This is a genomic window from Enterococcus sp. AZ015, from assembly GCF_050499225.1.
GTDB classification, from domain to species: Bacteria; Bacillota; Bacilli; order Lactobacillales; family Enterococcaceae; genus Enterococcus_D; species Enterococcus_D entomosocium.
In genome coordinates, this window is the sequence record NZ_JBMHEX010000001.1 from 675,001 (window position 1) to 732,671 (window position 57,671).

Annotated in this window: 51 protein-coding genes, 2 tRNA genes and 1 other annotated feature (1 of these 54 running past the window's edge); of the genes, 40 read left to right on the forward strand and 13 right to left on the reverse strand. The window is 44.1% G+C overall.

Translation table 11 applies throughout. The features are described from left to right. Positions 1 to 291: 291 nt before the first annotated feature. A complete protein-coding gene (locus IGK85_RS03105; protein WP_429972135.1) occupies positions 292 to 726 on the forward strand; it encodes a universal stress protein in 435 nt (144 codons plus the stop codon). Positions 727 to 1,418: 692 nt separating this feature from the next. Here the strand turns inward: IGK85_RS03105 and IGK85_RS03110 are convergent. Then, positions 1,419 to 1,491, reverse strand: a tRNA-Thr gene (locus IGK85_RS03110). Positions 1,492 to 1,685: 194 nt separating this feature from the next. On the opposite strand from IGK85_RS03110, the gene IGK85_RS03115 reads away from it, so the two are divergent. After that, positions 1,686 to 1,759, forward strand: a tRNA-Asn gene (locus IGK85_RS03115). 114 nt (positions 1,760 to 1,873) lie between these two features. Here IGK85_RS03115 and IGK85_RS03120 read toward each other — a convergent pair. Then, positions 1,874 to 3,262: a hypothetical protein gene (locus tag IGK85_RS03120; RefSeq protein ID WP_008377002.1), complete on the reverse strand. Its 1,389-nt coding sequence runs from the start codon at positions 3,260 to 3,262 to the stop codon at positions 1,874 to 1,876. Beyond that, entirely contained in the window at positions 3,259 to 3,648 is a 390-nt protein-coding gene (locus IGK85_RS03125; RefSeq protein WP_008377003.1) for a GntR family transcriptional regulator, read from the reverse strand. Before IGK85_RS03125 ends, IGK85_RS03120 begins: the two co-directional genes overlap by 4 nt. Positions 3,649 to 3,812: 164 nt before the next feature. On the opposite strand from IGK85_RS03125, the gene IGK85_RS03130 reads away from it, so the two are divergent. The 6 genes from IGK85_RS03130 (at position 3,813) to IGK85_RS03155 (ending at position 10,570) form a co-directional block, all read left to right on the forward strand. Beyond that, positions 3,813 to 4,829, forward strand: a complete 1,017-nt coding sequence (locus tag IGK85_RS03130) for an acyltransferase family protein (protein ID WP_008377006.1) — start codon at positions 3,813 to 3,815, stop codon at positions 4,827 to 4,829. Between the two features lie 119 nt (positions 4,830 to 4,948). Further along, entirely contained in the window at positions 4,949 to 6,277 is a 1,329-nt protein-coding gene (locus IGK85_RS03135; protein ID WP_008377008.1) for an aminopeptidase C, read from the forward strand. Positions 6,278 to 6,622: 345 nt separating this feature from the next. After that, on the forward strand, positions 6,623 to 8,011 hold the full coding sequence (locus IGK85_RS03140) for an L-cystine transporter (protein WP_008377011.1): 1,389 nt from the start codon (positions 6,623 to 6,625) through the stop codon (positions 8,009 to 8,011). Between the two features lie 158 nt (positions 8,012 to 8,169). Beyond that, on the forward strand, positions 8,170 to 8,949 hold the full coding sequence (locus IGK85_RS03145; RefSeq protein WP_005237536.1) for a tyrosine-protein phosphatase: 780 nt from the start codon (positions 8,170 to 8,172) through the stop codon (positions 8,947 to 8,949). A 16-nt stretch (positions 8,950 to 8,965) separates the two neighbouring features. Then, positions 8,966 to 9,796: a fructosamine kinase family protein gene (locus tag IGK85_RS03150; RefSeq protein ID WP_008377014.1), complete on the forward strand. Its 831-nt coding sequence runs from the start codon at positions 8,966 to 8,968 to the stop codon at positions 9,794 to 9,796. 15 nt (positions 9,797 to 9,811) lie between these two features. Continuing rightward, positions 9,812 to 10,570: an acyl-ACP thioesterase domain-containing protein gene (locus IGK85_RS03155; protein ID WP_008377015.1), complete on the forward strand. Its 759-nt coding sequence runs from the start codon at positions 9,812 to 9,814 to the stop codon at positions 10,568 to 10,570. A gap of 50 nt (positions 10,571 to 10,620) precedes the next feature. On the opposite strand, the gene IGK85_RS03160 is transcribed toward IGK85_RS03155, so the two are convergent. Beyond that, a complete protein-coding gene (locus tag IGK85_RS03160) occupies positions 10,621 to 11,589 on the reverse strand; it encodes an asparaginase (protein WP_005237533.1) in 969 nt (322 codons plus the stop codon). Between the two features lie 88 nt (positions 11,590 to 11,677). Between IGK85_RS03160 and IGK85_RS03165 the strand changes: the two genes are divergently transcribed. From IGK85_RS03165 to IGK85_RS03175, 3 genes are all read left to right on the forward strand, one after another. Continuing rightward, positions 11,678 to 12,508 carry a DUF72 domain-containing protein gene (locus IGK85_RS03165; RefSeq protein ID WP_008377017.1) on the forward strand — a complete coding sequence of 277 codons (831 nt, stop codon included), beginning with the start codon at positions 11,678 to 11,680 and terminating at the stop codon, positions 12,506 to 12,508. A gap of 8 nt (positions 12,509 to 12,516) precedes the next feature. Further along, complete coding sequence (locus tag IGK85_RS03170) at positions 12,517 to 13,377, forward strand: Cof-type HAD-IIB family hydrolase (RefSeq protein ID WP_008377019.1); 861 nt, start codon at positions 12,517 to 12,519, stop codon at positions 13,375 to 13,377. Positions 13,378 to 13,481: 104 nt separating this feature from the next. Beyond that, complete coding sequence (locus tag IGK85_RS03175) at positions 13,482 to 14,012, forward strand: haloacid dehalogenase (RefSeq protein WP_035006455.1); 531 nt, start codon at positions 13,482 to 13,484, stop codon at positions 14,010 to 14,012. Between the two features lie 71 nt (positions 14,013 to 14,083). On the opposite strand, the gene IGK85_RS03180 is transcribed toward IGK85_RS03175, so the two are convergent. After that, positions 14,084 to 15,433: an aspartate kinase gene (locus IGK85_RS03180; RefSeq protein ID WP_005237529.1), complete on the reverse strand. Its 1,350-nt coding sequence runs from the start codon at positions 15,431 to 15,433 to the stop codon at positions 14,084 to 14,086. Between the two features lie 358 nt (positions 15,434 to 15,791). On the opposite strand from IGK85_RS03180, the gene ezrA reads away from it, so the two are divergent. The 10 genes from ezrA (at position 15,792) to IGK85_RS03230 (ending at position 28,141) form a co-directional block, all read left to right on the forward strand. After that, entirely contained in the window at positions 15,792 to 17,513 is a 1,722-nt protein-coding gene (gene ezrA / locus IGK85_RS03185) for a septation ring formation regulator EzrA (protein WP_008377027.1), read from the forward strand. Positions 17,514 to 17,699: 186 nt separating this feature from the next. Then, positions 17,700 to 18,842: a cysteine desulfurase family protein gene (locus IGK85_RS03190; RefSeq protein WP_035006519.1), complete on the forward strand. Its 1,143-nt coding sequence runs from the start codon at positions 17,700 to 17,702 to the stop codon at positions 18,840 to 18,842. A 47-nt stretch (positions 18,843 to 18,889) separates the two neighbouring features. After that, entirely contained in the window at positions 18,890 to 20,098 is a 1,209-nt protein-coding gene (gene thiI / locus IGK85_RS03195) for a tRNA uracil 4-sulfurtransferase ThiI (protein WP_008377031.1), read from the forward strand. Positions 20,099 to 20,251: 153 nt separating this feature from the next. After that, on the forward strand, positions 20,252 to 20,905 hold the full coding sequence (locus tag IGK85_RS03200) for a redox-sensing transcriptional repressor Rex (protein WP_005237525.1): 654 nt from the start codon (positions 20,252 to 20,254) through the stop codon (positions 20,903 to 20,905). 65 nt (positions 20,906 to 20,970) lie between these two features. Continuing rightward, on the forward strand, positions 20,971 to 21,462 hold the full coding sequence (gene tpx / locus IGK85_RS03205; RefSeq protein ID WP_008377033.1) for a thiol peroxidase: 492 nt from the start codon (positions 20,971 to 20,973) through the stop codon (positions 21,460 to 21,462). A 57-nt stretch (positions 21,463 to 21,519) separates the two neighbouring features. Beyond that, positions 21,520 to 21,754: a binding site (T-box leader), on the forward strand. Positions 21,755 to 22,190: 436 nt separating this feature from the next. Beyond that, the gene (locus IGK85_RS03210) at positions 22,191 to 24,836 is read left to right on the forward strand and encodes a valine--tRNA ligase (protein ID WP_061053800.1); all 2,646 of its coding nucleotides are present in this window, start codon (positions 22,191 to 22,193) and stop codon (positions 24,834 to 24,836) included. A 148-nt stretch (positions 24,837 to 24,984) separates the two neighbouring features. Further along, positions 24,985 to 26,298, forward strand: coding sequence for a bifunctional folylpolyglutamate synthase/dihydrofolate synthase (locus tag IGK85_RS03215; RefSeq protein ID WP_008377037.1), 1,314 nt, complete (start codon positions 24,985 to 24,987; stop codon positions 26,296 to 26,298). Continuing rightward, positions 26,291 to 26,965 carry an HAD family hydrolase gene (locus IGK85_RS03220; protein ID WP_008377039.1) on the forward strand — a complete coding sequence of 225 codons (675 nt, stop codon included), beginning with the start codon at positions 26,291 to 26,293 and terminating at the stop codon, positions 26,963 to 26,965. The genes IGK85_RS03215 and IGK85_RS03220 overlap by 8 nt, the downstream gene beginning before the upstream one ends. Before the next feature lie 82 nt (positions 26,966 to 27,047). Further along, positions 27,048 to 27,740, forward strand: a complete 693-nt coding sequence (gene radC, locus IGK85_RS03225; protein WP_008377042.1) for a RadC family protein — start codon at positions 27,048 to 27,050, stop codon at positions 27,738 to 27,740. A 200-nt stretch (positions 27,741 to 27,940) separates the two neighbouring features. After that, the gene (locus IGK85_RS03230) at positions 27,941 to 28,141 is read left to right on the forward strand and encodes a cold-shock protein (RefSeq protein WP_005225155.1); all 201 of its coding nucleotides are present in this window, start codon (positions 27,941 to 27,943) and stop codon (positions 28,139 to 28,141) included. A 142-nt stretch (positions 28,142 to 28,283) separates the two neighbouring features. Here IGK85_RS03230 and rnjA read toward each other — a convergent pair whose 3' ends face one another. Continuing rightward, the gene (rnjA, locus tag IGK85_RS03235) at positions 28,284 to 29,963 is read right to left on the reverse strand and encodes a ribonuclease J1 (protein WP_005237517.1); all 1,680 of its coding nucleotides are present in this window, start codon (positions 29,961 to 29,963) and stop codon (positions 28,284 to 28,286) included. Position 29,964: 1 nt separating this feature from the next. Then, entirely contained in the window at positions 29,965 to 30,177 is a 213-nt protein-coding gene (locus tag IGK85_RS03240; protein ID WP_005225157.1) for a DNA-directed RNA polymerase subunit epsilon, read from the reverse strand. A 401-nt stretch (positions 30,178 to 30,578) separates the two neighbouring features. On the opposite strand from IGK85_RS03240, the gene IGK85_RS03245 reads away from it, so the two are divergent. The 3 genes from IGK85_RS03245 to IGK85_RS03255 all read left to right on the forward strand — a co-directional run bounded on the left by IGK85_RS03245 (position 30,579) and on the right by IGK85_RS03255 (position 34,722). Next, positions 30,579 to 32,312 (forward strand): ABC transporter ATP-binding protein, encoded by a 1,734-nt coding sequence (locus tag IGK85_RS03245; RefSeq protein ID WP_008377050.1) that lies wholly within the window; start codon positions 30,579 to 30,581, stop codon positions 32,310 to 32,312. After that, the gene (locus IGK85_RS03250; RefSeq protein WP_005237514.1) at positions 32,309 to 34,066 is read left to right on the forward strand and encodes an ABC transporter ATP-binding protein; all 1,758 of its coding nucleotides are present in this window, start codon (positions 32,309 to 32,311) and stop codon (positions 34,064 to 34,066) included. Before IGK85_RS03245 ends, IGK85_RS03250 begins: the two co-directional genes overlap by 4 nt. A 62-nt stretch (positions 34,067 to 34,128) precedes the next feature. Next, complete coding sequence (locus IGK85_RS03255; RefSeq protein ID WP_016611938.1) at positions 34,129 to 34,722, forward strand: gamma carbonic anhydrase family protein; 594 nt, start codon at positions 34,129 to 34,131, stop codon at positions 34,720 to 34,722. A gap of 60 nt (positions 34,723 to 34,782) precedes the next feature. On the opposite strand, the gene clpP is transcribed toward IGK85_RS03255, so the two are convergent. Continuing rightward, positions 34,783 to 35,373, reverse strand: a complete 591-nt coding sequence (gene clpP, locus IGK85_RS03260; protein ID WP_005225161.1) for an ATP-dependent Clp endopeptidase proteolytic subunit ClpP — start codon at positions 35,371 to 35,373, stop codon at positions 34,783 to 34,785. 175 nt (positions 35,374 to 35,548) lie between these two features. On the opposite strand from clpP, the gene IGK85_RS03265 reads away from it, so the two are divergent. The 6 genes from IGK85_RS03265 to glnA all read left to right on the forward strand — a co-directional run bounded on the left by IGK85_RS03265 (position 35,549) and on the right by glnA (position 41,264). Continuing rightward, positions 35,549 to 36,067 carry a hypothetical protein gene (locus tag IGK85_RS03265; RefSeq protein ID WP_008377057.1) on the forward strand — a complete coding sequence of 173 codons (519 nt, stop codon included), beginning with the start codon at positions 35,549 to 35,551 and terminating at the stop codon, positions 36,065 to 36,067. 221 nt (positions 36,068 to 36,288) lie between these two features. After that, positions 36,289 to 37,038 carry a glycerophosphodiester phosphodiesterase gene (locus tag IGK85_RS03270; RefSeq protein ID WP_008377059.1) on the forward strand — a complete coding sequence of 250 codons (750 nt, stop codon included), beginning with the start codon at positions 36,289 to 36,291 and terminating at the stop codon, positions 37,036 to 37,038. Next, complete coding sequence (gene miaA, locus IGK85_RS03275) at positions 37,035 to 37,952, forward strand: tRNA (adenosine(37)-N6)-dimethylallyltransferase MiaA (RefSeq protein WP_008377061.1); 918 nt, start codon at positions 37,035 to 37,037, stop codon at positions 37,950 to 37,952. Before IGK85_RS03270 ends, miaA begins: the two co-directional genes overlap by 4 nt. Continuing rightward, on the forward strand, positions 37,949 to 39,193 hold the full coding sequence (hflX, locus tag IGK85_RS03280; RefSeq protein ID WP_008377064.1) for a GTPase HflX: 1,245 nt from the start codon (positions 37,949 to 37,951) through the stop codon (positions 39,191 to 39,193). Before miaA ends, hflX begins: the two co-directional genes overlap by 4 nt. Positions 39,194 to 39,483: 290 nt before the next feature. Further along, positions 39,484 to 39,864 carry a MerR family transcriptional regulator gene (locus tag IGK85_RS03285; protein ID WP_005225166.1) on the forward strand — a complete coding sequence of 127 codons (381 nt, stop codon included), beginning with the start codon at positions 39,484 to 39,486 and terminating at the stop codon, positions 39,862 to 39,864. Positions 39,865 to 39,923: 59 nt separating this feature from the next. Next, positions 39,924 to 41,264, forward strand: a complete 1,341-nt coding sequence (gene glnA, locus IGK85_RS03290; RefSeq protein ID WP_005225167.1) for a type I glutamate--ammonia ligase — start codon at positions 39,924 to 39,926, stop codon at positions 41,262 to 41,264. Between the two features lie 319 nt (positions 41,265 to 41,583). Here the strand turns inward: glnA and IGK85_RS03295 are convergent, their stop codons facing one another. Then, the gene (locus tag IGK85_RS03295) at positions 41,584 to 41,973 is read right to left on the reverse strand and encodes a DUF1093 domain-containing protein (RefSeq protein WP_008377067.1); all 390 of its coding nucleotides are present in this window, start codon (positions 41,971 to 41,973) and stop codon (positions 41,584 to 41,586) included. Between the two features lie 234 nt (positions 41,974 to 42,207). Between IGK85_RS03295 and IGK85_RS03300 the strand changes: the two genes are divergently transcribed. From IGK85_RS03300 to IGK85_RS03310, 3 genes are all read left to right on the forward strand, one after another. Then, a complete protein-coding gene (locus tag IGK85_RS03300; RefSeq protein ID WP_008377069.1) occupies positions 42,208 to 42,810 on the forward strand; it encodes a LysM peptidoglycan-binding domain-containing protein in 603 nt (200 codons plus the stop codon). A 153-nt stretch (positions 42,811 to 42,963) separates the two neighbouring features. After that, positions 42,964 to 43,665 (forward strand): glucosamine-6-phosphate deaminase, encoded by a 702-nt coding sequence (gene nagB, locus IGK85_RS03305; RefSeq protein WP_008377071.1) that lies wholly within the window; start codon positions 42,964 to 42,966, stop codon positions 43,663 to 43,665. Positions 43,666 to 43,895: 230 nt separating this feature from the next. After that, positions 43,896 to 44,606 carry an MgtC/SapB family protein gene (locus IGK85_RS03310; RefSeq protein WP_008377072.1) on the forward strand — a complete coding sequence of 237 codons (711 nt, stop codon included), beginning with the start codon at positions 43,896 to 43,898 and terminating at the stop codon, positions 44,604 to 44,606. 60 nt (positions 44,607 to 44,666) lie between these two features. Here IGK85_RS03310 and IGK85_RS03315 read toward each other — a convergent pair whose 3' ends face one another. Further along, positions 44,667 to 45,491 carry a DUF92 domain-containing protein gene (locus IGK85_RS03315; protein ID WP_429972136.1) on the reverse strand — a complete coding sequence of 275 codons (825 nt, stop codon included), beginning with the start codon at positions 45,489 to 45,491 and terminating at the stop codon, positions 44,667 to 44,669. A 136-nt stretch (positions 45,492 to 45,627) separates the two neighbouring features. Between IGK85_RS03315 and IGK85_RS03320 the strand changes: the two genes are divergently transcribed. From IGK85_RS03320 to IGK85_RS03345, 6 genes are all read left to right on the forward strand, one after another. Beyond that, the gene (locus IGK85_RS03320; protein WP_008377078.1) at positions 45,628 to 46,935 is read left to right on the forward strand and encodes an NAD(P)/FAD-dependent oxidoreductase; all 1,308 of its coding nucleotides are present in this window, start codon (positions 45,628 to 45,630) and stop codon (positions 46,933 to 46,935) included. Next, positions 46,925 to 48,367, forward strand: a complete 1,443-nt coding sequence (locus IGK85_RS03325) for a helix-turn-helix domain-containing protein (protein WP_008377080.1) — start codon at positions 46,925 to 46,927, stop codon at positions 48,365 to 48,367. The genes IGK85_RS03320 and IGK85_RS03325 overlap by 11 nt, the downstream gene beginning before the upstream one ends. Before the next feature lie 130 nt (positions 48,368 to 48,497). After that, the gene (gene glpK, locus IGK85_RS03330) at positions 48,498 to 50,018 is read left to right on the forward strand and encodes a glycerol kinase GlpK (RefSeq protein WP_008377082.1); all 1,521 of its coding nucleotides are present in this window, start codon (positions 48,498 to 48,500) and stop codon (positions 50,016 to 50,018) included. A gap of 3 nt (positions 50,019 to 50,021) precedes the next feature. After that, positions 50,022 to 51,851, forward strand: coding sequence for a type 1 glycerol-3-phosphate oxidase (gene glpO / locus IGK85_RS03335; RefSeq protein WP_008377084.1), 1,830 nt, complete (start codon positions 50,022 to 50,024; stop codon positions 51,849 to 51,851). Then, positions 51,844 to 52,560, forward strand: coding sequence for an MIP/aquaporin family protein (locus IGK85_RS03340; RefSeq protein WP_005237471.1), 717 nt, complete (start codon positions 51,844 to 51,846; stop codon positions 52,558 to 52,560). Before glpO ends, IGK85_RS03340 begins: the two co-directional genes overlap by 8 nt. Positions 52,561 to 52,650: 90 nt before the next feature. Then, entirely contained in the window at positions 52,651 to 53,706 is a 1,056-nt protein-coding gene (locus IGK85_RS03345; RefSeq protein WP_051013012.1) for an alpha/beta hydrolase, read from the forward strand. Positions 53,707 to 53,764: 58 nt separating this feature from the next. Here IGK85_RS03345 and nrdF read toward each other — a convergent pair whose 3' ends face one another. From nrdF to nrdH, 3 genes are all read right to left on the reverse strand, one after another. Then, positions 53,765 to 54,730, reverse strand: a complete 966-nt coding sequence (gene nrdF, locus IGK85_RS03350) for a class 1b ribonucleoside-diphosphate reductase subunit beta (protein ID WP_005225180.1) — start codon at positions 54,728 to 54,730, stop codon at positions 53,765 to 53,767. 97 nt (positions 54,731 to 54,827) lie between these two features. Next, entirely contained in the window at positions 54,828 to 56,987 is a 2,160-nt protein-coding gene (gene nrdE, locus IGK85_RS03355; RefSeq protein WP_008377092.1) for a class 1b ribonucleoside-diphosphate reductase subunit alpha, read from the reverse strand. A gap of 97 nt (positions 56,988 to 57,084) precedes the next feature. Next, positions 57,085 to 57,309 (reverse strand): glutaredoxin-like protein NrdH, encoded by a 225-nt coding sequence (gene nrdH / locus IGK85_RS03360; RefSeq protein ID WP_005225182.1) that lies wholly within the window; start codon positions 57,307 to 57,309, stop codon positions 57,085 to 57,087. Between the two features lie 356 nt (positions 57,310 to 57,665). Between nrdH and IGK85_RS03365 the strand changes: the two genes are divergently transcribed. Beyond that, positions 57,666 to 57,671, forward strand: partial view of a FeoA family protein gene (locus IGK85_RS03365; RefSeq protein WP_008377095.1) — the 5' end (the start) only. 465 nt of this gene lie beyond the right edge of the window; 6 of the gene's 471 nt are visible here — the first part of the coding sequence; it begins with the start codon at positions 57,666 to 57,668; its stop codon lies off the right edge, out of view.

Below are 57,671 nucleotides of genomic sequence, written 5' to 3' on the forward strand. Positions count from 1 at the left end.
CTTGCTTTTCAACAAACCAAGCTTAAAGTTTTAGCAAGAAAAAGGCGATAATACCGATTATCAGCAAGAAAAGCCCTAAGTACAAGAGCACAGTGACTGCAGCATGGAAAAAAGAGCGCATTTCTTTCACCTCGAATCATTGTTCTTCTTATTTTACTGCATAATTGCGGAACCAAGTAAGGACCTTCACAAATCTTAAAGGAAGTTTTAGGTCTCTTAAGAGTAGACCTCGTCCTTTTTTTGTAACGCTTCCATTTTTTGTGGTAAAATAAAGAAAAGGAGGCGATTTGGATGTTACGTAATTCTCAAAATGTACTTGTAGCCTTAGATGAGTCGGATCAGTCAGAAAAAGCGTTCCAAGAAGCACTCGCGATTTGCCGTAGGAACAAAGCCAAATTGTATGTCCTCTCTGTTATCAACAATGCTGAGTTATCCACAAGTGCCTATGCTTTTGCGAAAATTTTTGATCAAGAAAAATTACGTGTGGAAACGGATATGTTGAAAAAAATCTATGATGCCAATCAACATGGGGTGGAAGATGTTGAGGTGATCGTTGAAGTCGGTGATCCAAAACGTTTTATCATTCATGCAGCGACTGAATTGTATCCAATTGATTTGATCGTTATCGGTGCAACTGGTAAAGGCACATTGACCCGAGCTGTCGTGGGCTCAACCACCGATTATGTCGTTAATCATTCGAAATGTACGGTGCTGGTCGTGAAGTAAAAATTTAAATTAAACGGAAAAAATATGTTATTTTTTAAGTCAGCATCAAGCATCTCCTTTCAAAAAAATTCAGTTTAGTTGAAAAATCTGCTCTCTTAGCTTTAGGAGAGCGGGTTTTTTGTTGTAAAAAAGAAGTGCCTAAAATTGAGCTGTGAGTAACGATTGAAAACCCATTTTAATCTTTTTAACAAAGAATAACTATGTAAATTGAACAAGTTTGACCATTAGAAGAGAAAGTTTGTTACACTTTTAATAAGCAAAGGATGTAGGAAAAGTATTGGAGAGAGGGGCTGATAATTTACTGAGTTTCCATGATTCAGCTGGTTGCAAGTGGCTATCATTGGAAAGGAGAATGAAATGAAGCATGTTGCAGAAAACTATTAGGTTGTTTTTTCGATTCTTTTGCTGAGTATATGGTTAGGCTTGATCCAAGTGAAGGAATATTCGCAAGAAGCAGTCCTGTCGATCATTTACTTTATTAATCTTTATACGCTCTTGTTCAAATTTAAAGATGCAGCGAGAATGGTGAAAGCCGTTGTATCTTTCGTACTATTGGGTTTTACGATCTTATTTCTTTTGTATATCGCAAGTAATTAGAGGCAATACGAATTGTTAACTTTAGAAATTATCGCTATATATTGGGAATTAGATGTACAAAAAAAGACAACGTTCGACAAACGTTGTCCTACCAAAGCCACTTGACGGGCTTGAACCGTCGACCTCATCCTTACCATGGATGCGCTCTACCAACTGAGCTAAAGCGGCGTGTTATTTAACACAAGATATAGAATACCGTAAAGGCGCTACTTTGTCAATGAGATTTTCGGATATTTCTTGAGAAAAACGCTTTGCGGGAAGGGAAGTTTCTAAAAGGGGATTTTCTTGAAAAAAAGAATCAAAAAATTGATTTTTGCTCTTGCTAAATTATCTGACTATTTGGTATAGTACAGATAGATTCTTCCGGCATAGCTCAGTTGGTAGTAGCGCATGACTGTTAATCATGATGTCGTAGGTTCGAGTCCTACTGCCGGAGTATCAAAAACGACCTTCGTTTCGGAAGGTCGTTTTTTTGTTGGAAAGAGTCCGTTCTTTTGTTGGTTGTGGATAGCCTGGGGATAATGGGTTCCCCAGTTTTTTTCCAGAACACTCACTCCGCTGAGGAAATCTTCTGTACTAGTTCCTCGTATAAATCCGTCGTTTCGGCGGCTTTTTTATTTGTGTAAAAAACGATTGGGCCATCGTTAGTAGTGACTTTTAAAATGGGCGTCACCTTTGTGTCGACGAACATTCTGGCAGGCTCACCGGCAACGGTAAACTGACCGATTTGGTAACTGGCGGTTCCTACACCCATGGTACGAACACGAGGCGATGGCAAAGCTTCGATCAATTCCACCGTTTCTATATCTGCCAAAGAGACCGTTGTTTTCCCGGTCATTGGTGCATCAAAGGTGACTTCTTGTCCTTGCACTTCACCGGTGATCGCATCAGGAGCGAAATCTAAGCGGTACATTGGAATGATGGTACCGACCATTAACACAAGTAAGAAGACAGCGGTGATGCCTGCGACGATTTGTCCGCTGCGTTTGCCTAAATTGATGCCGATATTCATCCCAACACGGTCAGGAACGAACAGTCGCGCATCATTAGGATTGATGTAAAAACCATATCGCCAGTAAGCATCTTCGCCATAATAGCGCGGTTGTGCTGCCGGTTCTAAGAGCTGATCTTGTTTTTTACGCAGATCTAGCAACAAGAAGAAGGTAAAGACGATCAAGAAAACCACCAAAACAACAAAGAGCACTAAGAGGATAGTACTGAATGCTCCAGTGGCGGACATGGACGCCAGCGGGACAGTCAATAAGAGCAGTGTAATGGTACAAGTGACAGCGATCAATAAGGACCAATAGCGCTTTGTTAAATCATTGATGTGCTGGTCGATAGCTGAATCACCGCTGATCCCGCGAACGGGTAAGCGGCTGATGATCACCCAGAGATAGAGGAACAGCGCAAAAATTGCTAAGGAGACACCGCCCATCAAGTATCCTGTAGAAAGATCAGGCAACTGCCATGCTTGGTACAAACTGATCATCAACAAAATCCCCGCAGGAACGAGGCTATACCACGGCAGCATCCGCTTATTTTTGGTTTGAACGAGTTTCGTATCGATCCGAATCGGATCGATGGGTAGTTCCCATCCATTGGTAAGGATCAATTGCCGCATTTTTCCGATGTAATGTACTTGCACCAAGTAAGCTGTCCCCAGCAAAGCGGCCATATAAAGCCAGAACAGGGTAAGGATGATGGAGTCAGATAAATTGAACAAAAAAAGGAGACTTGCTACACTAAATGTACCAACGACTTGTAAGATACGCTTGCGAAATTCTGTGATCAAGCTGTGGACGCTAGGATCATCCAGATGCTCAGGGGCAAGGGTATTTTCGAGTAAAACATTTTTGTGGGGTTTACTGATCAAGCGTAAACCAAATGCGGTCGTCCCACAGAGGACGAGGGCAATAATGAAAAAAAGATAAGTCATTTGCATTCATTCCTTTCAGGAAATTGGTCCAGAAGTTGTTGAACATCCGTTAAAAGCGCTTGCTTGCTTTTGCCGTGTAAGAGAGCGGTTGCTAGCTGTAGCTGTAAGTTTTGGCGATACTCCGATTCTTGTCCGGAAGTAAACGGTGGTGGCGCGGCAACGGCGGTTCCTTTGCGGCGATCTGTGACTAACAAGCCTTCTTCTTTGAGGGAATTGTAGGCTTTTGAGATCGTCATGGTATTGATGCCGATCTCTTCGGCTAATTGACGGACGGATGGCAGCAATTCGCCAGCGGCCAAATCGCCTTTTGCGATACCGACAATGATCTGTTCCCGCAACTGCTGGTAGATGGGTTGGTTGCTTTGGGTTTGAATATCAAATATCATCGAAAACAGCTCCTTTGTATTATATATATTAATACAAACTATACAAAATAGCAACTGGTAATCAAATGAACAAGAATCGTTAGAAAAAAGTAAATAGCTTGTTACAGTTCTGTTTCATGGATCAGGTATCCTTTGACAGATACAACTTAGAGGAGGAACTTTTTATGAGCCAATCGCAAAGAACGGCTTACTTTGATAATGCAAAATTTTTACTAATGATCTTGGTCGTCTTCAGTCACTTGCTGCAGCCTTTTATCGGCGATCAGAAGTTTTATCATGACCTATATTATTTTATCTTCACTTTCCACATGCCAGCTTTTGTTTTTCTGGCTGGGTACTTTGCCAAACCGTTGACGAAGGGACACAAGCTTCGTGAGTTGATGAAAAAGTTCTTGCTGCCTTATGTCTTCTTTCAGGTGTTTTACACCGTCTATTACTGGTTGATCGGTCTACGGGAGTCGCTAAAAATCCAACTGTTGAATCCGCAATGGGCACTTTGGTTTTTGCTTAGCATGTTCTTTTGGCAGCTCTCGCTGTTGATCTTTCAAAAAATGTCCAAAAAGCAGGCGATCCTGCTGAGTATTGGCTTGAGCATCTTTGCTGGCTACGTGCCGTTTTTAAATCAAGTGTTGACCTTGCAGCGGACCTTTGTCTTTTTGCCGTTTTTCATTATCGGGTTTTATTTTCCCAAAAATGAGATGCGCTTTTTATTGAAACCAAAGATTCGAACCATCAGTTTGCTTTTCCTACCGATCATCTACACCTTTATCGCGTTTTTTCATGGGATGAACAAGTACATGGTTTTTGGTTCCAAGCCTTATGACGATTACTTGAGCTATCCGTTGTTCGGCGGTCCCTTGCGTGCGGTCTTTTTCGTGATCGGGCTGATGGGGATCATCGGTTTTCTGAGCCTCGTGCCCAGAGAGCACCTGTTTTTTACGAAGTGGGGCAAAAACACACTGCTGGTCTATCTTTTACAGGGGATCTTCATCAAGGGCTTGCGGGCATTAGCCATCACCGACTTGAATCTGTCGGTATTAGGCTTTGTGACGTTGGTGTTAGCCAGTGTTTTACTGACGATCTTGCTAGCTAGCCGCCCGATCCGCTTCCTGTATGCACGATTTGAACGAGGACTATCCTTTGTTTTACTTGGCTTTTTACTTTTGATGCTAACCCTTTAAATCCTTGATACGAGCAACCGCTCTTAGAAAGATGATTTTTTCATTTTTCTAGGAGCGGTTGTTATTTGAGAGGCAGAGGCGTAAAATGGAAGGAACGGAAAGTGAAAGGATGAAGAAATATGTCAGAAATTTCAAAAAAGACCACCGCTGCCTTTGCGCAAGCGTATCAAGAAAATAATAAACAAACGGCACTGCAACGGAGTGTTGTGAAAAATGGGATCACCGCTTCTGCGGAAAACGTGTCAGCAAAAGTCAACAATGTGCCAGTTTTTTCAGTTGATGTGACAACCGGGAAAGTCTCAAACCAAAAACAATCAGGCCGCTGCTGGATGTTTGCCGCATTGAATACATTCCGTCATAAGATGTTGAATGATTTCAATTTAAAAGAATTTGAATTGTCGCAAAACCATACCTTCTTTTGGGACAAATACGAAAAAGCCAACTATTTCTATGAAAATATTTTAGCAACTGCTAACGAACCTTTAACAAGTCGCAAAGTTGCTTTCTTATTGCAAACCCCACAACAAGATGGTGGGCAATGGGACATGATCGTTTCGATTTTCCAAAAATATGGTGTCGTACCAAAAACGGTTATGCCAGAAAGCAGCAACTCTTCTAATTCTCGTGATCTAAACAATTACTTAAACAAAAAACTGCGTAAAGATGCGGTTGCTTTGCGTCAGCTAGTAGCAGAAGGCAAAACAGCTGAAGACATCCAAACAGCCAAAGAAGCGATGTTGGAAGACATTTATCGTTTCTTAGCGACTTCTTTAGGCACACCGCCAGAAACCTTTGATTTTGAATACCGTGATGAAGACAAAAACTATCACATTGATCGCAACTTAACACCACAAAGCTTTTATGAAAAATATGTCGGGGTGGACCTTGACGATTATGTCAGTATCATCAACGCACCAACTGCCGACAAACCTTACAATCAATCGTATACCGTAGAAATGCTAGGCAACGTGGTTGGCGGCAAAGAAGTCAAATACTTGAACGTCGATATGCCGACCTTCAAAAAATTAGCGATCGCTCAATTGGAACAAGGAGAGTCCGTGTGGTTCGGTTGTGATGTCGGTCAATCTTCTACCAGAGATACTGGGATCATGGCATTAGATGCCTATGATATCAACGACTTATTTGATATCGACTTTACGATGACCAAAGCAGAACGCTTAGATTTTGGCGAAAGCTTAATGACCCACGCGATGGTCTTGACTGGCGTTGACTTGATCGACGGCGAATCAACCAAATGGAAAGTCGAAAACAGCTGGGGTGAAAAAGTCGGAACGAATGGCTTCTTCGTCATGAGCGATGCATGGATGGATGAATACACCTATCAAATCGTGGTTCGCAAAGAATTCCTGACAGCAGAACAATTGGCTGCCTTTGAAGCAGAACCAACGGTCTTAGCACCTTGGGATCCAATGGGCGCTTTGGCGTAAGTCAGCAATTTCTAATGATTGCCTGAATATTTTCTGAAATTTTTCAAAAAGACGAAATGAAAAAATAACGAACCAGTTGCCGCAATCCAACCGTTAGGAAAGCAGAAATCCTAGCAGCATGGGAGTGTGGCAACGGTTCTTTTTTTATTTACTGACAAAAAAGCGGTACCATCCCAGAAAAGTGGGAACTTATTTATTGTAAGATGAAGCAAACTTCTTTAAAATGGAATAGTCACTAATGATGCCACACGTCTCATTAGAGTGAACTGTTGAAGAATGGTCACTGGGAACCTTTACTTCCTCTGACAGACTTTGTCATGTTTATTGAACAAAAGGAGGATTCAAATGACAAATCTGTTAACTATTATTGTTGTTCTACTTTTTGCTGCCCTTATTTATGGGTTCTACTTATTGCAAAAGCGTCACCTGAAGTTTTCAACGCGGGTCTTTGCGGCGTTGTTCGTCGGGATCGTTTTTGGTGGTGTGCTACAGCTGATTTTTGGGACAGGCTCTGATGTTGTCACGCAAGCTCTTGACTGGATCACGATGGTCGGTAGCGGCTATGTGGCCCTCTTGCAAATGCTGATCATGCCCTTGATCTTCGTTTCGATCGTTGGTGCTTTCACCAAGATGAAAGAAAGCGAAAAAATCAAGAAGATCAGTTTTACGGTTCTTGCGACTTTGCTAGGGACAACGGCGATCGCTGCCTTGATCGGGATCGTGATGGTCATGGTCTTTGGTCTTGACGGTGCCAGCTTTACCGAAGGAGCAACGGAAACAGCGCGGATCGCAGAATTAGCGGAACGTTCGACACAAGTCCAAGATCTATCGATCCCACAACAAATCGTTTCTTTCATCCCAAGTAATGTCTTCGCCGACTTTGCTGGTACTCGTTCGACAAGTACGATCGGTGTCGTGATTTTCTCAGCCTTTGTTGGGATTGCCTTTCTTGGTGTCAAACGCAAATCACCGAAAGAAGCGGAAACTTTTGCGAATTTGATGGACAGCTTATATAAAATCGTGATGCGTATCGTCACGTTAGTTTTGCGCCTGACACCTTATGGGGTTTTGGCATTGATGACTAACGTATTAGCTTCAAGTGATTTTGAAGCCATCTTGAACTTAGGGAAATTTATCATCGCTTCTTATGCCGCTTTGATTTTGGTCTTACTCGTTCATTCATTATTGCTGATCGCTGTACGGGTCAATCCAGTAACGTATTTCAAAAAGGCTTTTCCAGTCTTGAGCTTCGCCTTTACTTCTCGTTCAAGTGCCGGTGCCTTGCCATTGAACATCGAAACCCAAACCAAAGCGTTAGGTGTTGATGAAGCCACGGCTAACTTTGCAGGCAGCTTTGGTTTATCGATTGGTCAAAACGGATGTGCGGGTGTTTATCCAGCGATGTTGGCAACGATCGTTGCACCAACGGTTGGAATCAATGTCTTTGATTGGCAGTTTATCCTGCTGTTAGTTGCCGTTGTTACAATCAGCTCATTCGGCGTTGCCGGTGTCGGCGGTGGCGCAACTTTTGCTTCATTGATCGTCTTAGGCTCAATGAATTTGCCGATCGCCATCGTAGGCTTAGTTATTTCTGTTGAACCATTGATCGATATGGCACGGACACTCGTTAATGTCAGCGACAGTATGGTTGCGGGAATGGTGACCAGCAGCCGTATCAACGAACTGGATCGTTCGATCTTAGATGATTCTGCCGCCGTGATCGAAGCCGAATAGAAACATTTTTTAACAAGCGAAAGCAAAGAAAGACTGCGTGTGGTCTTTCTTTTTTTTGTCCGTTAAAGCTCAGCTCATAGAAAAATCTAGGTTTCAGTGCCCTTAATAGCGAAGTTTCTGCTATACTTTTAACTAGAACATCGCGGGAGGGATAAGCAATGACACAATTGATTCAACTAGAACGAGCAGCAAACGTCAGAGAACTTGGCGGCTATCAAACGACAAACGGCACGACGATCAAACGAAAAAAATTGATCCGCAGTGCGGCGATCAATGAATTGACTGCTTCAGATCAAGCAGTACTGGCAAACTATGGGGTCAATCAGGTCATTGATTTTCGCTCCATCGCTGAAGCCAATGCACAGCCTGATCGACCGATCGCCACAGCAAAGCAGCTTTTTTTACCTATTTTCAAAGAAGACGAAACGATGGTTTCCTTGTCGCCAGAAAGCTTGAAGCAGCGCTTGGAAGATGGGGAAGATGCCGAAGAGCAGATGAAAAAAGTCTACCGTCACTTTGTTGAAAGCGACTATGCCCGCCAACAATATCGGCAGTTCTTTGATCATGTGATCGACAATGCGGAAGGCGAAGGAGCAACCTTGTTCCACTGTACCGCCGGCAAAGATCGCACAGGCTTTGGCGCCTTTTTATTGCTGCATGTGTTGGCGGTGGCACCAGCGACGATCAAAGAAGATTATTTAGCGACCAATCGCTATCTAGCCCCAATGCTAAAAGAAAAATTTGCCCCAATGACCCAGCATTTGCCGCAAGAGCTGTTAACGGCGATCACGGTTTTGATGAGTGCCAAAGAGAGTTTTCTTGAGGAAAGTTTGGCTGCAATCGATCAGCATTTCGGTTCGGTCGATCAGTATCTTCTGCAAGGACTAGGGGTGACGAAAGAGGAACAAGCGTACTTGACTGCCCAACTGACTGAGTAAAGAAAGGGAGATCCGTATGGAGGAAGCATTGTTCGCAGCAATCGGGATGACCGGCTCGCTAACGCCCATCAGTGGTGGGGATGTCAATCAAACGTATCGTTTCACGACAGCAGAAAATCGCTATTTTTTAAAGACCCATCCTCATGTTTCATCGGTGTTCTTTCAAGCAGAAATCAACGGCTTAGCTGAATTAGCTCCTTTCGTGCGGGTGCCAAAAATCGAACGTCTCGGTCAGACCGAAGAGGGGGCATTTTTATTGATGGAATGGATCGATAGTGGGGAAGGACAGCAGCGGCGCTTAGGCCAAAGCTTGGCTCGGCTTCATCAGCAGACGCAGGAGACTTTTGGTTTTTACGAAGACAATTACATCGGCTTTTTGCCGCAAGTCAATCCGAAAACCACCGATTGGCTTGATTTTTACACAGTCTGCCGTTTGGATGTGCAAGTCGAATTAGCGAAGCTGGGTAATCACTGGCATGCCAAACGGGAAGCCGCTTATCTGCGTTTGAAAGAATTTTTGCATGAGAATTGGCGTGATCGCAGCGTCACACCTGCTTTATTACACGGTGATTTTTGGCGGGGGAATGTGCTGTTCGATCAACAAGGAGAACCAGTGTTTCTTGATCCGGCAGTCGCCTATGGGGATCGAGAAATGGATATTGCGATGTCCCAGCTTTTCGGCGGTTTTCGTCAGGAATTTTTGGAAGGCTATCAAGAAGTCTATCCATTAGATGAGAATTGGAAAGAGCGACTGCCAGTGTATCAATTGTATTATTTATTGGTCCATTTGAATCAATTTGGCGAAAGTTATGGACCAACTGTCGATGAAATATTGAGTCGTTTTTAGGAGGCAATTAGAACTATGGCAGCAAAGTATCAAACCACGCATGAAGTGGCGTATTATGAATGTGATGTCAACCAAACGATGACGTTTCCAGCCATGCTAGGCATTGCCATCAAGACCTCAGAAGAACAAAGTGCGGCGTTAAACCGCGGACCGGAAGTCATCGCTAGTTATGGCTTGACCTGGATCATTACCAGCTATCATATAACGGTAACTCGTTTGCCGCGCGTAGGGGAGCAGATCCAAGTGGCGACCCAGGCGAGAGAATACAATAAGTTTTTCTGCTACCGTTACTTTTGGTTATTGGCAGAAGACGGAACGGAATTGGTCAAAATCGAAGCGGTTTTTGCGTTGATGGACCCGGAGACGCGCAAAGTCAGCAGTGTTCCGGATGAGATCGTGGTGCCTTTTGGCAGTGAAAAAATTAAGCGAATCAAACGCTATCCGAAGATCACCCCTATCACACAAGGACAATTTTTGCCGTATCGGGTGCGTTTCTACGATATCGATAGCAATCAGCATGTCAACAACGCCATGTATTTCAATTGGCTGATGGACGTCTTAGGCTATGAGTTTTTAACAAAACATGAAGTGACACAAGTGACGATCCGCTTTGATCGGGAAGTTGCTTACGGCCATTTGATCGAAAGCCATTTTCAAATCAATGAAAAGACAGTCGATGAAGCCGGCGAGGCTGTGCCGCTGCAAACGATCCACGAGATCAAGATCGGTGAGGATACTTACTGCGAAGCCGTGTTTACTTGGCGAGAAAAATAAAACAACCCTTTTGCCTCCGTTAACGGAATGGCAAAAGGGTTTTTGTTTGGTCAATTCTCCATGAAATCAGGTAGCTCATCCATGGTCAATCCACGGTTTTTCGCTATCAACAATTTGATGCGGGCTTTTTGGCTATTGATGCTATTGCAGAAAATCACCCCAAGAGCTTGCAATTCGATCCCACCGCCTAAGTAGTCATAGACCGGCTCGGCAACTCCGTTGAAGCAGCGAGAAACTAAGACGACCGGAATGTTTCTAGCGATCAGTTTTTTCAAAGGCTCAATGGTTTGAGGCGGCAGATTGCCAGCGCCTAAAGCTTCGATCACTAGTCCATCGATCAGCGAGTCGGCTAAAGCATCGAACAATTCCCCGGTCATCCCAGCATAGGCTTTGACGATCGGAAACAAACCATCGACACGATCAACATCCAAATGGCGGTTATTTAACAGCTCTTGCATAAACAAGATTCGGTGCTTTGTGACTAAGCCGATCGGACCTAATGTCGGGGTGCGGAACGTCGCAATATTGGTGGTGTGGGTTTTCGTAACATAACGTGCGGAATGGATCTCATCGTTCATGACGACTAAGACACCTTTTCCTATGGCATCGGGGGACTTGGCGACCCGAATCGCACTTTCAAAGTTATAAAGCCCGTCACTGCCGATTTCATTACTTGAGCGCATGGCACCAGTCACCACGATCGGTAACTGACCGCCGATCGTGGTATCTAAAAAGAAGGCCGTTTCTTCCAGCGTATCGGTTCCGTGAGTGATCACGACCCCATCGACACCGCTTAAATGCGCCAGCTGGATACGTTCTTTCAGCTGCAGCATTTCTTTTGGCGTCATATGAGGACTAGGAATATTAAAAATGTCTTCGACGATCAATTCAACATCGTCATCAATGTGGATCGGTGCATCCATCAGTGGATTGCTGACATCGGGGCTGACGCCGCCTGTCAGGGTGTCTTCTTTCATGGCGATGGTGCCGCCAGTGTGCAACACGAGAATTCGTTTCATTTTTTCATCACCTGCAATGATTTATTTACTCTTAACTCAAAACTATTGTATACTATTAAAATAAGAAAACAAGGAGCGATGGGAAAAAATGATTCGAATTGGTTGTACCACATTTAGTGAACATGGCAGTCTCGTGCAAAGAAAAAACTCGAAATTATTTGAGTATGCCCGTTATTTTCCGTTAGTTGAGCTGGATACCACCTATCATTTTTTGCCAAAAGAAAAAGATGTGCGCAACTGGTTGACCCAGATTCCCGAAAATTTCCGCTTTGTGTTGAAAGTCCATCAAAGTGTGACCACCCAAGGGGATTTGCCAGATCAGTTGACCATGACTGAAGCGCTGCAGCTTTATAAAGAAGCGATCGCGCCAATGGTAGAAGCGGGCAAACTGTTTTGCCTATTGGCGCAATTTCCCAACAGCTTTAAATGTACGAAAGAAAATGTCGCCTATTTAGATCAAGTGCGAGAATGGTTTGCGGGTTACCCAGTGGCGATTGAGCTGAGAGACAGCAGCTGGTATCAGCCGAAACTGTATCCGGGAATGATCGATTATATGAAGCGAAAACAGTTTTCCTTAGTAGTCGTTGATCAGCCGAAAAAGCTATCGACCACGATTCCTCTTGATCCAACCGTGACCAATCCTGCGTTTGTCCTGTGCCGTTTTCATGGACGCAACGACAGCGGCTGGACAGCGACGGGGCCAGATGCCAAAAATCTGCGGACCTTGTATCGCTATGACCAAGCCGAACTAACGGAGTTAAAACAAGCGATTCAAGCCATCGAAGCCAATGCCAAAGAAGTCGCAGTGGTCTTCAATAATAATGCCGGTCGTGATGCCGCTGACAATGCTCGTGCATTGATCGATGCGCTGCAGATCGATTACGAAGCATTAAATCCTAATCAGTTGAAATTATTTTGAGGAGTCATATGATAAAAGCAATCTTTTTTGATATTGATGGCACACTGATTGCCAGTAACGGCAAGGCGCTTGCCAGTACCCGTGAAGCCATCAAACAAGCCCAAGCCAATGGCGTCCTCTGCGGCATTGCCACCGGACGTGGTCCGGTTGATTTAGAGAAGGTGATCGATTACTTGTCGTTAGACATGTTTATCACCTATAACGGCCAATATGTTTACACGAAGGAAACCTTGATTTATGCCAAACCTTTTCCAAAACAAACGCTGGAAGCGATCGTAGAATACGCCGATGAAAATTATCGTCAAGTCATGTTTGGCGGAGAAACGCAAGTGGCTGGCAGCTTGACGATCCGTTTAAGCCAATCACCCGTCATGCAGCGCTATTTGCGCTATGTACCGAAAAAATTTCCCGTCGGCTTTTTAAAGAAAGTCTTGCAGCGCTTCAGTCCCAATCGCAACGCCAAACGTTATGAATCATTGGACATTTTACGAGAGCCAATCTATCAGTGCATTATGCTGAGCCCTGAATCAGAGCGCGAAAAATTACGCTCCAAGCTGCCGCAATGTGATTTTAAGCGATCCAATGCCTATTCTGTTGATATCGTGCCGAAAAACGGTTCGAAAATCAAAGGGATCAAAGAATTTTTGGCCTATGAAGGGATCGCGATGGAAGAAGCGATGGCCTTTGGGGATCATTTTAATGATGTGGAAATGTTAGAAGGTGTGGGGATCGGGGTTGCGATGGACAATGCCCAGCCCATCACCAAAGCCAGTGCTGACTTTGTGACGGACACCAACGATCATGACGGCATCAAGAAAGCCTTGATCCATTTTGGGATCATTGCCGAGGATGCCCAAGCAAGGGATTGAATTAAAAAAAATAAACAAGGTGTAGCCAATCCATGAAGCAACGTAGGAGACAGCGCAGAACCATGAAACAGAACCATTAGAAAAAGCAGAAAGAAGCGAGAGAAATGAGTCCATTTGAAATGACGGAAGAGTTTCATAAAACCTTTGATCCAACACGACCGCCATATCCACAAGCTTTTTCAGCGGAAAAAGCCCAGTTTCGTGCTGGTTTTAAAATTGAAGAATTAGTTGAGTTCCTTTATGCTGCCAGCAACAATGACGAAGAGACCTTCCAATCAGGCCTGGAGCATTTGCATCAAGCAATCGATCAAGCCCAAGCCAAGCTGGCTGCCAAACAACAGCCTGTCAGTGATTCCCTAGTAGAACAAGTCGATGCGCTCTGTGATCTGCTGTATTTTACCTATGGCTCTTTTTCACTGGTAGGGGTCGATCCAGCGCCGATCCTGGCTATCGTTCATGACGCCAACATGGGGAAACTTTTTCCAGATGGGCAGCCCCATTATGATCCTGAGACCCACAAAGTCATGAAGCCTAGCGATTGGGAAGAACGGTTTGCTCCTGAACCGCGAATCAAGGCAGAAATCAAACGCCAATTGGCACAAAAACAAGCGCAAGCCCAAGAATCGTCAGAATAATAAAGAAACGTGCCAGTTGCCCGTTCCGATTGCTTATCAGCAAAAGGAGTGGTGCAACTGGCACGTTTGGTTTAATCAAAGAAAGTGTAGTAAAGGGTTCTGACAGCGGCTTTTTCTTGTTCTTTGTGGATGCCGAACATGATGCTGACCTCAGAGGACCCCTGGTTGATCATCTCTAAGTTGATATTTTTTCGCGCAAGGGCAGCGGTACTGTCGGCAGTGATCCCGACTCTTTGACGCATCCCTTCACCAACGACGACGACCATGGATAGATCGTGGGTCATTCGCAGTTCATCGGGATCGATCTCGTAGGCGATCTTGCGCAGCAGTTCTTCTTCCAATACTGGATTCAACTGGTTGGAGCGCATAATGATCGAGATATCATCGATTCCTGAAGGCATGTGTTCATAATTTAAATCAAATTCCCGGAAAATCTCTAAGACCCGTAACGTGAACCCAACTTCGCGGTTCATCAAGTATTTGCGGATATAGATCATACAAAAGCCTTCGTCACTGGCAACGCCGATCACCGGCTGATCCAAATTGTCTCTTTGGTTGGTGATCAAGGTGCCGGGATGACTTGGGTTATTGGTGTTTTTGATCACCACGGGAATTTTCGCATGGTATGAAGGCATCAACGCCTCATCGTGCAAAACAGTAAAGCCGGCATAAGATAGCTCCCGCATTTCTCGGTAAGTCACTTCTTTGATGGACTCTGGATGATGAACGTAGCCTGGATGAGCAGAAAAAATCCCATCGACATCGGTAAAGTTTTCGTACAATTCTACTTGCAGACCAGCCGCCACGATGGCACCAGAAATATCAGATCCCCCTCGAGAGAAGGTACAGATTTCGCCGGCTTCTGTGTAACCAAAGAAGCCAGGAATCACTAAGATTTCAGGACTATCGCGCCATTGTGCGATCTTGGCATACGACTTGTTCAAGATACGGGCGTTTTGGGGTTCATCCGTCACTAGCAACCCAAGTTCTTGCGGATTCATGTAGCGAGCAGCTAACCCACGGCTTTGTAAAATCCCAGCGATCAATTTGGCATTGTTGTCTTCGCCGCTTGCCAAGACCGTATCATAAAGATGCGGATTGTCTTGAGTAGGCAGTGTTTGAAAAGCCGCCAATGATTGCCAGATGCGGTCTAAATGGACTTGTTCGATACCAAAGGGGGCGGCGATCGCTGTATAGCGGGCATAGATTTCTTCTATTAAATCAGTAATTTCTTCTTGGGCACACAGACGGGTACAGACTGCTAGTAAAAGATCGGTGACTTTCTGATCGTCACTGGAACGCTTACCAGGCGCTGAGACAACAACAAACCGTCTTTTAGGATCACTTTCAATTATCGCAACAACTTTTTCGACTTGTTCGGCTGAGGCAAGGGAACTGCCTCCGAATTTCGCTACTTTCATTTGACATTACTCCTGTTCAAGCTTTTTACTAGAGTACAGTTTCAATAGGGAGAAATCAAGCGGTTTCTTGAAAAAAATCGGAAAAATCAGAAAAAAAGTCACTTGTTGATGTAAATTTCACGATTTGTTTTCATTATCGATGGAAAAGCCGTGAATGATTTTATTCAATGCGAAAAAAGTCGATCTTTTTTGCCTCAATCTAATGCTTGATTTTTTTCTTTATGCTATAATCTAGCGTAGATGCTTTTTTATAAAGGGACTGTCTGTCCTTTTTATACTCAACGAACTTATCAATCAATCTGCTGATCAGCAGATTTTAGACGAAACATGTATATTTGAAAATTGGAGGAACCACAAAATGGGAACTAATATCATCTTTGGAATTGTCATTGCCATCATCATCATCGCATCGGTCTTGTATGCAATTGGCTTTTTCATGCGGAAGAAAAACCAAGAAAAGCTAAATGACTTGGAAAAACGCAAAGAAAATCTGTTTGACTTACCGGTGATCGAAGAAGTCGATGAAGTAAAAAGAATGCACTTGGTTGGTCAAAGTCAAAACACCTTCCGTGAGTGGAACCAACAATGGACAGATATCTCCACAAAATCTTTTGCTGAACTTGAGAGTCAAATCTTTGAAGTGGAAGAACTAAACGAACGCATCCGCTTTTTCAAAGCAAAAGGGGCGATTGTTCAAGCGGAAGCGACCATGGATGAGATGGAACGCCAAGTAGAAGAGATTCGCGCCGGCTTGAAAGAATTACGAGAAAGTGAAGAACGAAATTCACTGGAAGTCCAAAAAGCGTTGGACGTTTACGAAGACTTGAAGAAGAAGCTACGGGATCAAGGCGAAGAATTCGGTCCTGCTTACAATGAGCTGCAAAAACAAATCAAAAACATTGAAATTGAGTTCACCCAATTTGTTACCTTAAATACTTCAGGCGATCCTGTGGAAGCACGGGAAGTGTTAGACCAAGCAGAAAAACACACCTATGAAGTAGAAGACTTAATGAAACGGATCCCAGCGGCCTACGAAGAATTAAACCGTACCTTCCCAGATCAGTTGAAAGAAATCCAAGATGGCTACAAAAAATTATTAGAACAAAAATATGTGTTCCCAGAAGCAAACTTCCAAGAAGAAATCAACCGTGTGAAAAAACGAGTTGAAAACTCCATGAACGATCTAGCGAAAACAGAAGTCGCTTCCGTTGAAGTGGCAAGTCGTGATACTGCAAGTGATATCGATGCCTTGTATACGGTGATGGAACGTGAGATCAATGCCAAGAAATATGTCATGAAAAATCGCCAAATCATTGAAGACTATATTGACCACGCAACGAAGAACAACCGTCAGTTGTTGATCGAGTTGGATCATACGGCACAAAGCTATACATTGAATCATAATGAATTAGGTCGCGTCCGTGGTTTCCAAACGGAAGTCGACGAATTGGCTCGTCGCAATAACGAGTACCTACCACAATTAGAAAAGCACGAAATTCCTTATTCAGAAGTGCAAAGCTTCTACAAAGATGCCTACAAGATTTTGGATGATGTGGAAAGCCAGCAAGTCGAAATCGATGATTCCCTTGCGGAATTACGTCGTGGCGAAAAAGTTGCGCAAGAAAAAGTGGAAAGCTTCGAATTCCGTCTACGCAACTTGAAGCGGTTTGTTGAGAAGCAACGCTTACCTGGTTTGCCAGGTGAGTACTTAGAATTCTTCTTCGTGGCAACAGATCGGGTGGAAGAACTAGGCAAAGAATTGAACAAGATTCGCATCAACATGCAAGAAATCAATAAATTGGTTTCTGTCTGTGAAGAAGATCTTGATCTTTTAGATGAACAAACGAAAGACTTGGTGGATGCTGCGGCATTGACTGAGCAAATGATGCAATATGCCAACCGTTATCGTCATTCTCATCCAGATATCAAGGCAGCGATCGACAAATCACTTTACTTGTTCAGTAAAGAATATCGCTATCAAGATGCGCTAGATGAAATCGGCACAGCGTTGGAACGAGTAGAACCAGGTGCCTTCAAAAGGATCGAAAACTTCTACTTCAATAACCGCGACTTAGTATAATACGAAAGCCAGCAGTGAAAAACTGACTGGCTTTTTTCATGGAAAGAATGGCTCGCTGCATGATTAACGCTTACGAAGGAAGGGAAAGTTTCCTTTAAATAAAGCCAAAGCCAGCGAGTCACCTTGAAACTCAGCCCAAGAGCAGTTATAATGGGAAAGAATTTTTTTAGAGAAAGGGTCCTATCATTGATCTATTTTGACAACAGTGCAACAACCGCTATTTATCCACAAGCTTTAAATACATATGTCCAAGTCAGTCAGCGAATCATCGGCAATCCCTCAAGCCTGCATGATTTAGGAAATCAAGCCAATCGCCTGCTACAGCAATCACGTCAGCAGATCGCCGATCTGTTAAACGTTTCTTCCAAAGAGATCGCATTTACCAGTGGGGGGACCGAAGGAGACAACTGGGTCATCAAAGGGACTGCTTTAGCGAAAAAAGCCTATGGGAATCACCTGATTATTTCCAGTATTGAACACCCAGCCGTCAGTGAAACAGCCGCTCAATTAGCCGAGTTAGGGTTTGAGGTCAGTGTGGCACCTGTCGATGCGCAAGGCTTTGTCAACGTGTCAGAATTAGCAAACATGATTCGCAAAGAAACGATTTTGGTTTCGGTGATGGCGGTCAATAATGAGGTAGGATCGATTCAACCGATCCATGAGATCGCAACCGTGTTGGCGGACTACCCAACGATCCATTTCCATGTAGATGCTGTCCAAGCCATCACAAAGGTCCCGCAAGAGCAATGGTTCAATGAGCGAGTCGATTTTGCCGTGTTCTCTGCACATAAATTTCACGGACCTCGTGGCGCCGGATTTATCTATTGGAAACAAGGTCGTAAGTTGGCGCCATTGATGACTGGCGGTGGGCAAGAGCAAAACCAGCGCAGCGGTACCGAAAATGTACCAGCAATCGTTGCCATGGCAAAAGCCCTGCGTTTAGCGACGGAACACAAGGCTGAAAAGCCGAACCATGTTCAATTATTAAAAGGCTATTTGCAAGAAGCACTGGCTGGCTATGAGAAAGTCACGCTTTTTTCTGGCACTGAAGGGTTTGCGCCACATATACTTTGTTTCTCATTAAAAGGGATCAGAGGAGAAGTCTTAGTCCATGCCTTTGAAGAAAAGCAGATCTATCTTTCGACGACGAGCGCTTGTTCCTCTCGTAAAAAGATGGCCAGCAGTACGCTTCATGCGATGCACGTTCCGGAACAGTTAGCGACATCCGCTGTTCGTATCAGTTTAGATGAGAGCAATACGATGGCAGAAGTCGAGCAGTTTCTAATCGTCTTCCACCAGTTGTACCAAAAATTTTCGAAAATTAATTAAGCACGACATAGCACTATAAAATCAATCCAAATCAAAGGAGTTTTCTCGTGAATTATTCAGAAATCATGGTTCGTTACGGCGAACTGTCAACAAAGGGCAAAAATCGTCGTAGTTTTATTATGCAATTAGCCTCAAACGTCAAACGTACCTTAGCCGATTATCCCCATGTCAAAGTTCATGCCGAGCGAGATCGCATGCACTTGCTATTGAACGGTGAAAACAGCCAAGAGATCATTCCTAAGCTGCAAAAAGTCTTTGGGATTCAAAACTTTTCCCCTAGTATTCGGGTTGAAAAAGACATTGAGGTATTGAAGAAAGCCGTTCAAGACGTTATGGCAGAGATCTACACCGGTGTTGAGACCTTCAAAATCACAGCTAAGCGCAGCGATCACTCGTTTGTGCAAGATAGCAACCAGTTGAATTTGACCTTAGGTAATGCGGTGATCGACCGTTTTCCTGATATCAAAGTCCAAATGAAAAAACCAGACATCAATCTGCGGGTGGAAATACGGATCGATGGCGCCTATCTGTCCTATGAAACGATCCAAGGAGCAGCCGGCTTACCCGTTGGCACCAGCGGTAAGGGAATGTTGATGCTTTCTGGTGGTATCGATTCGCCAGTTGCAGGCTACTTTGCCATGAAACGCGGTGTTGAGATCGAAGCAGTCCATTTTGCAAGTCCTCCTTATACGAGTGAACAAGCATTACAAAAAGCCAAAGATCTAACGAAGAAGCTTGCTCCTTATGTGGGAAGCATCCAATTTATCGAAGTTCCGTTTACGGAAATCCAAGAAGAAATCAAAAACCGTGTGCCGCAAGGCTATTGGATGACCATCACCCGTCGGATGATGCTGCGTTTGACAGATGCGATTCGTGAGGCTCGTCATGGCTTGATTATCTTAAATGGTGAATCATTAGGACAAGTCGCTTCACAAACTTTGCATAGCATGGTCGCCATCAATGAAGTAACCAATACGCCAATCGTGCGCCCAGTGGCAACGATGGACAAATTGGAGATCATTGAAGTTGCCGAAGCCATTGATACCTTTGAGTTATCGGTTCAGCCCTTTGAGGATTGCTGCACAATCTTTGCCCCCCCTCAACCAAAGACACGCCCAAGACTGGATAAAGTACATCAATATGAAGAGCGTCTCGATATCGAAGGGATGATGGAACGTGCGATGGCTGGGTTGAAACTAGAAGTAATCACGGCAAATCAAGAAAAATCAGCAACTGAATTCGCTGAATTCTTATAATAAACTCTCTTTTTTAAACTACGACCACAACTGTTAGGGAACATTTGTGGTCGTTTTTCATCGTGTGAGAGAGTTTGTGAATATTTTCTTGCTATTGAAAATGGAACATGCTACACTCAATATGTGAATCATTTAACAAGGAGGGTGGACAGGATGGAAGCATTAAGAGATAAAAAACTTCCGAAAGCAACGGCAAAACGTTTGCCAGCTTATTTACGACACTTAAAATTACTGGATGCCTCAGGTATTCAGCGAATCAAATCAAAAGAGTTTGCAGAAATCACGCAAGTTCCTTCAGCCACGATCCGCCGGGATTTTTCTCATCTAGGAGAATTGGGTAGAAGTGGGTATGGCTATGATGTTCCTTATTTGATTGAGGTTTTGAGCTATATTTTAGAAACCAATGAGGAGAAAAAAATCGCCTTGATTGGTTATGGAAATTTAGGAAAAGCGTTAGCTAACAACAATTTTCGCAGAAATGAAAATCTTTCCGTCATCGCGGTTTTTGACAATGATCCAGAAATGATTGGCCAGACCATTAGTGGACGTTATGTCTATGGAATGGACCAATTGGCGGAAGTCGTAGCAGAAAAAGGGATCACCGTAGCGATTTCGACTGTTCCTAGCCGCTATTCACAAATGGCGATCGATGCGATCGTGGATGCTGGGATCACAGCAATCCTGAATTTTGCCCCTGATCCCGTCATCGTGCCAAAAGATGTCAATATCCAATACATTGATTTGACGACAGAATTGCAAACATTGATCTTTTTTGATACGACCTACTCGCAAAAATCGAAAGTCTGAGCAAATCCTTTTCGTTTTTTGACAATCTTTCTTATACTGGGAGAAAATGCTATAGGAGAGATGTTATGCAAGTTACACGCAAAGAAACGGTTTATGAGATGCCCGGCAACCAACCAAAAGTAGGGGATAAAGCAGCTGATTTTCGCTTGAAAAGTTTAGAGGACAAGGAATATACACTGACTGATTTTTTAGGAAAACCAACGATCATCAGCGTTGTTCCCGATATCGTGACACGCGTTTGTGCGTTGCAGACCAAGCGTTTCAACCAAGAGGCAAGTCAATTGGATGATATAAATTTTGTAACGATCTCTAACAATACAAAAGAAGAACAAGCACAATGGTGCGGCCAAGAAGGCGTCGACATGATCATGCTTCATGATCCGGCGAATACCTTCGGTGAGGCCTATCAAATCATGATCCCAGACTTCGGTCATTTTGCCCGAGCAATTTTCGTTTTGGACCGTGAAGGCGTGATTCAACACGTTGAGATCGTGCCTGAGATCTCCCACGAACCGGATTATCAAGCAGCCATTGATGCGGCGAAAGCAAACCTCTGATTGACTTTCAAAAAAGTTCATTGTAGAATGTAGCAAGATGAAACAAGAATCTATGATAGCAAGACAATGTTCAAGAGGAGTATCAGTGACCCTGGCGGTCAGAGAGAAGTCGGTCGGTGCAAGACTTCCCCAGACACTGAAAAGGTAGCTTGAAGGTCTTTGATCCGAACCACGGTTTGTTTCTTGCAGATAAAGCCGCACAGTAAGATCAAGCGCGTCGTGAACGTTACCTCACGTCAAAGTGGCAGAGCAATCTGCAATTTAGGTGGTACCGCGTATCAGCGCCCTAATGCCTCGGCATTAGGGCGCTTTTTGCTGTGAATCACTGCGAGTGGCCCACAAAGAGGGACAGAGCAGATGATGAACAGTACTAGGCGACCATAGGGAGCGTAGTAACCATACTAGGAATCACTATGATTGGCCCACAAAGTGGACAGAGCAGATGATGAACAGTACGCGAAGTCACCAAAATTGGTTCACGAAGCGAGTTAGATCGGTTGCCAAAGGCCCTAAGACACAATAGAGGATCACGGAAGTGAGCCATGAACTCTGTAAGAAACGTACTTTTTACGAACAACAAACGAGGCGTCAACAAACAACGGATAATCATCTCTACCACTGCACTCATCCTGAACGATTCGAACATTTTCGTGCTTTACCCAGCAACAGGCACCAAAAAACCACACCAACCATTACGTTTAAAAAACGTAACTTTAGGAGGACCAACTATGACAGAAACTGAGAATCTATCCACCAAGTACAATCCCCAAGAAGTAGAAGCCGGGCGTTACCAAGATTGGTTAGAGCATGACCGTTTTAAACCAAGCGGCAACAAAGAAGCAAAACCTTATTCTATCGTGATTCCACCACCAAACGTAACAGGAAAATTGCACTTAGGTCATGCCTGGGATACCACGTTACAAGACATCATCATTCGTCAAAAACGGATGCAAGGGTATGACACCTTATGGCTGCCAGGAATGGACCATGCCGGGATCGCTACCCAAGCCAAAGTAGAAGAAAAGCTGCGGGAACAAGGAATTTCTCGCTATGACCTTGGTCGGGAAAAATTTGTTGAACAAGTATGGGATTGGAAAGAAGAATATGCCGGTCACATTCGGGAACAATGGGCGAAACTAGGGTTATCCCTAGACTATAGCCGTGAACGGTTCACATTAGATGATGGATTATCCGAAGCGGTTCGTAAAGTTTTCGTGACGCTATATGAAAAAGGCTTGATCTATCGTGGCGAGTACATCATCAACTGGGATCCACAAGCCCGCACGGCATTATCTGATATTGAAGTGATCCACAAAGACATCGAAGGTGCTTTTTACCACATGTCTTACGAATTAGCAGATGGCAGCGGTGTGGTGGAGATCGCAACGACTCGCCCAGAAACGATGTTGGGGGATACAGCAGTCGCGGTTCATCCAGAAGATGAACGCTATCAAGCATTGATTGGTAAGAAAGTGATCTTGCCTTTGGTCAATAAAGAGATCCCAATCATCGCTGATGAGTACGTGGACCAAGAATTTGGAACAGGGGTCGTAAAAATCACTCCTGCCCATGACCCGAATGACTTCGAGGTCGGTAACCGCCATGACCTACCACGGGTCAATGTCATGAATGATGACGGAACAATGAATGACTTAGCAGGTACCTATGCAGGCATGGATCGATTTGCTGCTCGCAAGCAAATCGTGAAAGATTTAGAGGCGTTAGGTCGTCTAATCAAAATCGAAAAAATGGTCCATAGCGTAGGTCACTCAGAACGGACAGGCGTAGTAGTCGAACCTCGTTTATCGACACAATGGTTCGTAAAAATGGAACCATTAGCAAAACAAGCCATCGACAACCAAGAAACCGACGATGCGGTGGACTTTTATCCGCCACGTTTCAACCAAACATTCTTACGTTGGATGGAAAATGTCCATGACTGGGTTATCTCTCGTCAGTTGTGGTGGGGCCATCAAATCCCAGCTTGGTACCACAAAGAAACGGGGGAAATGTATGTAGGACTTGAAGCGCCAGCAGATGCCGAAAATTGGCAGCAAGATCCAGACGTATTGGATACATGGTTTAGTTCTGCTTTATGGCCGTTTTCAACGATGGGGTGGCCAGATGAAAACAATGAAGATTTCCAACGCTACTTCCCAACGAATACATTAGTAACTGGTTACGACATCATTTTCTTCTGGGTAAGCCGTATGATTTTCCAAAGTTTGGAATTTACTGGCAAACGACCATTTGAAAATGTCTTGATCCACGGATTGATCCGTGATGAACAAGGTCGCAAAATGAGTAAGTCTCTTGGAAACGGGATCGATCCGATGGAAGTCATTGAACAATACGGTGCTGATGCATTGCGTTGGTTCTTATCAAATGGCTCTGCACCGGGACAAGACGTGCGTTTCAGCTATGAGAAAATGGATGCTGCTTGGAACTTCATCAATAAAATTTGGAATGCTTCCCGTTTTGTCTTAATGAATGTCAGCGAAATGACTGCAGAAGACATTGATTTTTCTGGTGAAAAATCAGTGGCGGATCGTTGGATCTTGACGCGCTTGAATGAAACGATTGAAAAAGTCACTGACCTTTTTGAACGCTTCGAATTTGGTGAAGCAGGTCGTCAATTATACAACTTTATCTGGGATGATTTCTGTGACTGGTACATTGAAATGTCGAAAGAAACGTTATACGGTGACAATGAAGCAGCGAAACAAGTTAACAAGAGCATCTTAGTCCATGTTCTTGATCAAATTTTACGCTTGTTGCACCCAATCATGCCATTTGTTACAGAAGAAATCTGGAGCAAGCTGCCGCATACAGGGGAATCATTAGTCGTTGCTGAGTATCCACAAGTGGCTCCAGAATGGACGGATGAAAAAGCGGCGCAAGGGATGGAAGTGTTGAAAGAATTGATTCGTTCGGTTCGAAACATCCGAGCAGAAGTAAATACACCACTTTCGAAACCAATCACTTTGCTGATCCAAGCAAATGAGCCTGAGATCGAAGAATTCTTGATTGCTAACAAAAACTATATCGAACGCTTCTGTAATCCAGAAGAACTAGAAATCTCTAACAGCTTGCAAGCCCCTGAATTGGCGATGTCTGCCATCCTATCAGGTGCGACGATCTACTTGCCACTAGCTGGGTTGATCAACATTGAAGAAGAAATCGCGCGTTTGGAGAAAGAACTAGCGAAGTTCACCCAAGAAGTTCAACGGGTACAAGGCAAACTGGCGAATGAACGCTTCGTTGCCAATGCACCAGAGGAAGTCGTGGCACAAGAACGCAGCAAAGAAGCCGATTATCTTGAAAAACAAAAAGCCGTTCAAGAACGGATCGAACAATTACGCACAATCCAATAGGATGAGCACATCATACGCAAACAAGCATCTTTCGGAGATGCTTGTTTTTGCTTATTCAATAGAAACAGGGCGAACAATTTTCTCGTTTAAAGGAAAGAAATTGGGAAAGCCGTTCATTTTTTGTTAAAATAGGAGCGAGGTGAGCGAGATGACAAGCGAAGAAGCAACAGCGTGGATCCATTCGCGTTTGACATTTGGGCAAAGACCTGGATTGATGCGTGTCGAAGCATTATTAAAACGGATGGGTAATCCTGAAAAAAAGGTGACCATGATCCATATCGCCGGTACGAATGGCAAAGGATCGACCGTCAGTTATTTGCGTAGTCTTTTAGAAGAAGCTGGGCAGCAAGTGGGGACCTTTACTTCCCCACACATTGAAGCGTTCAATGAACGAATTGAAATCAACGGACAATTTATATCAGATGAGGACTTGGTCGCTTGGGTGGAAAAAATCCAGCCGCTGGTTGCTGAAATTGATCGCGATGAAACGTTGACGGGCATTACCCAGTTCGAGATCATTACCGCTATGGCATTAGGCTATTTTGAAGAAAAAAAGGTCGATGTTGCGATTATTGAAGTTGGCTTAGGGGGACTCTTAGATAGTACCAACGTTATTTCTCCTATTTTGACCGCGATCACGACGATCGGCATGGATCACATGGATGTCTTAGGGGATACCATTGAAGCGATCGCTGCCCATAAGGCAGGGATCATCAAGCCGCAAACACCCCTTGTTACTGGCAATATCGTTGAAAGTGCGCTTTCGGTGATCGATTTGAAAGCTACAGAAGCACAGGCACCCGCTTATCATGCAGGGCAAGAGTACCGTGTGACCTATCGTCGTCCCGATGAAGAATGGGGCGAATTATTTGATTTTGAAAATGAGCATGGCAAAATCAAAGGCTTGAAAACACCGATGTTAGGCCGCCATCAACCAGAAAATGCCGGTGTTGCGATCCAATTATACAGCCTGTATTGCGACCTGCGGCAACTGCCCTTTTCAGCCAAAGAGATTCGCAATGGCTTGCGAAAAGCCTATTGGCCCGCCCGGATGGAACGAATCAGTAGTGAGCCACTAGTGATTATCGATGGTGCCCATAACGTACACGCCATGGCTCGTTTAGTAGATACGATGAAAGAAGAGTTCAGCGACTATCGCATCCATGTACTGTTTTCAGCGCTTGAAACCAAAAACGTCAATGAGATGCTTCAGCAATTGCTATCGATTCCCCAAGCCGAGATTTATTTAACGACCTTCGATTTTCCCAAAGCACTGCATTTGGCAGACGGCTATCAGGAACTCGATGAAAAACGAATCTCAACCGTTTCTTTATGGCAGTTTGGCTTGGCAGAATTATTAGAAAAAATGACCAATGAAGATTTGCTGCTGGTGACAGGATCCTTGTATTTTGTTTCAGAAGTTCGTGAATTGTTGTTGGCAATAGGAGGAAGAAATGGCTAAGTTACGTGGTGTGATTTTCGATATGGACGGCTTGATTTTTGACACGGAGCTGCTTTATTACCAAGCGACTCAAATCGTGGCGGATCAAATGGGTATTCCCTATACAAAAGAGTTATACCTAGCCTATGTAGGTGTTTCGGATGAAGAAGTCTGGGCAGCTTATCATGAGAGATTCGATGAAGCCTTTGGTCATCAGATGATTGAAGAATTTATTCAAGCGGCTTTTCAGCAAACGTTGGAAATGTTCCAACGGGGCGAGGCTGAATTGAAGCCAGGGATCCACGAGTTATTGCATTATCTTGATGAGAAAAAGATTCCTCGAGTGTTGGCCTCTAGCAACCAGCGCAAAGTGATCGACACCTTGCTGGAAGCAGCAGGCTTAACGGCGGAATTTCCTAAGATCGTCTGCTTTGATGATGTCACACGGGCAAAACCAGATCCTGAGATTTTTGAAAAAGCTCATGCATTACTGGCGGTACCAAAAGAAGAATTGGTGATCCTTGAGGATTCGGCTAACGGTATTCATGCTGCTCATGGGGCAGGGATCTCAGTCATTATGATTCCCGATTTGATCGCGCCGACGACCATCATTGAAGAAAAAGTCTTGAAAGTCTTGCCTTCACTAGAGGATGTCCCAGATTTTCTAGAAACGGCTTTTTCGATTTAACTGTGATTTTTTGCGCATCTTATTCATGAAATACTCTCTCCTTTGCGTATCTTTTATTAGACCGACGCAAAGGAGTTTTTTTATGATCAATGAAACAGAGATTCCCCAAAGCTCGTTTCCACGAGAGCGCTTAGTGCAATATGGGGTTGATGCCCTTTCGAACCAAGAACTGTTGGCAATTTTGTTGCGGACTGGCTCACGGCCCCTAAATGTCTTGGAATTAGCGGCTAGTGTCTTGAATCGTTTTGAAGAATTGTATGAATTAAAAGAAGCGACAATCGATGAATTACAAGAAATTCGCGGCGTCGGACAAATCAAAGCCATCGAGATCAAAGCGATGATTGAATTAGGTGTGCGGATCCAGCGGTCTGTTCAACCAAAGTACGGCAAGATCAACTCCAGTATGGCGATCGCTCATCAGCTGATCCAAGAATTAAAAGACTTTCGTCAGGAGCACTTGCTCGGGATTTATTTGAATACCAAAAATGAGATCATTCAAAAAAAGACGATCTTCATCGGATCGTTGAATCAGTCGATCGCTCACCCACGGGAGATTTTTCATTGGGCGGTACGCTACAGTGCCGCACGAGTGATCGTCGTTCACAACCACCCAAGTGGAAGTCCTCAAGCCTCAGAGGCAGATCTGCTGTTTACACGCCGCTTGATCAAGTGCGGAGACTTGATGGGGATCGAACTACTGGATCATTTAATTATTGGCGACAATGCCTATGTTAGTTTGCGAGAAGAAGGCCTCTGGCATCAAGAAATTTGCTGACACAACGGCTAATTTGCGAACATTATTAAAAATAAAGGTGAATTGTCTAATCGTCTGTCTTGCAAAAAAATACGGGCAAGTGTAAAATATTATTGTAATTTTGTTTGCTGAATAGATGTTGAAACGCACGTTAGGCCTCTATCGCACAAAGGCAATGTTACACATAATTAAGTGCTTATGCACGAGGAGGTTTTTTTATAATGGAACAAGGTACAGTAAAATGGTTCAATGCTGAAAAAGGGTTTGGTTTTATCTCTCGCGAAGACGGTACAGACGTATTTGTACACTTTTCAGCGATCCAAGGTGAAGGATTCAAAACTTTAGAAGAAGGTCAAGCAGTAACTTTCGACGTGGAAGATTCTGATCGTGGACCTCAAGCAGTTAACGTAAACAAAGCGTAAGCTTTCAAACAAACTGCCAGTAAGAGCACTTTGAAATCAAAAACCCAAAAGACCATCGATTCGATGGTCTTTTTTTTCTTTTTGCAACGGAAAGGAAAAAGGGGAGTTCCCAGTAACCTGAGAACTCCCCTTGCATGTGAAACTATAAATTATCCGGTGTCATGATCATTGAAAGGATCATTGGATGACGCTCGGTTTTTTCAAATAGGAATGGCTGTAAAGCCGATGACATCGCTTCTCTTAATTTGTGCTCTGTTGGGTCTGGTTGGTTCAAGACTTCTCGCAACGCACGGAAGAGAATTTGTTGGGCTTCGTTGATCATCTCGCCGGATTCCCGCATGTAAACAAACCCACGAGAAAGAATATCTGGTCCAGCAAGAACTTCTTTCTTCGCCACATCGACTGTCGCTACCGCTAAGACGAGGCCTTCTTCTGAAAGAATACGACGATCTCGTAAGACGACATTCCCGATATCACCGATACCGCTGCCGTCGACATAAACATCATTGGCATTGAAATGACCAGCCAAGCGAGCGGTATCCGCTGTTAAGGCCAACATGTCACCATTTTCCATAATGAAACAATTTTCTTTTGGTACACCGACATCTTGTGCCAGTTGGGTGTGGATGTTCAGCATCCGAAATTCCCCGTGGACAGGCATAAAGAATTTTGGCTTCATTAGACGCAACATCAGTTTTTGTTCTTCTTGGCCACCGTGACCAGAAGTATGGATGTTGTTCAATTTGCCATGGATCACGTTTGCGCCAGCTTCCAACAGTAAGTTGATCAGCTGGTTGACACTCGTGGTATTTCCTGGGATCGGTGAGCTTGAGAAAATCACGGTATCATCTGGGTGAATTTGGATTTGACGGTGAGTCCCGTTGGCAATTCGACTTAAAGCAGCCATTGGCTCTCCTTGAGAACCCGTACAAAGGATCATGGTTTCGTTTGCAGGCAAACGGTTGATCTCATGAGATTCTACAAAGGTTCCATCTGGCACCTTGATATAGCCAAGGCGCTGTCCGTTGACGATCGCATTTTCCATACTGCGTCCAAAAACGGCGATTTTACGTCCAGTCGCAACCGCCGCATCTGCAGCTTGTTGGAGACGGAAAATGTTGGAGGCAAAGCTGGCGAAAATGATCCGACCATCGATTTTTTCAAAAATCTTTTGGATCGAGCTGCCGATCGTTTTTTCTGATTTGGTAAAGGTCGGAATTTCTGCATTGGTACTATCGGAAAGGAGGCAAAGGACGCCTTCTTCACCAATTTTTGCCATTTTGTGCAAGTTTGCTGGTTCGCCCACAGGCGTAAAGTCAAACTTGAAATCGCCAGTTGCGACGATATTGCCAGAAGGCGTTTTGACAACGACACCTAAAGCATCAGGGATACTGTGAGTCGTTCGGAAGAAGCTGATGGATGTTTTACGGAAACGAATCACCGTATCTTCATTGATTTCGTGTAATTCCGCGTCCCGCAATAAGCCATGCTCATCTAATTTGTTGGTGATCAAAGCAAGTGCCAAGGGTCCCGCATAGATCGGGATATTGGCTTCCCGCAACAAGTAAGGGATTCCGCCAATATGGTCTTCGTGACCATGAGTGACGATCAAGCCTTTGACTTTCGGTAAATTTTGAACGATGTAGCTATAATCGGAAATGACATAGTCGATCCCAAGCAGTTCATCTTCGGGGAATTTGATTCCCGCGTCAATTAAGATGATCTCATCTTGGAATTGAACCCCATAACAGTTTTTTCCGATTTCGCCAAGTCCACCGACGCCGAATACGCCAGTCTCATTATTTTTCAGCGAAACTTTCATCTTAAAACTCCGCTAATTTGAAATCAGCGTTTTCTTTTTCGTAAGCTAAATGTTTTTCATCTAGTTCTTGAACGAACTCGATGTTGTATGGGGTATTTTGTTCAACCAGACGGCGTGCGATCACTGCATCGTCTGCTTCAATGTACAAAGAGTGGGTTTGTTCTCTCTTTGGGTTGCGGTCTTTTGTTTCTTGGTAATAAATTTTGTAAATCATATCTTTTCTCCTTTATCTGCTTTTCGCAGTAGTCTATTTGGTTGATGAATTCGCTGCATCACAAAATCGAGGTCCGAATAAAGTGACCTGAAAAGAAGGCTTCGAGAGCCGCTGCATGCTTTTTTCAGACAATCGTTGTGAGAAAAAAGAGAAAGCCTCGTCTTTGCTTTCCAAATGTCGTCATAAAAAATTCACCGGGTTTGTAAGTCGTTCCACTACAAGTATCCCTAGTTTATCACAGAAAAACGAATAAGTATAGAAACACGTCATTTTGAAAAGGCTTACTGAAAGAAAATGAAAGGACTATCGCTGAAGTTTGCTTTTTTTCGTTGAAAGTGCATTACAATAAGAATATTCCTATGCTATAGTAGAAGTAATGAAGTAAAAAAGGAGGGGATTTTTTGAAATTAATGTGGCACTACACGATGAGAAACAAGAAACTGCTGGTTTTTAATTTCATCTGTGTTTTTGGTTTTATTTTGATTGAATTAGGTTTGCCGACGTTATTGGCAAGAATGATCGACAAAGGGATCGCCGCTGGTGATCGCGACTACATATGGAAAATGGGTGCGGCGATGATCGCGATCACCATTGTGGGGATCACGATGAACATTTTGTTAGGCTATTTCACGTCACGTATCACCACTAACATTGTGGCAGATATTCGTGACGATCTTTTTGAAAAAGTCCAAGGCTATTCACATACTGAATATGAAAAAATCGGGGTTTCATCATTGATCACCCGTGTGACCAATGATGCGTATCAAATCATGCTGTTTATGCAAAGCATCTTACGGACGGGTTTGATGACACCCATGATGTTTGTGGTCAGCTTGTACATGGTCATGCGGACAAGTACACAACTAGGATTATATGTCTTGGGGGCGTTGCCGATATTGCTAATGGCAGTCATCGCCATTGCCAAAATCTCGGAACCATTATCCACCAAGCAACAAGCCAATCTAGATAAAATCAATGGCATTTTGCGGGAAAATCTCTCTGGTTTACGAGTGATCCGTGCCTTCGTCAATGAAAAATTTGAAGAAAAACGCTTTGGCAAAGTCAACCAAGCCTATGCGTCTAGTTCTCGCAGCTTGTTTCGCTTGATGGCAACGGCACAACCGGGCTTTTTCTTCTTATTCAATATCGTGATGATCTTGATTATTTGGACGGGAAGTATTCAAATCGATCAAGGGCAACTGCAAGTCGGTGACTTGATTGCGTTTATCGAATACATCTTCCATGCGCTGTTTTCTTTCATGCTGTTTGCGACCGTCTTTACGATGTATCCACGAGCGGCCGTTTCTGCTCGCCGAATCCAAGAAGCGTTAGATGCGACTTCTGAAATCAAAGAGTCAGAACAGCCAGTGACAGAAACTAAGACAAAAGGTTTCTTGGAATTTAAAAATGTTACCTTTGCTTATCCGGGACATGCCCAAAGTCCAGTGATTCGTAATGTTAGCTTTACCGCTTCACCAGGTGAAACTGTGGCGTTTATCGGTAGTACCGGGAGCGGGAAATCGACCTTGATCCAATTGATTCCGCGTTTTTACGACGTCAGTGAAGGCCAAGTCTTGGTGGATGGCGTTGACGTTCGGGATTACAGTTTAACGACTTTGCGCAACAAGATCGGGTTTATCCCTCAAAAAGCGTTGCTATTTACAGGGACGATCGCAGAAAACCTGCGCTATGGGAAAGAAGATGCCACGCAAGCAGAGCTGGAACGAGCAGCCGAGATTGCGCAAGCGGCCGATTTCATTTCTCGCACACCAGATGGCTTTGATGCTCATTTGGCAGAAGGCGGAAGCAACTTCTCTGGCGGACAAAAACAACGTCTAGCGATTGCCCGTGCGGTGATTCGCCAACCAGAGATCTATATTTTTGATGATAGTTTTTCTGCATTGGATTACCAAACGGATGCAAAATTGCGGGCACGTTTGAAAAAAGAAACCACGGAATCGACCGTTTTGATCGTTGCTCAACGAGTAGGAACGATCATGAATGCCGATAAGATCGTCGTCTTGAATGAAGGCGATGTGGTTGGGATCGGTACCCACAAAGAACTGCTGCAAACTTGTCCAGTATACTACGACATTGCGGCGTCACAATTATCAGAGGAGGAGTTGGCACAATGAAAGCAATCTCTTCTTTAAAACGGTTAGGTGCTTACATCAAACCATACAAAGTACAATTTATCCTAGTCTTGCTGTTTACAGTTGCAACCGTCGGCTTCAATGCGGCAATGCCGTATGTTTCTGGATTGCCGACGACAGAGATCAGCCGCAACATCGCTGCAGGCGAAGGCGTTAATTTTGATTACGTGATCCTTTGCTTGATCTGGATCGCAGTCGTTGGTGTCGGTTACTGTTTCTCACAATTGATGTCAGGGCTGCTGATCACCAACGTTGTCCAATCTGCGATGCGAGATTTGCGGCAAGACATTGAAGAAAAAATCAATCGTCTGCCCGTTTCTTACTTCGACCGCAACCAGCAAGGGAATATCCTGTCAAGGGTGACCAATGACGTGGATGCCGTCAGCGGTGCGATGCAGCAAGCCTTGATCGGGATCGTCAATGCCTTCTTAGGAATCATTATGGCGGTTTCTATGATGTTTTATATCAATACTTACATGGCATTGGTTTCATTGATCATGATCCCAGCCTCCTTATTGATTTCTCGCACAATCGTCAAAAAGTCGCAAAAGGACTTCCAAGGCATGCAAAATGCGTTAGGAGATCTGAACGGCTACGTACAAGAAAACATGACTGGATTCAGTGTGTTGAAAGTGTATGGACGGGAAAAGCAAACACTTGAAGGGTTTAAAAACGTTAACCACCAGTTGCGCTATTACGGCTTTCGTTCTGCCTTTGTGTCAGGATTGATGATGCCGCTGGTGCAAATGACCGCTTACTTTACCTATATCGCAATGGCAGTCATGGGTAGTTTTTACGTGATCAGCGGCGTGATCGTTGTTGGTCAGCTGCAAGCGTTCATTCAATACATTTGGCAAGTCAGTCAGCCAATGGGGAACATTACCCAGTTGTCTTCCGTCTTGCAAAGTGCCTCAGCAGCAGCAAAACGGGTCTTTGAAATCTTAGATGAGGAAGAAGAGCCAGTCAATCGAACCGATATCCAATTGCCGGAACAAATCAGAGGTGACGTGACCTTTGAACATGTCGGCTTTGCCTATGATCCGAAAAAACCATTGATCAAAGACTTGAACTTTGAAGTCAAAGCTGGACAAACTGTGGCGATCGTTGGACCAACAGGTGCTGGGAAAACGACCTTGATCAATTTGTTGATGCGTTTTTATGATGTCAATGAAGGGGCCATCAAGATCGACGGCATCGACACGAAGAAGATGGAACGTCACGATGTCCGCTCACTGTTTGGGATGGTTTTACAAGATGCGTGGTTGTATGAAGGCACGATCGGCGATAACATTCGCTTTGGGAAATTAGATGCCACCGATTATGAAGTCGTTGATGCAGCGAAAACCGCCAATGTGGATCACTTCATTCGTACGATGCCAGATGGCTACGAGATGATCATCAATTCTGAAGGCGACAATGTCTCTTTGGGACAAAAACAATTGTTGACCATCGCCCGGGCAGTCATCTCTGATCCGAAGATTTTGATTCTCGATGAAGCCACCAGTTCGGTAGATACCCGCTTAGAAGCGCTGATTCAAAAAGCAATGGATAAAGTGATGGAAGGTCGTACCAGCTTTGTGATCGCCCATCGTTTGTCAACGATTCGTGAAGCGGATCTGATCTTAGTGATGGATCAAGGGTCGATCATTGAAAAAGGCAATCACGAGACCTTGTTGGCAGCTGGCGGCTTTTATAGCCAACTGTATCAAAGTCAATTTTCAGAAGAAGCCGAGTAAGCCGAAAAGAGCGTCCAGTCTGACTGGCGCTCTTTTTGCATTGTAGCAAGGGTGGTGCTATAGTGAAAAAAGAAAGCGCAGATCCGTTTATGGATTGGAAGGAGAAGTTGATGGACAAAGAACAATCAGGGAATGAAACCCAAAAAACAGTTTCGCCCGCCTCGCCGCAAGCGACACCTTGTTTTGTGGCAAAAAATGCGACGATCGTAGGAAACGTGACTCTAGGAAAAGATAGTACGGTCTGGTTTCAAGCAGTGATTCGAGGCGATGCCAATCGAATCGAAATCGGCGCGCGTACCAATATTCAAGATGGAACGATCATCCACGTTGATCACGATGCCCCGACGATCGTTGAAGACGATGTGACTGTTGGGCATCAGTGTATGCTCCATGGCTGTACCATCAAAAAAGGGGCGCTGGTCGGCATGAGCTCGATCGTTTTGAATCATGCCGTGATCGGCGAAAATAGTTTGTTAGGTGCCGGTTCGTTAGTGACGGAAGGAACCGTCATTCCTCCTAATGTGTTGGCGTTTGGTCGTCCGGCACGAGTGATCCGCCCGTTGACAGAAGAAGAGATCGCCAAAAATCAGGCAAACATCACGCATTACGTGGAAAATGGGCATGCTTACCAACAAGGCCAATATGGCGAAGTCTGACGATGAACCAAAAGACGTAAAAAGGTGTACGAATTGCTTCGTACACCTTTTTATGCAAGCTTATTTCAATTTGTTTGATTCCATGATCTCGTCGATCAAGCCGTAGTCTTTGGCTTCTTGTGCGGTCATGAAGTTGTCGCGATCGGTATCGCGTTCAATCACTTCGATTGGTTGACCAGTACGTTCTGATAAGATTTTGTTCAGACGTTCGCGGGTTGCCAAAATGTGGCGGGCAGCAATTTCAATCTCAGTTGCTTGACCTTGTGCGCCACCTAATGGTTGGTGAATCATGATTTCTGCATTTGGTAACGCAAAACGTTTGCCTTTTTCACCAGCGGTCAATAAGAATGAACCCATAGAAGCAGCCATCCCCATAACGATGGTTTGGACATCGGCTTTGATAAAGTTCATGGTATCAAAGATCGCTAGACCAGCAGTAACGCTTCCGCCAGGCGAATTGATGTACAAGTAGATGTCTTTTTCAGAATCTTGCGCGTCTAAGAATAAAAGCTGAGCAATGATCGAGTTTGCTAAGTCATCGGTTACTTGACCACTCAACATAATGATCCGGTCTTTTAATAGACGAGAATAGATGTCATACGCTCTTTCACCGCGAGATGATTGTTCAATGACAGTAGGAATTAAATTCATAGTGATAGTCCTCCTAAAAATCGTTATAGATATAGTTTAGCATAAAGTTTTCGCAATATCTAAGAGATAGTATACCGATTAGGTCAAGAAAGGTCAAATAAAAAGTTCGTTATCTTTTTTGCGAAACTTTCAAATATGATACAATATTAAAAAAGGAATGAGGAAGGATCGAAGAATGGCAGTAGCAATAGCAGGTTTGATTGGCGTCTTAGTGGGCGCATTGTTAGTAACCATCATTTTTAATTTACGCATTCGGTATGAGGAACAAAAAGAAAAACAACGCCGTTTGTTGGAGCATAAAGTCAAAGAAATCGAAACGCTGGTTTTATTGAATCAAAAAATCAGTGAGATTCTACAAAAACGGGTCATGTTGATGGATGAGTATGTCAGCTTTGATGCTTTTGATGACTGTTATATCACCATCGATGATTTCGCCTATCTACAATCTTTTGCGGCGCAAAATAGTTTTTATCTACCGAATTTTTTCTTGGAAGAATTTTTCAAAAAAATCGGGACACGTCGGGTGATTTTGTCGCCAGAGGAAACCGTTAAGATCGGTGGTTATACGTATAAAGGCGGTCGGATCATTATGGAAAATTTCCTTGATCAATTGGTTGAAATGGTCAATGAGCGTAAAAACCAAATGAAAAACATGACGAGCGAACCGTTGACCTATTTTTCAAAAACGATTTGATTCTTTTGGTCAGTCGGTCGCCTTGGTTAAGGTAACCAAACCAGAGTATCGACGATTGCACTTTTTCAACTGATCACACACACTCTTACTGCGATCATAGTAAGAGTGTTTTTCTTTGACCGAAACAAAGCGCTGTCCCCTTAAAAGGATCAAAACAAACAGAGGCTTTTTGGTTCTAGCAGATTCCATGGTAAAATAAAGAGTGAGAATGGAGTGAAAGAATGATGGTACAAATCGTTGCCCACCGCGGGAGTAGCGGCAACCGACCTGAAAACACGCTACCGGCATTCGCGGAAGCGGTGCGGGTCAAAGCTGATATCATTGAGTTAGATGTACATCTATCAAAAGATGGCGGCTTGATCGTCATGCATGATGAAACGGTTGATCGAACGACCAACGGCAAAGGTCGGATCTGTGACCTGACGGTTGCTGAACTAAAAGAACTCAATGCCGGCAGCTGGTTTTCTGAGGAATTCCAAGCCGCCAAAGTCCCCACGCTAAAAGAAGTGTTGGATTTACTTGCAGCGAAGAATTATCGTGGCATTTTGACGATCGAATTAAAAACCGATCATTATGAGTATGAAGGAATCGAAGCCAAAGTATCCGACTTATTGAATAGCCAAGAATGGCCTTTTACTCATTGGTATTGTTCCTTTAATATCGAGACTTTGGATCGGATGCATGCGATCGAACCGGATGCGATCCTTGATTTTATTATGGGACGCGGGGAAGACAAACCACCGTTGGCGCTCAGCCGACCGTATATCGAAGGAATTCATCCGGCCTATCGCTGGGTCCAAGAGACAGAAACGGTCTTGACTGATTTTCCGATTGCGATCCGTCCGTGGACTGTCAATGAAGAAGCGGCGATTCGCACCTGCTTGGCTTTGGGGTTGACCGGGATCATCACCGATTTTCCAGAAAACGCTCGGGCAATTGTGCAGCAGGTCCGCGAGGAAACAAAAGGATGAAAAAAGTCTTAGTGATCGTGGGACCGACCGCAGTCGGTAAAACCGCCTTGAGTATCCAATTAGCTCAAAAATACCATGGGGAGATCATCAGCGGGGATTCCATGCAAATTTATCGACAATTAGATATCGGTACCGCCAAAGTGACGAAGGAAGAAATGGCAGGGATTCCTCATCATTTGATCGATATTCGTGCAATGACGGAAACGTATTCTGCCGCTGATTTCCAGCAAATGGGGCGTGAAGCCATTGAGACGATCCAGCAGCAAGGAAAGCTGCCGATCGTTGTGGGGGGGACAGGGCTATACATCCAAGCGCTTTTGTATGACTTTCGTTTAGGGGCAGAAGAAGGCGACCCAACGATTCGTCAGCGCTATGAACAAGAAGCAGCAGCCATCGGCAAAGAAGCTCTATGGCAAAAGCTGCAGGCGGTCGATCCCTTGGCAGCAGCGAAGATCCACTACAACAATGAGCGGAAAGTGATTCGTGCGTTGGAGGTTTTTGAAATGACTGGCGAAAGTATTGCTGCACCAAAAGAAACACCGCAAGTTTTGTACGATTTCTTCATGATCGGTTTAACCACTGAGCGAGAATTGTTATACCAGCGAATCAATCAGCGAGTGGACTTAATGATGGATCAAGGCTTGATCGAAGAAGCAAAAGCTGTTTTGCAGTATCCAGAAACGCAAGCCGCAAAAGGGATCGGCTACAAGGAATTTTTGCCCTATTTTCACGGGCAGGCCACATTGGATGAAACCATTGAGCAAATCAAGCAAAACTCACGCCGCTACGCCAAGCGGCAGCTGACGTGGTTCAATAACCGAGCACAGCCCCGATGGATTGATTTAGTGAGACAACCTGAAGAACAACGTACCCTTGAAACAGAAATCAACCAATGGTTGGAGGAGAAAAGATGAGCCAAGAACGTGTGATTCTTGTCGGAGTAGAAACGGAGAAAAACTATCTTCATTTTGATTCGTCAATGAAAGAATTGAAAAGCTTAACAAAAACCGCCAATGGCGAAGTTGTTTTTTCACTGGTGCAAAAACGGCAGCAAGTCGATCGACAAACCGTGATTGGCAAGGGGAAAGTTGTGGAATTGCAGCAGTTGGCAGAAGCACATGAAGCAGATCTAGTGATCTTCAATCATGAACTGACACCAAGGCAAAGCCAGTTGATCGGTGATGCGCTAGAAGTGCCAGTGATTGATCGCGTCCAGCTGATCCTCGATATTTTTGCGATGCGTGCCCGTTCCAAAGAAGGAAAGCTGCAAGTAGAATTGGCGCAGCTGGATTATTTGCTTCCACGTTTGATAGGGCAAGGAAAGAACATGTCTCGGCTAGGGGGCGGAATCGGAACGAGAGGGCCAGGGGAAACCAAGCTGGAGACCGATCGTCGACACATCCGCAACCGCATCACCATCATCAAACGGGAATTGAAGGAAGTGGCCGCCCATCGAGACCGGACACGCCAAAAGCGCAAAGACAGCCAAGTCTTTCAAATGGGCTTGATTGGTTATACCAATGCCGGAAAATCAACTATTTTAAATATTTTAACCAGTGCGGATACCTATGAACAAGACCAGCTGTTCGCAACACTCGATCCTTTGACGAAACGCTGGCGGATGCCGGAAGGATTTGAAGTCACCATTACCGATACGGTTGGCTTTATCCAAGAATTGCCGACCCAATTGATCGATGCGTTTCATTCCACACTGGAAGAAAGTCAAAACATGGACTTCTTGCTGCATGTCGTCGATGCCAGTTCCGAAGAACGGGTTCAGCAAGAGGAGACCGTCTTGAAGTTAATGGAAGAACTTTCTTTGACCCAATTACCGATGTTGACGGTCTACAATAAGGCGGATCGCATCGACGCCGATCAGTTTGTCCCAACGTTATTTCCCAATGTCTTGATCTCGGCAAAGAGTACCAAAGGCAAAGAGCGCTTGACTCAGGCGATCAAAATGGAATTGATGCAGATCATGCAGCCTTATCATCTGGTGCTGCAAGCCGATGAAGGCAATGCGCTGAATCGTTTAAAACGGGAGTCGCTAGTGTTGAGTAATGCCTTCGATGAAGCAACACAGACCTATCATATCAAAGGATTTGCGCTGGAGGATACCTATCCACTACGCAGAATGGCGCAAGAACAGGAATAAACAGAAACGGTGCAGCTGATGCACCGTTTTTTTTGTGGTGACAAAATTATGGGAGCATAAGTGGTTTGACTTCCTTCGAGTGCAAAACCCGAACATTTTTGGCTAAGGCACCATTTCTTCCAGAAAAAGGACTGCTTGAACATGCGATCAAATCAAGGGCCCAATGAAAAAATCAAAAAAATTTGCATTCATGTCACTTTTTCTAACATGAGGGGTTGACACGCAAAAAAAGAATTGGTATAGTTTCCATAAAGTTACGCAGCATCATTGAAACGGAGGGGAGCCAAGTTATGCGGGAAAAAGAATTGCGGCGCTCAATGTCAGTCTTTCCTATCGGAACAGTCATGAAATTGACCGATCTCACCGCCCGTCAAATTCGTTATTACGAAGAACAAGAATTGATCCACCCGGAACGCAGCGATGGCAATCGACGAATGTACTCGCTGAATGATATTGATACCTTGCTAGAGATCAAAGACTATCTTTCCGATGGACTGAACATGGCAGGAATCAAACGAGTTTATGAAATGAAAGTTGCCAAAGAAAAAGAAGCGAAGAACAAACCGCCGCTGACCGATGAAGATGTACGTCGAATTTTTTATGATGAACTCTTGGCTCAAGGTGGATTGAATCAACAACAGCCATACCAGCAAAAAGGTCCACGAATGTAGAGCACTTGTAGATCATTGCTGTGATATAAAATAAGAATTGGGAAAAAGGAAGGGATACTATGCCAAAATTTGAAAGAACTGCCGAAGACATCAAACAAATCGTAAAGGATGAGAACGTGCGCTTTTTACGCTTGATGTTTACTGATATTTTAGGAACGAACAAGAACGTTGAAGTACCTGTAAGTCAATTAGATAAAGTACTGGAAAACAAAATGATGTTTGACGGTTCTTCTATTGAAGGATTTGTCCGTATTGAAGAAAGTGACATGTATCTGTATCCTGATTTGTCCACCTGGATGATCTTCCCTTGGGAAAGTGAACATGGCAAAGTGGCTCGTTTGATCTGTGATATCTACAATCCAGATGGCACCCCATTTGCAGGCGACCCTCGCGGCAACTTAAAACGGGCATTAGCGGACATGCAATCCCTTGGCTTTACTTCTTTCAATCTTGGACCAGAACCAGAATTTTTCCTATTCAAATTAGATGAAGCAGGCGAAATCACAACGGAATTAAACGACAAAGGCGGCTACTTCGATTTTGCCCCAACCGATCTAGGGGAAAACTGCCGTCGCGATATCGTATTAGAATTAGAAAGCCTTGGCTTTGAAGTTGAAGCGTCTCACCATGAGGTAGCACCAGGGCAACACGAGATCGATTTTAAATATGCGGATGCAGTGGAAGCATGTGACAACATCCAAACCTTCAAACTTGTCGTGAAAACTATTGCTCGTAAACACGGCTTGCATGCAACCTTCATGCCAAAACCATTATTCGGCATCAACGGTTCAGGCATGCACTGCAACATGTCCTTGTTCAAAGGCGATGAAAATGTCTTCTTTGATGAAGAAGGGCCAATGCAATTAAGCCAAACAGCGTATCACTTCTTAGGCGGTTTGATTGAACACGCCCGTGCTTACACAGCTGTCTGCAACCCAACCGTCAACTCTTACAAACGCTTAGTGCCAGGTTACGAAGCGCCTGTATACGTGGCATGGTCAGGACGCAACCGTTCACCATTGATTCGGGTACCAGAATCAAGAGGCTTGTCAACGCGTTTGGAATTGCGTTCGGTTGACCCATCAGCCAACCCATACTTAGCAATGGCTGTTTTACTGCAAGCAGGACTTGATGGCGTTAGACGTGAGTTGACACCACCACCAGCAGTCGACCGCAACATCTACATCATGAACGAAACAGAACGTGCAGAAGCACAAATCGAAGATCTGCCATCAACGATCCACAATGCCATCAAAGCATTGCGCAAAGATCAAGTGATGATCGATGCTTTAGGCAAACACATCTATGCCAACTTTGTCGAAGCAAAACGATTAGAATGGGCAGCCTTCCGCCAAACAGTCTCCGAGTGGGAAAGAGAACAATACTTGGAACTATACTAAAATCGCAAGAAAACCGCTAGAGATAAACAATCTAGCGGTTTTTTTATGATGAACTCAGCTTTTATCCTAATAATTCTCGGTTTATTTATTTCCGATAGTCAATAACTGGTTGATCAAAATTTGAACAGAAAAACATTGCGAAGCTAGAGCGGTTCTGTCTATAAGGCGCGTAAATTTTGCCTGATCATTGAGAAAAAATAAAAAATACCAGTCGGGCGAGGACTGGTAAGAGGAAGAAAAATAGTTTTGGTATAAAGCTAGCATAGCCGGTCAAAGTAAAATGAACCTTAAAAAGTAGAAAGTTTCTTGTAAGAAGTCCTTATTCGTCAAAGGTTTCCAGCTCAGACAGTATTTTTGCTGGGACTTCTGATTGAGGGACTTCATTGGGACCCGAGATGACACGGGTTTTACTGATCTCTGCTTTGACTAAGGTATTTGGCGCGAATGGCTTCACATTTTCACCAGAAAGATCATAGGTCATGAGTTCTTTCTCGCCGTTTTTCTTAACAAACTCAAACGTGTACTTATACGTAAAGGAGCCATCGATTTTTTCACCGGAATCGCTGTACGTTGGGGTCTTTTCTGGGACTTTGTTGGGCGTGATGGCATAGGCCGTTATCCCTTGATAAGTTGTTGTATAGTAAGTGTAGCCAAAATAGCCACCTACTGCTAAAATCAAAACGCCAAGCGTCAAAAGTAGTTTTTTCATGTGCATCGATCCTTTCAATTACTGGGTTTACTATAGCATGATGGAGCCAAAATCATTCATCGAAATGGATAACAATATTGTAAGTTTACTGTTTATTATCAAAAAGCTTGTAATTTTCTGTTTAACAATTGTGATAATGAAAAACATTTCTGAAACCTTCCTGCAACATTGTAATGTTATTCTCTTACTTGTGCCCGATAGCGGGGCAAATAATCAAAAGAGAGGTTTTTTCATTTGAAAAAATTTGCATTTACAGTTGTTGCAGGATTTGGTTTATTCGTTGGAGGAACAGTTGTTTCAGCAGCAGAACAAACCCATGTTGTCGAACCAGGAGACACCCTATCTGGGATCGCTGCTACTTATCAAACAACGATCGAAGACCTTTTAGCTTTGAATGATTCGATCGAAAATCCAAATATGATTTTTGATGGCGAAACATTGTTGGTTTCTAACGATGGCCAATCAGTAGAAAACAAAGAAATAAGTACGAAAGAAAGCACAGAAAAAAGTGAATCTACAGCGACTGCTAACGTGAGTCAAACCCGTTCAAGCATTCCTGGTGCTGGTTCTGGAGTCCTGAATCCAGTGGATGGGATCAACTACTTCAATGGTGTGAGAGAATCGTACTACTCACAAAAAGTCTTGCCAGGAGGCGGATTGAACATCCCTGGACGCCATGTAGCCTCTGACGGAACGATCCGTGATGCCGATGGGTACATCGTTGTTGCCAGTGACAATCAACCGAAAGGTTCGACCGGTCAATCATCCTTAGGTGCCTACAAAGTTTATGACACAGGTGTCGGTCATAGCGGCATTGATGTTTATACGAATTGGTAAACAAGTAGAATACGAGTAGAGACGGGCGCATTTTAGAGCTCGTCTTTTTTTGATTGCCGAGAAAAAATCGTCATCTGGTCTAGACTAATTATTGTAATCAAACACAACCTGTGGTATTATTGGACTATACCAAATAGAAACGGAGCGCTGATCATGGAAATTATTCGCGTTAAAGATGCTGCTCAAGGCGGAAAGAAAGCTTTTGAATTGATACAAGAAGGCATGGCAAATGGCGCCAAAGTCCTAGGCTTAGCAACAGGAAGCACGCCAGAAACCCTTTATGCAGAAATGACTGCCAGTGAAGTTGATTTTTCAGAAATGACTTCAGTCAACTTAGATGAATATGTTGGATTAGGCGGCGAAGACGAACAAAGCTATCGTTACTTCATGAATGCACATTTATTCAACAAAAAACCATTCAAAGAAACCTTCGTACCAAACGGCAAAGCGGAAGATTTAGAAGCGGAATGTCAACGCTACGATGGCGTGATTGCGGATCACCCAGTTGATATCCAAATCTTGGGTATTGGTCAAAACGGACATATCGGCTTCAACGAACCTGGTGCATCCTTTGAAGGAACGACCTCAGTCGTTGATTTGACTGAATCAACCATCAATGCCAACAAACGCTATTTTGATAAAGTCGAAGACGTCCCAACGACGGCAATTTCCATGGGGATCGGTTCAATCATGCAAAGCAAAAAGATCATTTTGATGGCATTTGGCGAAGTCAAAGCGGATGCGATCCAAAAAATGATCGAAGGACCCGTAACCAACGAATTACCAGCTTCAGTTTTACAAAAGCATGATGACGTGATCGTGATCATCGATGAGGCTGCTGCCAGCAACCTGTAAAACAAAATCAGCCCTTTTCAGAAATAAGTCAGAAGGAAAACGCGCCATCCTTGCAGCTTCCCCCTGCGCTTGTGCAGTAATGCCAGCGCAGCTGCGAGCGATGGTTCGGATCTATCTTGCTTATTTCTGAGGAGGCTTTTTTTATTTGGCCGCTCTAGCGATGTTTTTTCCTTTTTTCCATCAGAGATGCTATAGTTAAAAGAGAGAATACGAAGAAAAGAGGGATGCAAATGGTTGATATGCATTTATCCATTCCTGAAGTAGCACTGAGGTTGCTGTTGGCGATGGTCATGGGTGGCGCGATTGGGTACGAGCGGCAGTACAAAAGCCGACCAGCTGGTCTTAGAACCCATATCTTGGTTTGCATGGGGGCTTGTGTCATTGCTTTGATCCAAGTGGAGATCGCCACAGGTGCCATGCGAGATGCGCTGGATCATCCAGATTTAGCAGGCGTGATTCGTTCGGACGAAGCACGATTGATCGCACAAGTCGTCAGCGGGGTCGGTTTTCTAGGCGCCGGAACGATCATTGTGACGAAGCGCTCGGTGACGGGGTTGACGACGGCTGCTTCCTTATGGGCGATCGCCGGTTTAGGAATTGCCATCGGGATGGGCTTTTACACCATCGCATTAAGCAGTTTTATCGGGATCTTCTTTGCATTGACGATCGTTAAGCGGATCGTCCGCGTACCAACAGCAAAGAAATTGGAGATCCAATACATTCATCGTACCGAGACCAAAGAGTTTTTGACGGAGTACTTCCAAGAGAAAAATATCGTGATCGAAGATGTCAATTTTGATGTCAAATTCATGGAAGACTATCGCATTTATACCAACATTTATACGATTGATCTCCCGCGAGGACTAGGCTTTTCTGAAGTGATCGAAGAATTGTCTGTCTACAAAAATGTCACGAAGATCCGCTTGGTGGATATTGCTTAACGGATATTGAATCAAAAAGCAGCAAGACACCTCACATTAGTGAGATGCCTTGCTGCTTTTTTATGATGCGTTAGACATTTTTAAGTAAAAGAAACACACAGTCAAAATAACGATCACGATTGAAGTCAGCAAATTGACCCCTTCATTCGTTACAAAGGAAAGACCGCCGACTTGCTTGGTCGCAACGTCGTGGTGGACTTTTTTTTCGGTGTATTGGTGACAGACAGGGCATTGATAGCGCACCTGAATCGCTGCGCCCAGTAAGCTGTCCAAAAGACTACCGCAAAAGCCTAAAGCAGTCAAAGTCAACCAGAGATCAAGGGAGAACGGCTTGCCGTTCAACCATAAGGCTGCTGCGAATAAACCAGTGATGGCGAGACTCCCTGCTAGGGAAGCGGCAGTTCCCAACCAACTGACACCGCCGGAAAGTCCCGGTGGTAATTTTTTTCCCGTTAGTAAGTGACGCGGTGGACTTGGACTCAGCACGCCGATTTCTGAGCCCCAAGTGTCAGCCGTACAGCTAGCGATTCCCGCCACAAATCCCCAAAGGAATAGCAGTTCTTTCGTCCCAAAGGCAAGCAGGAGCGCAAAGATACTGGGTGCGATGTTCGCAAAGACTTGTTTTGCATCACGGCGAGCACCTTTGGCAAGCACCGCTGACTCTGGCTGACGGCGCATTTTCTTTAAAAGACCAATGATGCCAGAGCTGGCAAAGAAAAAGCCAATCAAAAAGATGCTGTACCACGGACCAAAGCCAATAACCAGTGTGCCGCAAAGAATCGCAGCCAGTGCGCCAGAAATAGTCAGCCACTGAAAGACGAATGCTGCCGCTGCAACGAATATGCTGGCAAACAATCCTAGCATGAATTGATAAAAGAAAACCATTTGAACACTCCTTTGCGTATAGTGTAGCATAGGTCTCATTTATTTTACCGCAGTTAACAAAAAAATAGTAAGGAAGATAGCTTTTTACTCGTCAAATGAGAGCGTTTCATTTAAGCTAAGGGAGAGAGGTGATCCAATGAAAATCATAATTATAGGTGGGTCTTTTGGTGGTGTCAGCTGCGCCCGTGAAGCACGTCGATTATACCCTAACGCAGAGATTTTATTGATAGAAAAAAAAGCCCATCTTGGGTTTGTTCCTAGCGGCTTGTTATTGCTGATCGAAGGCAGGATCGCTTCACTGGATGAAGCATTCTTTTGTACGAAGGAGCAGCTGGAGGCAGAAACAATCGACGTAGCCTTAGAAGAAACCTTTCTAGAAGTCTTTCCTTCTGATCATCGGATTCGGACGGATCAGCGGGAACTAAGCTATGATCGACTCGTCTTGGCGGCAGGTTCCAGTCAAGATTCCACTGTTTTGCCGCAACCAGAAGAAGCACTGCTGACCTACAAAGAATATGAAGCAGCGAAGCATTTCTTACAGCAATTGCCCCAAGCAGAGTCGATTACCATCGTCGGTGCTGGTCAAGCGGGGATGGAAGCGGCGAATACCTTAACGATGATCGGCAAAAAAGTCAGTGTGATCGAATCAATGTCATATCCTTTGTTCAAGTACTTTGATCGCGATTTTTTGCAGCCCTTTTTAACGGAGATCGAAAAAATCCCCAATTTGCAGCTGCATTGGTCGGAGCCAACTTTGGCAGTCGTTAAAACGGAAACAGGCTTTCGGATCGAAACCGCCGATCAAGGTTATGAAAGCGATCTGGTATTGACGACAGTTAACGTTCATCCTCGCTTGCCAGAGGCATTTGCGGTCTTTGAATTACACAGTGATCAAACCATCTGGACAGATGCCTACTTGGAAACTTCTGCCACGGATATTTTTGCAGTCGGCGACTTGATCCAAATTCCAAATGCTATTACGAAAGACACGGTCTACATGCCCTTAGTCAATAATGCTGTTCGCTCAGGGATCGCGGCAGCTCGCAATCTAGCAAACAAAACGACCCCGTTTCGTGGTGGATTGCGGACAGTCGGTACACAATTGTTTGAGTGGTATTTAGCCAGTACCGGCTTGACCGAGTCGGATCAGTTTTTCTATGAATCACCGATCGTTTGTCACACTTTTACGACTACCGTTTCCCTTTTTGATTCGACGCAGGTCCATGGAAAAGTGATGATCGAACAAGCCAGCGGCCGAATCGTTGGTGCACAACTTTTATCAAAAGCCAATATTTTGGAAAAAATCAATTTACTAGCATTTGCGATCGAGCAGCAGGCAACGATGGAGGAGCTGACCCAAAAAGACTTTTTCTTCCATCCACGGTTCACGAATGTGTTGGATCAAACCTTCATATGGTCGGGAAGTGATGCCGATGAGACTTGATCAGTTATTAGAAAAAAAAGAAGCAAAACAATTGCAGCTGCTCAAAAAACTTTTACTAGTTGGCGGTCAAATGGAGCTACATGAATTAGCGCTCTATCTTGGCATCAGTAAGCCTTCTCTGGAAAAGTATGTGGATGAGCTGCAAGATGAGTTGGCTCACTACCAAGAGCAGTGTCAGTTGTATTATCGAAAAGGTGTCCTGGTCTTTGAAATGAGTCCCACTTTTTCCCTCAATCAAATCGAATGGGCGTTTTATCGGTCAGCATTGAAATTTCAAATTCTCGAGCACCTTTTACAACATCAAGAAGTGACGACTGTCCAGCTGGCACAAAAATTAACAGTCAGCGAGTCATCCTTGTTTCGCAAAATCAAAGAGCTAAATGGTTTGCTAGCAGAATTTGAGTTAGAGATCTGGCAAGGAAAGCTGATTGGAGAAGAAACCCAAATTCGTTATTTCTATTTTGAACTCTTTTGGTATGTTCATTCTTTTGACAGTCAGCCATTGCCGATCGATGAGAAATATGTCGGTCTGATCACTCGCGGCCTGAACATGCGCTTTACGAAAGAAGCCCAGCAGCGCTTGTCCCTATGGCTGAGGATCATGAAGGCGCGACTTAAAATTGCTACTCAATCCTTTCAAGTTTTACGGGAGAAAATGGCACCTTACATGAAAGACCCTTTGTTTCAACAATTACGTGAGTTGGTATTTCGTGGCTTTGGCCATTACGCATTAGAAGTCAGAGAAGAGGAGGCGATGCTGCATTTTGTTTTTTTGTTGTCGTTCTCGGTGTTATCCGAACACGATCTGCAGGTGTATATGCTTCAGCGTTCTCGGTTTACGCCAACTGCCTTGACGGATACATTGATTTTGGAACATATTTTGCATCTTTACCGCCCATCGTTTGTTCCTCGTGAAATGGAAGCCACTTGCTATGGTCACCTGCTGCAGATCCACAGCCGCGTCTATTTTTTCAAAGGGGATGTGGAAGTTTTTGATCGAGAAAATATTTGGCAGCTGGAAGCGCAGTTATCCAGCCGCAACATTCAGCAAATCAGTCACGAATTATTAGATAAGGCCCTAGCAGAGTTAAATATCAAGCCGTCCGAGAAAAATAGTCTACTGATGATGACGATGGTCAAATACTTGAGTGTCATCACGATCATCGATTATCAAATCAATCGAGAATTTCGTGTTGGGATCGCCTTGAAAATGGATGAGCTATTTAAAGAAGCCCTCTATTATATGTGGCTGCTGTATCTCAAAAATTTGAATGGCGTAGTTGTCGAACGCTATCGTCCAGAACAAGAATATGATTTGATCTTGGCGAATTACGCCATCGAGACCAAAACACCGACCTATCGAATCAGTGAATTAGGGACTGCTTATGATCGGGAAACGATCAAAAAAATAATCCGTGAACGCTTTCAATAGTGGATTTCGTCAATTTCTTAGAGATTTGAAAAAAAATTGACGAACCATATAGCAAAAGTTCAGCTAAAATAAAAGTAAGTCAGAAAGCGCTAACAAAAAGGCGTATATAAAATCAAAGGGAGCGAATCAAATGGCAGAAAAAAATTATGTAATGGCGATCGACCAAGGAACCACTAGTTCAAGAGCAATTATTTTTGATCGTAACGGGAAAAAAATCGGCAGTTCACAAAAAGAGTTTCCCCAATACTTTCCAAAATCCGGTTGGGTAGAACACAACGCCAACGAAATTTGGAACTCTGTCCAATCAGTCATCGCAGGGGCATTTATTGAATCAGGTATCCGACCAGAAGCAATCGCCGGCATCGGGATCACCAACCAGCGTGAAACGACAGTGGTTTGGGATAAAACGACAGGGCAGCCAATCGCGAATGCGATCGTTTGGCAATCCCGTCAATCTTCACCGATCGCTGACCAATTAAAAGCAGATGGCCATACAGAGATGATCCATGAAAAAACTGGTTTAGTCATTGATGCGTATTTCTCAGCGACCAAGGTGCGTTGGCTTTTAGACAATATCGAAGGGGCACAAGAAAAGGCGGATAATGGTGAGTTACTCTTCGGAACGATCGATTCATGGCTTGTGTGGAAACTGACAGATGGACAAGTCCATGTCACCGACTACTCCAATGCTAGTCGGACGATGCTTTACAACATTCATAAATTAGAGTGGGATCAAGAAATTTTGGATCTTTTGAACATTCCAAGCTCGATGCTACCAGAAGTCAAAAGCAACTCAGAAGTCTATGGTCACACCCGCAGCTACCATTTTTACGGCAGTGAAGTACCAATCGCTGGAATGGCTGGAGACCAACAAGCCGCCCTCTTTGGACAAATGGCCTTTGAAAAAGGTATGATCAAAAATACTTACGGCACTGGGGCATTTATTGTCATGAATACGGGTGAAGAACCACAATTGTCTGACAATGACCTACTGACGACTATCGGGTATGGCATCAACGGCAAAGTCTATTATGCCTTAGAAGGAAGTATCTTCGTTGCTGGATCAGCGATCCAATGGCTGCGGGATGGTCTACGCATGATCGAGACTTCGCCACAATCAGAAGAACTAGCTGCCAAAGCAAAAGGAGATAATGAAGTCTATGTGGTACCTGCCTTTACTGGATTAGGTGCGCCTTACTGGGATTCAGATGCAAGAGGAGCAGTCTTCGGCTTGACTCGTGGGACGACGAAGGAAGATTTTGTTCGGGCAACACTGCAAGCTGTTGCGTACCAATCAAAAGACGTCATCGATACGATGAAAAAAGATTCCGGTATCGATATCCCATTGCTGAAAGTCGATGGAGGGGCAGCCAAAAACGATTTATTGATGCAGTTCCAAGCGGACATTTTAGACATTGACGTGCAACGAGCAGCGAATCTGGAAACAACCGCATTAGGTGCAGCCTATTTGGCAGGACTAGCGGTTGGCTTCTGGAAAGACTTGGATGAATTGAAATCAATGGCAGAAGAAGGGCAAATGTTTACACCAGAAATGCCAGCAGAAGAAAGAGACAATTTGTACGAAGGCTGGAAACAAGCGGTAGCAGCTACTCAGACCTTCAAATTCAAAGCGAAGAAAGAAGGCGAGTAAGCCATGACCTTTTCTCATAAAGATCGGAAGCAAACCATTCAAGAAGCGGCAAAGACCACCTATGATGTATTGATCATCGGTGGTGGGATCACTGGCGCAGGGGTTGCTGTTCAAACCGCAGCCGCTGGGATGAAGACGGTTCTTTTGGAAATGCAAGACTTTGCCGAAGGGACGTCTTCGCGGTCCACAAAACTCGTTCATGGCGGTATTCGCTATTTGAAAACCTTTGACGTGGAAGTGGTCGCTGACACCGTGCGGGAACGGGCGATCGTCCAACAAATTGCTCCCCATATCCCGAAACCAGATCCGATGCTTTTACCGATTTACGATGAACCGGGGGCAACCTTCTCCTTGTTTTCTGTCAAAGTGGCGATGGATCTTTATGATCGCTTAGCGAATGTGACAGGCAGTAAATACGAAAATTATCTGTTGACGAAAGAAGAGGTCTTAGCACGCGAACCACAGCTGCAGGCGGAAAACTTAGTTGGTGGCGGAGTCTATCTTGATTTTCGCAACAACGATGCCCGCTTGGTGATCGAAAACATCAAACGAGCACAAGCCGATGGGGCAGCAATGATCAGTAAAGCCAAAGTCGTCGGCATCTTACATGATGAGCAAGGCATCATCAATGGGGTAGAAGTGGAGGATCAACTGACAAACGAGCGCTTTGAGGTTCACGCCAAAGTCGTGATCAACACGACCGGCCCTTGGTCCGATATCGTTCGTCAATTAGACAAGAATGATGAGCTGCCACCACAAATGCGTCCGACAAAAGGCGTCCATTTAGTGGTCGATCGGGAAAAACTAAAAGTACCGCAACCAACCTATTTTGATACTGGGAAAAATGATGGTCGGATGGTTTTCGTGGTACCAAGAGAAAACAAGACCTATTTTGGCACAACCGATACGGACTATACAGGCGATTTTGCCCATCCGACGGTCACACAAGAAGATGTCGATTATCTACTGACCATCGTGAATGAACGCTTTCCACATGCACAGATCACCCTTGATGATATCGAAGCGAGCTGGGCTGGTCTACGTCCATTGATTACGAATAATGGTGGTTCGGATTACAATGGTGGTGGTAAAGGCAAATTATCTGATGAAAGCTTTGAGCAGATCGTTGAAAGCGTCAAAGAATATCTTGCAGATGAGCGGCAGCGACCAGTTGTAGAAAAAGCTGTAAAACAAGCGCAAGAACGAGTAGAAGCCAGCAAAGTGGATCCATCGCAAGTTTCTCGCGGCAGCAGTTTGGAACGCTCAAAAGACGGACTATTGACGTTGGCAGGCGGAAAAATCACCGACTATCGTTTGATGGCGGAAGGAGCAGTCAAACGGATCAATGAATTGCTCCAAGAAAGCGGTGCTTCCTTCGAGTTGGTGGATTCAACCACGTACCCAGTTTCTGGTGGTGAGCTTGATGCGGCCAATGTAGAGGAAGAATTAGCGAAGCTGACTGACCAAGCACAAGCCGCTGGGTTCAATGAAGCAGATGCGACGTATTTGGCTCATCTTTATGGGTCGAATCTTCCCCGAGTGTTGAACTACAAGACGAAGTTTGAGGGCTTAGATGAAAAAGAAAGTACTGCCTTGAACTATTCCTTGCATGAAGAAATGGTTCTGACGCCTGTCGATTATCTATTGCGTCGGACCAACCATATCCTATTTATGCGAGATACCTTAGATGAAGTCAAAGCCGGTGTCGTCGCAGCTATGACCGACTTCTTTGGCTGGAGCGAAGAAGAAAAAGCAGCCTATGTAGCAGAAATGAACCAAGTGATCGCAGAATCAGATTTAACAGCCTTAAAAGGAGGAAAAAAAGATGAATGAAACAACACAGATCTTTAGTGAATTTCTAGGAACGGCTATTTTGGTTTTGTTAGGGGATGGCGTGTGTGCGGCTGTCAATCTGAAAAAGAGTAAAGCAGAAGCCTCTGGCTGGATCGTGATCGCGATGGGCTGGGCAACGGCGGTGACCATAGCCGTATACGTTTCAGGGTACATGGGACCTGCTCACTTGAATCCAGCCGTTACATTAGGCATGGCGATGACAGGGAATTTTTCTTGGAGTTTGGCTATACCGTTTATGCTGGCGCAGATTGCTGGTGCGATCGTAGGAGCAATCCTCGTTTGGCTCAACTACTTGCCATTATGGGATGAAACAAAAGACCAAGGCGCGATTTTAGGTACCTTTGCAACAGGGCCTGCAGTTCGTAATTTAGTATCGAATACGATCACTGAAGTCATTGGTACCTTTGTCTTAGTCTTTGGCTTATTGGCTTTTGGTGCCAATACCTTTACGGATGGATTAAATCCCATCGTTGTTGGGATCTTGATCTTAGCGATCGGACTGTCTCTTGGTGGACCAACAGGCTATGCCATCAACCCGGCACGGGACTTAGGACCACGGATCGCTCACCAAATCTTACCAATCAAAAACAAAGGGACTTCCGATTGGGGCTATGCGTTAGTACCAATCATCGGTCCAATGATCGGTGCAGCGATCGCAGCTGGATTGTTTATGATGTTGCCATTATAAACGATGTTATTTTAAGGATGGTGCCTATTGGTATCATCCTTTTTTAATCTTTAGCGATTGTCATTGAATTTGCTAAAAAAACATGGTTAAATGAAAAAGCTGAAACAGAACGAAGGAAGGAGCTTTTGCGTGAAAAAAATTCTGCGCTTTTTCATGTGGGTGGCGATTGTCCTGATCGGACTCTTAGCTGCCGTTTTTCTGGCTTTTCAACTCTCCCCACGACCGGGGGCTTTTTTGATCGGTCATCTGTTTAACCAAGAAGTGACCATCAAGGATGAGGCGGCTTATCAAAAAAGTTTGCCGAATGTGACGGTCAAACAGGACTTGGCTTATCAATCGGATTATCAACGCAGTACCTTTGATCTTTATTATCCCAAAGATGCACAAGGCCCTGTTCCAGTCATTTTTTGGGTCCATGGGGGCGGATATGTCGGGGGAGACAAAGAAGGCGTCAAAGAATTTGCGACCTATGTCGTCGATGAAACCAAAGCCGCTGTGATTTCGATTAATTATGAATGGGCGCCAAGTTTGCATTATCCGGGACAGGTCAAACAATTAGCCCAAGCGGTAGACTCGATCAAAGCAGATGCCAAAGCATACCCCATGCTTGATTTCGATCAACTCTTCTTCGGTGGAGATTCTGCAGGTGCCCAAATTGCCGGGCAATATGTGGCGCTGCAAACCAATCCAGCGTATGCGAAGGAAATGTCCTTTGATCAAGACATTCCTGCATCGGCCCTGAAAGGGTTTATTTCCTATTGCGGCCCCCTTGATTTGAAGCAGATCGTTGGAACTTCTTCGGATGATCGTTTTATGAAATTCTTTGTTAAAACGGTGGCTTGGTCGTTATTAGGCAAAAAAGAATGGCAAGATAGTCCCCAACTGCAGGAGATCTCACTGGTGGATAAATTGACGGCTGATTTTCCACCAACGTATATCACTGATGGCAACGCCTATTCCTTTGAAGACCAAGGCATTGCCTTTGCCAACCAGCTGCAAGCTCTTGATATCCCCGTGACAAGTCGTTTTTACAAAGGGGATTCGGAAACAGTGACCCACGAATACCAATTTGATTATAGCTTGCCGCAAGCACAGGAATGTTTGACAGAAACGTTGACCTTTATCAAAGACCAGCTGGCTAACTAAAAACACCTTGTTTCTCACCCTCTATTGGCGAGAAACAAGGTGTTTATTTGTAAGCAAATCAATCAAGTCCGATGAAGTAGTCATCGTCTTTCATCGCTTCAACGGAACCAAGCAGATACCCGTTCCCAACTTGTGAGAAGAAGTCGTGATTGCTGGTACCAGTTGAAATACCGTTCATGACGATTGGATTGACATCGTTGGCGGTGTCTGGGAAAAGCGGGTCTTGTCCTAGATTCATCAAAGCCTTATTGGCATTGTAACGCAAGAAGGTTTTGACTTCCTCGGTCCAGCCAATCTCATCGTATAATTCTTCGGTATAACGTTCTTCGTTTTCATACAACTCATACAACAAGTCGTACATCCAGTCTTTCAGCTTTTGCTGTTCGTCTTCTGGTAATTCGTTGAAACCTAATTGGAATTTGTAGCCGATATACGTGCCATGAACGGATTCGTCACGAATGATCAATTTGATGATCTCCGCTACGTTCGCTAGTTTGTTATTACCTAAGTAGTAAAGGGGTGTATAGAAACCTGAATAGAATAAGAAGGTCTCTAGAAACACACTGGCGATTTTTTTCTCTAGCGGTGTCCCATTTTTGTAAATCTCATTGATTCGTTCGGCTTTCTTTTGTAAGTAAGGATTGGTATTGGTCCATTCAAAAATATCGGCGATCTCCGCTTTTGTATTCAAGGTGCTGAAAATCGATGAATAGCTTTTTGCATGGACAGATTCCATAAATTGGATGTTGTTCAAGACCGCTTCTTCATGTGGGGTGCGGACATCTTTACGCAGTTGATCCATACCGCTTTCTGATTGAACGGTATCTAATAAGGTCAAGCCGCCAAAGACGTAGCCCACCGTCGTTTTTTCTAATGGTGATAGCGTCCGCCAATCATCAAGGTCATTTGATAAAGGGATCCGCGTATCTAACCAGAATTGCTCTGTTAATTTTTCCCAAGTGGATTTATCGATGATATCTTCGATCTCATTCCAGTTGATTGCTTCATAGTAAGTCTTACCCATAGTCGGTTCCTCCAATAATCGTATCAAGACAACAGCCGACCCGCTCTCAAGAAAGAGCAGGGGTAGGCTATTGGTTCGTTTTCAGGCAAAAGTTGGATTAGATGACACAGCTTTCACATTGGTTGCTGCCGATCTCTTCTGCATCATCTGTAAAGGTCCGTACATAGTAGATCGATTTGATCCCTTTGTGGAAAGCATAGTGACGCAAGATGTTCAAATCACGGGTGGTTTGTTTTGTCGTTTCTTTCCATTCGTAAAGACCTTCTGGAATATCTGAACGCATAAACAAGGTCATACTCATCCCTTGATCGACGTGTTTTTGAGCAGTTGCGTAAACATCGATCACTTTGCGCATATCCATATCGTAGGCTGATTTGTAGTAGCCGATCGTCTCATTGCTCAAGTAAGGTGCTGGATAATAGATCTTGCCGATTTTCTTTTCTTGGCGTTCTTCGATCATCCGAGTGATCGGGTGGATGCTGGCACTCGTATCATTGATATAAGAGATCGAACCATTTGGTGCAACGGCTAAGCGGTTTTGGTGATACAAGCCGGTTTCTTTGACGGTTTGTGCCAAGGCTGCCCAATCTTCACCAGTTGGTAAAAAGACGCCTTCAAACAATGCTTTGACTTTTTCCGATTTTGGTTGGTAGTCACCTTGGATATAATCAGTGAAGTAGCTGCCATCTGCATAAGCTGATTTTTCAAAGTTATGGAAAACTTCGCCTTTTTCTTTGGCGATGGCATTGCTTTCAACCAATGTCCAATAGTTCAACAACATGAAATAAAGATCAGTAAATTCAAGGGATTCTGGTGAACCGTATTCCATTTGATTTTTTGCAAAATAGGTATGCAAGCCCATTGCGCCTAACCCGATCGTGTGGTTCAAGGCATTCCCATTTTGGATCGATGGTACCACGTCAATGTCAGACGCATCAGTAACGAAGGTCAAGGCACGAGTCATTGCTCGAACAGATTTCCCAAAGTCAGGGCTGTCCATCAAGTTCACGATATTGGTGGAACCTAAGTTACAGCTGATATCTGTTCCTAAAACCTCGTATTCTTGCTTGCCGTTGATCTCAGATGGTGCTTGAACTTGAAGGATCTCGGAACAAAGATTACTCATGATGATCTTGCCATCGATTGGGTTGCTGCGGTTTGCTGTATCGATATTAATGATATAAGGATAACCAGATTCTTGTTGCAATTTAGAAATTTCATTTTCTAAATCGCGAGCTCTGATTTTAGTCTTGCGAATCCGTGGATTCATGACTAAGTTGTCGTATTCCTTGGTGATATCGACATAAGAAAATGGTACGCCATATTCTTTTTCGACACTGTACGGACTAAAGAGATACATCTCTTCATTTTTACGCGTCAATTCGTAAAATTTGTCAGGTACGATCACACCTAATGATAAGGTTTTGACACGGATTTTTTCATCTGCATTTTCTTTTTTCGCTGATAAAAAGCTGATGATGTCTGGGTGGAAGACGTTCAAGTAGACCACACCAGCCCCTTGCCGTTGACCCAATTGGTTTGAATAGCTGAAGCTATCTTCAAACAATTTCATTACAGGCATCACACCACTTGCTGCACCTTCGTAGCCTTTGATAGGCGCGCCAGCTTCCCGCAAGTTTGATAATGTGATCCCGACACCGCCGCCGATCCGTGAAAGTTGCAGCGCGGAGTTGATCCCACGACCGATCGCGTTCATGTCATCAGTGATTTGGATCAAGAAACAAGAAACTAATTCACCGCGACGTTTGCGTCCTGCGTTCAAGAAAGAAGGGGTTGCTGGTTGGTAACGTTGGTAGATCATTTCATCTGCCAAGCTCATGGCTAACTCTTCATTCCCATCCGCAAAGTAAAGGGCGTTGAACGCCACCCGATCTTCGTAACGCTCAAGATACGCGGTACCATCATTCGTTTTTAATGCATATTGTGAATAAAACTTGTAAGCAGCCATAAATGATTTGAAAGTAAAGTGTTGCTCATCTAAGAATTGATACAAGTCCTCAATAAAAGCAGGACGGTACTTTTTGATAAATTCTTCTTCTAAATAATCATTTTCAATCAAATAATTGATTTTGTCCATTGCAGTCGCAAAGGTTAAGGTATTTGGTTCAACGTTTTCTTTAAAGAATGCCGCTAGGGCTTCTTTGTCTTTATTTAATGGAATTTGACCATCTACTGGACGGTTGATCTCATTATTCAATTTGAAATAACTGACATCTTTGATTTCTTTCAAGCTCATAAATGGCTAACCTCTTTTCTTGTTTTGTTCGTATAAAAAAGGACTTGCGGTCTGGACGACTGACAAATCCCTCAAAAGCATCACATTGAGAAAAATCTTAGCTCGCTAATTGACGTAGTTGATCTGGACGGAAACCGATGATCGTTTGCGCATCAGAGGTAATGACTGGCACACTTTGAAATCCTTGTTCTTTCAAAAATTCTAATGCTTCAGGCTCATTATCGATATTGATTTCTTCAAAGGCAATCTGATTTTCACTTAAAAAGCGTTTCGCCATTTTACATTGCATGCAGTTGTTTTTAGAAAATAGTTTGATATTCATAATTGTTTCCTCCGAGTTGTAATAGTTATAAACCTAGTATAAATAAGTCTCGGAGAAAGTCAACGAAAAAACACTATATCTTGTGCTTGTGAATTCGGCATACACAATTTATAGTGTTTCTGTGTTTTTTATGCAAATGAAAAAAAGGAAAATACGTAGAATTACAAGGTTTTTGCGTAATTATTAGAGGGGATATGCAATCAAAATGAGTAAAAAAAATCTCCATTGTGAAGGAAGATTCAAAGTTAAGTCGAAAACAGATTGACTTCCTGTGGAAATGGCTCTATTATAATGATAATCATTCTCAATTAAAGTGGGTTAATTAAAACAACACTTCACAAAAGGAGTAAGAACCAATGAAA

What these genes read in the sequence shown, in the direction of transcription:
- IGK85_RS03120 (WP_008377002.1), bottom strand. Translation starts at nt 3,262, where the DNA reads ATGACTTATCTTTTTTTCATTATTGCCCTCGTCCTCTGTGGGACGACC.
- glpK (WP_008377082.1), top strand. Translation starts at nt 48,498, where the DNA reads ATGGCAGAAAAAAATTATGTAATGGCGATCGACCAAGGAACCACTAGT.
- clpP (WP_005225161.1), bottom strand. Translation starts at nt 35,373, where the DNA reads ATGAATTTAATTCCTACTGTCATTGAACAATCATCTCGCGGTGAAAGA.
- IGK85_RS03125 (WP_008377003.1), bottom strand. Translation starts at nt 3,648, where the DNA reads ATGATATTTGATATTCAAACCCAAAGCAACCAACCCATCTACCAGCAG.
- IGK85_RS03175 (WP_035006455.1), top strand. Translation starts at nt 13,482, where the DNA reads ATGAGTCCATTTGAAATGACGGAAGAGTTTCATAAAACCTTTGATCCA.
- ezrA (WP_008377027.1), top strand. Translation starts at nt 15,792, where the DNA reads ATGGGAACTAATATCATCTTTGGAATTGTCATTGCCATCATCATCATC.
- IGK85_RS03200 (WP_005237525.1), top strand. Translation starts at nt 20,252, where the DNA reads ATGGAAGCATTAAGAGATAAAAAACTTCCGAAAGCAACGGCAAAACGT.
- IGK85_RS03315 (WP_429972136.1), bottom strand. Translation starts at nt 45,491, where the DNA reads ATGGTTTTCTTTTATCAATTCATGCTAGGATTGTTTGCCAGCATATTC.
- IGK85_RS03210 (WP_061053800.1), top strand. Translation starts at nt 22,191, where the DNA reads ATGACAGAAACTGAGAATCTATCCACCAAGTACAATCCCCAAGAAGTA.
- hflX (WP_008377064.1), top strand. Translation starts at nt 37,949, where the DNA reads ATGAGCCAAGAACGTGTGATTCTTGTCGGAGTAGAAACGGAGAAAAAC.
- IGK85_RS03340 (WP_005237471.1), top strand. Translation starts at nt 51,844, where the DNA reads ATGAATGAAACAACACAGATCTTTAGTGAATTTCTAGGAACGGCTATT.
- IGK85_RS03160 (WP_005237533.1), bottom strand. Translation starts at nt 11,589, where the DNA reads ATGAAACGAATTCTCGTGTTGCACACTGGCGGCACCATCGCCATGAAA.
- IGK85_RS03345 (WP_051013012.1), top strand. Translation starts at nt 52,651, where the DNA reads ATGAAAAAGCTGAAACAGAACGAAGGAAGGAGCTTTTGCGTGAAAAAA.
- nagB (WP_008377071.1), top strand. Translation starts at nt 42,964, where the DNA reads ATGGAAATTATTCGCGTTAAAGATGCTGCTCAAGGCGGAAAGAAAGCT.
- glnA (WP_005225167.1), top strand. Translation starts at nt 39,924, where the DNA reads ATGCCAAAATTTGAAAGAACTGCCGAAGACATCAAACAAATCGTAAAG.
- IGK85_RS03295 (WP_008377067.1), bottom strand. Translation starts at nt 41,973, where the DNA reads ATGAAAAAACTACTTTTGACGCTTGGCGTTTTGATTTTAGCAGTAGGT.
- IGK85_RS03140 (WP_008377011.1), top strand. Translation starts at nt 6,623, where the DNA reads ATGACAAATCTGTTAACTATTATTGTTGTTCTACTTTTTGCTGCCCTT.
- IGK85_RS03270 (WP_008377059.1), top strand. Translation starts at nt 36,289, where the DNA reads ATGATGGTACAAATCGTTGCCCACCGCGGGAGTAGCGGCAACCGACCT.
- IGK85_RS03240 (WP_005225157.1), bottom strand. Translation starts at nt 30,177, where the DNA reads ATGATTTACAAAATTTATTACCAAGAAACAAAAGACCGCAACCCAAAG.
- IGK85_RS03310 (WP_008377072.1), top strand. Translation starts at nt 43,896, where the DNA reads ATGGTTGATATGCATTTATCCATTCCTGAAGTAGCACTGAGGTTGCTG.
- radC (WP_008377042.1), top strand. Translation starts at nt 27,048, where the DNA reads ATGATCAATGAAACAGAGATTCCCCAAAGCTCGTTTCCACGAGAGCGC.
- IGK85_RS03215 (WP_008377037.1), top strand. Translation starts at nt 24,985, where the DNA reads ATGACAAGCGAAGAAGCAACAGCGTGGATCCATTCGCGTTTGACATTT.
- IGK85_RS03320 (WP_008377078.1), top strand. Translation starts at nt 45,628, where the DNA reads ATGAAAATCATAATTATAGGTGGGTCTTTTGGTGGTGTCAGCTGCGCC.
- nrdE (WP_008377092.1), bottom strand. Translation starts at nt 56,987, where the DNA reads ATGAGCTTGAAAGAAATCAAAGATGTCAGTTATTTCAAATTGAATAAT.
- IGK85_RS03265 (WP_008377057.1), top strand. Translation starts at nt 35,549, where the DNA reads ATGGCAGTAGCAATAGCAGGTTTGATTGGCGTCTTAGTGGGCGCATTG.
- nrdF (WP_005225180.1), bottom strand. Translation starts at nt 54,730, where the DNA reads ATGGGTAAGACTTACTATGAAGCAATCAACTGGAATGAGATCGAAGAT.
- IGK85_RS03180 (WP_005237529.1), bottom strand. Translation starts at nt 15,433, where the DNA reads ATGAAAGTAGCGAAATTCGGAGGCAGTTCCCTTGCCTCAGCCGAACAA.
- IGK85_RS03155 (WP_008377015.1), top strand. Translation starts at nt 9,812, where the DNA reads ATGGCAGCAAAGTATCAAACCACGCATGAAGTGGCGTATTATGAATGT.
- IGK85_RS03105 (WP_429972135.1), top strand. Translation starts at nt 292, where the DNA reads ATGTTACGTAATTCTCAAAATGTACTTGTAGCCTTAGATGAGTCGGAT.
- IGK85_RS03220 (WP_008377039.1), top strand. Translation starts at nt 26,291, where the DNA reads ATGGCTAAGTTACGTGGTGTGATTTTCGATATGGACGGCTTGATTTTT.
- IGK85_RS03285 (WP_005225166.1), top strand. Translation starts at nt 39,484, where the DNA reads ATGCGGGAAAAAGAATTGCGGCGCTCAATGTCAGTCTTTCCTATCGGA.
- IGK85_RS03150 (WP_008377014.1), top strand. Translation starts at nt 8,966, where the DNA reads ATGGAGGAAGCATTGTTCGCAGCAATCGGGATGACCGGCTCGCTAACG.
- tpx (WP_008377033.1), top strand. Translation starts at nt 20,971, where the DNA reads ATGCAAGTTACACGCAAAGAAACGGTTTATGAGATGCCCGGCAACCAA.
- rnjA (WP_005237517.1), bottom strand. Translation starts at nt 29,963, where the DNA reads ATGAAAGTTTCGCTGAAAAATAATGAGACTGGCGTATTCGGCGTCGGT.
- IGK85_RS03250 (WP_005237514.1), top strand. Translation starts at nt 32,309, where the DNA reads ATGAAAGCAATCTCTTCTTTAAAACGGTTAGGTGCTTACATCAAACCA.
- IGK85_RS03230 (WP_005225155.1), top strand. Translation starts at nt 27,941, where the DNA reads ATGGAACAAGGTACAGTAAAATGGTTCAATGCTGAAAAAGGGTTTGGT.
- IGK85_RS03135 (WP_008377008.1), top strand. Translation starts at nt 4,949, where the DNA reads ATGTCAGAAATTTCAAAAAAGACCACCGCTGCCTTTGCGCAAGCGTAT.
- glpO (WP_008377084.1), top strand. Translation starts at nt 50,022, where the DNA reads ATGACCTTTTCTCATAAAGATCGGAAGCAAACCATTCAAGAAGCGGCA.
- miaA (WP_008377061.1), top strand. Translation starts at nt 37,035, where the DNA reads ATGAAAAAAGTCTTAGTGATCGTGGGACCGACCGCAGTCGGTAAAACC.
- IGK85_RS03325 (WP_008377080.1), top strand. Translation starts at nt 46,925, where the DNA reads ATGAGACTTGATCAGTTATTAGAAAAAAAAGAAGCAAAACAATTGCAG.
- IGK85_RS03145 (WP_005237536.1), top strand. Translation starts at nt 8,170, where the DNA reads ATGACACAATTGATTCAACTAGAACGAGCAGCAAACGTCAGAGAACTT.
- IGK85_RS03130 (WP_008377006.1), top strand. Translation starts at nt 3,813, where the DNA reads ATGAGCCAATCGCAAAGAACGGCTTACTTTGATAATGCAAAATTTTTA.
- nrdH (WP_005225182.1), bottom strand. Translation starts at nt 57,309, where the DNA reads ATGAATATCAAACTATTTTCTAAAAACAACTGCATGCAATGTAAAATG.
- IGK85_RS03170 (WP_008377019.1), top strand. Translation starts at nt 12,517, where the DNA reads ATGATAAAAGCAATCTTTTTTGATATTGATGGCACACTGATTGCCAGT.
- IGK85_RS03165 (WP_008377017.1), top strand. Translation starts at nt 11,678, where the DNA reads ATGATTCGAATTGGTTGTACCACATTTAGTGAACATGGCAGTCTCGTG.